This window comes from Pseudoxanthomonas sp. P4_B2, assembly GCF_056402315.1.
In genome coordinates, this window is record NZ_JBFUHQ010000002.1 from 873,089 (window position 1) to 930,759 (window position 57,671).

At 58.7% G+C, this 57,671-nt stretch carries 29 protein-coding genes (2 of these 29 running past the window's edge); 17 read left to right on the forward strand and 12 right to left on the reverse strand.

Annotated features, from left to right (window positions below; all coding sequences use genetic code 11):
• Together atpD and AC1DTQ_RS08515 are read left to right on the forward strand one after the other, a co-directional pair.
• Positions 1-677, forward strand: partial view of a F0F1 ATP synthase subunit beta gene (gene atpD, locus AC1DTQ_RS08510; protein ID WP_477849075.1) — the 3' end only. Its footprint begins 751 nt before the window's first position; the window shows 677 of its 1,428 coding nt (coding positions 752-1,428); its start codon lies off the left edge, out of view; its stop codon occupies positions 675-677.
• An 84-nt stretch (positions 678-761) separates the two neighbouring features.
• A complete protein-coding gene (locus AC1DTQ_RS08515; protein WP_477849076.1) occupies positions 762-1,187 on the forward strand; it encodes a F0F1 ATP synthase subunit epsilon in 426 nt (141 codons plus the stop codon).
• Positions 1,188-1,323: 136 nt separating this feature from the next.
• On the opposite strand, the gene AC1DTQ_RS08520 is transcribed toward AC1DTQ_RS08515, so the two are convergent.
• Both AC1DTQ_RS08520 and AC1DTQ_RS08525 read right to left on the reverse strand, forming a co-directional pair.
• Positions 1,324-1,707 carry a GtrA family protein gene (locus AC1DTQ_RS08520; RefSeq protein WP_477849077.1) on the reverse strand — a complete coding sequence of 128 codons (384 nt, stop codon included), beginning with the start codon at positions 1,705-1,707 and terminating at the stop codon, positions 1,324-1,326.
• The gene (locus AC1DTQ_RS08525; RefSeq protein WP_477849079.1) at positions 1,704-3,779 is read right to left on the reverse strand and encodes a hypothetical protein; all 2,076 of its coding nucleotides are present in this window, start codon (positions 3,777-3,779) and stop codon (positions 1,704-1,706) included. Before AC1DTQ_RS08525 ends, AC1DTQ_RS08520 begins: the two co-directional genes overlap by 4 nt.
• 63 nt (positions 3,780-3,842) lie before the next feature.
• Here AC1DTQ_RS08525 and glmU point away from each other — a divergent pair, with 63 nt between their 5' ends.
• The 3 genes from glmU to AC1DTQ_RS08540 all read left to right on the forward strand — a co-directional run bounded on the left by glmU (position 3,843) and on the right by AC1DTQ_RS08540 (position 6,248).
• Positions 3,843-5,207 carry a bifunctional UDP-N-acetylglucosamine diphosphorylase/glucosamine-1-phosphate N-acetyltransferase GlmU gene (gene glmU, locus AC1DTQ_RS08530; protein WP_477849080.1) on the forward strand — a complete coding sequence of 455 codons (1,365 nt, stop codon included), beginning with the start codon at positions 3,843-3,845 and terminating at the stop codon, positions 5,205-5,207.
• Positions 5,208-5,260: 53 nt separating this feature from the next.
• Positions 5,261-5,638, forward strand: a complete 378-nt coding sequence (locus AC1DTQ_RS08535) for a YbbD-related protein (protein WP_477849161.1) — start codon at positions 5,261-5,263, stop codon at positions 5,636-5,638.
• Positions 5,639-5,717: 79 nt separating this feature from the next.
• Positions 5,718-6,248, forward strand: coding sequence for a GNAT family N-acetyltransferase (locus AC1DTQ_RS08540; protein WP_477849081.1), 531 nt, complete (start codon positions 5,718-5,720; stop codon positions 6,246-6,248).
• A gap of 244 nt (positions 6,249-6,492) precedes the next feature.
• On the opposite strand, the gene AC1DTQ_RS08545 is transcribed toward AC1DTQ_RS08540, so the two are convergent.
• From AC1DTQ_RS08545 to AC1DTQ_RS08580, 8 genes are all read right to left on the reverse strand, one after another.
• A complete protein-coding gene (locus tag AC1DTQ_RS08545) occupies positions 6,493-7,836 on the reverse strand; it encodes a sensor histidine kinase (protein WP_477849083.1) in 1,344 nt (447 codons plus the stop codon).
• Positions 7,837-7,846: 10 nt separating this feature from the next.
• On the reverse strand, positions 7,847-9,184 hold the full coding sequence (locus AC1DTQ_RS08550) for a sigma-54-dependent transcriptional regulator (protein ID WP_477849084.1): 1,338 nt from the start codon (positions 9,182-9,184) through the stop codon (positions 7,847-7,849).
• 64 nt (positions 9,185-9,248) lie between these two features.
• A complete protein-coding gene (locus AC1DTQ_RS08555) occupies positions 9,249-9,758 on the reverse strand; it encodes a nuclear transport factor 2 family protein (protein ID WP_477849085.1) in 510 nt (169 codons plus the stop codon).
• 25 nt (positions 9,759-9,783) lie between these two features.
• Positions 9,784-10,152: a DUF3471 domain-containing protein gene (locus AC1DTQ_RS08560; protein WP_477849086.1), complete on the reverse strand. Its 369-nt coding sequence runs from the start codon at positions 10,150-10,152 to the stop codon at positions 9,784-9,786.
• Positions 10,153-10,254: 102 nt separating this feature from the next.
• Positions 10,255-11,487: an ABC transporter permease gene (locus tag AC1DTQ_RS08565; RefSeq protein ID WP_477849087.1), complete on the reverse strand. Its 1,233-nt coding sequence runs from the start codon at positions 11,485-11,487 to the stop codon at positions 10,255-10,257.
• A 46-nt stretch (positions 11,488-11,533) separates the two neighbouring features.
• Positions 11,534-12,844, reverse strand: a complete 1,311-nt coding sequence (locus tag AC1DTQ_RS08570) for an ABC transporter permease (protein ID WP_477849088.1) — start codon at positions 12,842-12,844, stop codon at positions 11,534-11,536.
• Positions 12,845-12,854: 10 nt separating this feature from the next.
• Complete coding sequence (locus AC1DTQ_RS08575; protein WP_477849089.1) at positions 12,855-13,583, reverse strand: ABC transporter ATP-binding protein; 729 nt, start codon at positions 13,581-13,583, stop codon at positions 12,855-12,857.
• A gap of 51 nt (positions 13,584-13,634) precedes the next feature.
• Complete coding sequence (locus tag AC1DTQ_RS08580) at positions 13,635-14,933, reverse strand: efflux RND transporter periplasmic adaptor subunit (RefSeq protein ID WP_477849090.1); 1,299 nt, start codon at positions 14,931-14,933, stop codon at positions 13,635-13,637.
• A gap of 197 nt (positions 14,934-15,130) precedes the next feature.
• On the opposite strand from AC1DTQ_RS08580, the gene glmS reads away from it, so the two are divergent.
• Complete coding sequence (gene glmS, locus AC1DTQ_RS08585; protein WP_477849091.1) at positions 15,131-16,957, forward strand: glutamine--fructose-6-phosphate transaminase (isomerizing); 1,827 nt, start codon at positions 15,131-15,133, stop codon at positions 16,955-16,957.
• A 167-nt stretch (positions 16,958-17,124) separates the two neighbouring features.
• On the opposite strand, the gene AC1DTQ_RS08590 is transcribed toward glmS, so the two are convergent.
• On the reverse strand, positions 17,125-18,180 hold the full coding sequence (locus AC1DTQ_RS08590; RefSeq protein WP_477849092.1) for an alpha/beta fold hydrolase: 1,056 nt from the start codon (positions 18,178-18,180) through the stop codon (positions 17,125-17,127).
• A gap of 144 nt (positions 18,181-18,324) precedes the next feature.
• Here AC1DTQ_RS08590 and mddA point away from each other — a divergent pair, with 144 nt between their 5' ends.
• On the forward strand, positions 18,325-19,155 hold the full coding sequence (gene mddA / locus AC1DTQ_RS08595) for a methanethiol S-methyltransferase (protein ID WP_477849094.1): 831 nt from the start codon (positions 18,325-18,327) through the stop codon (positions 19,153-19,155).
• A 21-nt stretch (positions 19,156-19,176) separates the two neighbouring features.
• Here the strand turns inward: mddA and AC1DTQ_RS08600 are convergent, their stop codons facing one another.
• On the reverse strand, positions 19,177-19,572 hold the full coding sequence (locus tag AC1DTQ_RS08600; RefSeq protein ID WP_477849095.1) for a helix-turn-helix domain-containing protein: 396 nt from the start codon (positions 19,570-19,572) through the stop codon (positions 19,177-19,179).
• 267 nt (positions 19,573-19,839) lie between these two features.
• Here AC1DTQ_RS08600 and AC1DTQ_RS08605 point away from each other — a divergent pair, with 267 nt between their 5' ends.
• The 10 genes from AC1DTQ_RS08605 to AC1DTQ_RS08650 all read left to right on the forward strand — a co-directional run.
• A complete protein-coding gene (locus AC1DTQ_RS08605) occupies positions 19,840-22,005 on the forward strand; it encodes a type I secretion system permease/ATPase (RefSeq protein WP_477849096.1) in 2,166 nt (721 codons plus the stop codon).
• Positions 22,006-22,186: 181 nt separating this feature from the next.
• On the forward strand, positions 22,187-23,608 hold the full coding sequence (locus AC1DTQ_RS08610; RefSeq protein WP_477849097.1) for an HlyD family type I secretion periplasmic adaptor subunit: 1,422 nt from the start codon (positions 22,187-22,189) through the stop codon (positions 23,606-23,608).
• A gap of 86 nt (positions 23,609-23,694) precedes the next feature.
• Positions 23,695-24,231, forward strand: coding sequence for a hypothetical protein (locus AC1DTQ_RS08615; RefSeq protein WP_477849098.1), 537 nt, complete (start codon positions 23,695-23,697; stop codon positions 24,229-24,231).
• Positions 24,232-24,291: 60 nt separating this feature from the next.
• Positions 24,292-32,763 (forward strand): calcium-binding protein, encoded by an 8,472-nt coding sequence (locus tag AC1DTQ_RS08620; protein WP_477849099.1) that lies wholly within the window; start codon positions 24,292-24,294, stop codon positions 32,761-32,763.
• 68 nt (positions 32,764-32,831) lie between these two features.
• The gene (locus AC1DTQ_RS08625) at positions 32,832-33,464 is read left to right on the forward strand and encodes a beta-barrel domain-containing protein (RefSeq protein WP_477849100.1); all 633 of its coding nucleotides are present in this window, start codon (positions 32,832-32,834) and stop codon (positions 33,462-33,464) included.
• A gap of 227 nt (positions 33,465-33,691) precedes the next feature.
• Positions 33,692-42,364 carry a calcium-binding protein gene (locus AC1DTQ_RS08630; RefSeq protein ID WP_477849101.1) on the forward strand — a complete coding sequence of 2,891 codons (8,673 nt, stop codon included), beginning with the start codon at positions 33,692-33,694 and terminating at the stop codon, positions 42,362-42,364.
• A gap of 68 nt (positions 42,365-42,432) precedes the next feature.
• Positions 42,433-42,660: a hypothetical protein gene (locus AC1DTQ_RS08635; protein ID WP_477849102.1), complete on the forward strand. Its 228-nt coding sequence runs from the start codon at positions 42,433-42,435 to the stop codon at positions 42,658-42,660.
• Positions 42,661-42,708: 48 nt separating this feature from the next.
• The gene (locus tag AC1DTQ_RS08640; RefSeq protein WP_477849103.1) at positions 42,709-50,019 is read left to right on the forward strand and encodes a calcium-binding protein; all 7,311 of its coding nucleotides are present in this window, start codon (positions 42,709-42,711) and stop codon (positions 50,017-50,019) included.
• Positions 50,020-50,318: 299 nt separating this feature from the next.
• Positions 50,319-56,642, forward strand: coding sequence for a calcium-binding protein (locus tag AC1DTQ_RS08645; RefSeq protein WP_477849105.1), 6,324 nt, complete (start codon positions 50,319-50,321; stop codon positions 56,640-56,642).
• Positions 56,643-56,874: 232 nt separating this feature from the next.
• A protein-coding gene (locus AC1DTQ_RS08650) for an aromatic ring-hydroxylating oxygenase subunit alpha (protein WP_477849106.1) crosses the window boundary here: on the forward strand, positions 56,875-57,671 show its 5' portion. Its footprint extends 319 nt past the window's final position; the window shows 797 of its 1,116 coding nt (coding positions 1-797); its start codon is at positions 56,875-56,877; its stop codon lies beyond the right edge, outside the window.

Below are 57,671 nucleotides of genomic sequence, written 5' to 3' on the forward strand. Positions count from 1 at the left end.
TCTTTGTCGACAACATCTATCGCTACACCCTGGCGGGTACCGAAGTGTCCGCGCTGCTCGGCCGCATGCCGTCGGCGGTGGGTTACCAGCCGACGCTGGCCGAGGAAATGGGCGTGTTGCAGGAACGCATCACCTCCACCAAGACCGGCTCCATCACCTCGATCCAGGCCGTGTACGTGCCCGCGGACGACTTGACCGACCCGTCGCCGGCGACCACCTTCGCCCACTTGGACGCCACCGTGGTGTTGTCGCGAAACATCGCTTCGCTGGGTATCTACCCGGCGGTCGATCCGCTGGACTCCACCAGCCGCCAGCTCGACCCGAACGTGATCGGCCACGAACACTACGACACCGCCCGTCGCGTGCAGTCCACCTTGCAGAAGTACAAGGAACTGAAGGACATCATCGCCATCCTCGGCATGGACGAGCTGTCGGAAGAAGACAAGCAGGCCGTGTCGCGTGCGCGCAAGATCGAGCGCTTCTTCAGCCAGCCTTTCCACGTGGCCGAAGTGTTCACCGGTTCGCCGGGCAAGTACGTGTCGCTGAAGGACACCATCCGCGGCTTCAAGGCGATTTGCGATGGCGAATACGACCATCTGCCGGAGCAGGCGTTCTACATGGTCGGCGGCATCGAAGAAGCGGTCGAGAAGGCCAAGAAGCTGGCCGAGAAGGCGTAACGACAATCGTAGGGTGGGCCTCGGCCCACCATTGCGGAACCATGCGGTGGGCCAAGGCCCACCCTACGCGGGAATGAAAGAATCATGGCATCTACCATCCGTTGCGACATCGTCAGCGCCGAGCAGGAAATCTTCCACGGCGAAGCGACGCTGGTCGTGGCCACCGGCGAGCAGGGCGAGTTGGGCATCGCCCCACGCCATGCGCCGCTGATCACGCGCTTGAAGCCGGGCAAGGTCGTAGTGACCCTGCCCAACGGCGAACACCTGGATTTCGCCATCAGCGGCGGCATCCTTGAGGTTCAGCCGCAGGTGGTCACCGTGCTGGCCGACACCGCGATCCGCGCGACGGACATCGACGAAGCCGCCGTGCGCGCCGCCATGGAAGAGGCCGAGCGCATGCTGGCCAACCGTGGCGAAGCGATGGACGTGGCCGAGGCCCAGCAGAAGCTGGTCGAGGCGACGGTGCAGCTTCAGGCGCTGGAGCGTTTGCGCAAGACCCTCAAGCACTGAGTTTCCTCTCGCGCTACGCAATATCGAAACGCCGGCCCCGCGCCGGCGTTTTCGTCTGCGCGCTTTGTAGAGCCGAGCTTGCTCGGCTACTCTGGATTTGCACGAAGAGCAGCCGAGCAAGCTCGGCTCTACAAGGCTAGTGGTTATAGACCCAATGCCGCGACAGCAGGAAGCCGAGCATACCGAGAACGAGCTCGACGGCAGGTTTCGCAATCCAGGCCCATTGCAAGCCGAACCAATCGTCGATGCTGCCCATCGACCACGTGCTCACCACGGTGGTGGCCAGCCACATCAGCAGGAAGCGTGCGAACTGCTTGCGCCCCATGCGGTGCTGATCGCCGGAGAAGGTGATGCGGCCATTCAACCAGAAGCCCAGCAAGGCGCCGCTGATGCGTCCCAACACATTCGCCGGCTCCACCGGCATGCCGCTATGGCTCAGGCCCACCATCACGCCCCAGTCCAGCAACCATTGCAGGATGCCGATCAGCAGGTAGTAACGGCTCTGGCGGAGAATGCTCATCGCGTATTTCCCTTGCCAGGTACGCTCCACCACTGCGCATCGCCTTCTTCGGCGCGTAACGTCGCGTTCGCGCGCAGCAAACCGGCGCGCTGGGCGGCGGTCAGCGTCTTGGCGCGCAGCAGTACTTCGGTGATGTCCTCTTTCTCCAGCAGCGAGTGCCAGGCCGCACCCGTGGGATCCTGGTTAGCGGCGGTTGCCGCCGCGGCGAGGGAGGGATCGTAGTTCGAAGCCGTGCGCGCCCGCGCGCCCATCTCCGCCGAGACGGCGATATCCGGATCGAGCGCGAGCACATTGCCGGCGGAGGGCGGCAAAGCGCGCAATTCGGCCAGCAGGATCCGTTCCGGCGCGTAATGCCGGAACGAGGCGTCGTCGCCGCCGTGCGCCACGATGGTCTCCTTCAATGCGCCTGTCCTCAGCATCCAGTGACCATTGGCCTGGAAAGCCAGGTTCAGCAGACACACGCCCCCCAGCAACCAGCCCGCGCGGCGCGGATGGATACGGAAGGCCATCACCGCCAGTAGCGGCAGCAACATCACGCAGGCGGGGAAAGCGTAGCGCAGATACTGCATCGGAATCAGCGGAAGGGCGATCGACACGACCATCATCACCGCCGCCAGCGCGGTCCGGCGTTGCGTCATCGCCAGTATCCAGCCGCCGAACAAGGCGATCAGCACGAAACCGCCACCGCCTGCGAAAGCTTCAAGATAACGGCCGGTGTCGAAGGTCAGATTCCAGGGCAATAGCGCATTGAAGCCCACATGCCAGCGGGTGTCGTCGAAATCGGAAAGCTGGAAATACGGCGAGCGGAAATAAGCGTTGAACAGCGGCAGGAAAGGATTGCCCGCGATAACCGCCGCGTACACATAACTGCTGGCGCCGACGGCCAGGGACAGTGCGAAGGCAAGCGAACTCCGAAGTAGCCGCAGTGAACGCCGGTGCTGCCATATCGCCCATGGCAGCAGCAGGATCGCAGCGGCGGCGGCCGCCAACTTCAATCCGAGCAGGCCGCCGGCCAAGACCGCTCCGCAATACAGGCCGCGCGACTGCGCCATAGGCGCGCGCGCAATCAATACCGCCAGCCACACCAGCAAGGCGGCGGTCGGCGTTTCGGTCTGCATGCTGCCCGCCAGCACTGCGGTCAGCGGCAGGCTGGCATAGAGCGCAACGGCGGCCCAGCTGGCGCGCGCTTCGCCTCCCAGCACCTTGCCCAACTGCCAGACGCCGGAAGCAGTCAGCAGTATCCACAAGGCATTGACCGGACCTCGGGCCTCATCGCCGGCGATCACCTGCGGGAAAGACTGCAGCACATCCCCCAGCCAGGGAGCCAGCGCCCACATGTGCGTTTCCGGATCCATCGCATAGCGGCCCTGTTCCATCAGCTCCCAGGGCAGGCGCAGGTGATAGCCCAGGTCATCCACCTGCAGAGTCGGCAACCAGCATCCGGTGCTGGCCAGGCCCAAGGCGAGGACCGCGAAGGCCGCGCCACGCGGCGCAGAAGCCACGGCATCCCCCCAGCCCTGCCGCAATGCCTGCAGCGCCGCAAGCAGCGATTCACGCCTAAGCACCACAAGTACGATGCTCACGCACAAATAGCTCCATCGGTAGTGCACAGGCAATGGCAGCAGCCATCCCAGCACACCTCCCAGCAGCGCCAAGCCGCAGGCCGCCTGCAACGCAAGCGATTCGCGGGCGGCCAGCATTCCGCCCAAAGCGATAGCGGTTGCTGCAAGCACCAGGGTCGCCGCTACCGGCACTACGCCGGCGAAGAGCGCCAATGCCAGGCACCACGGCAATGCTAGGGCGCTGGCCCACGACCAGCCCGCGAATCGCCGCAACGGCCAGGACAGGCCCCATGCCAGCAGGGAAAGCAGCAAGAGCTCGCCGAAGCGGCCCGAATGCCATTGTTCCCACAGCCGGTAGTGGAACAGGCCAAAGGCGCACAACGGCACTCCCGCCCAAAGCAGAGCGATCTGCCAGCGACTAGCGGGAATGCTGCTCAAAGGCGGGTCGTTCAAAGGCGGGTCGGCTAACGGCGGATCCAGCAGTCGAACGGAAGAGGGGGAAGAAATCATCGCGCGCATGCTAACAGCGCACCGATTTAGAATGGGTCACGACATCGAATCGTTGGAGCGCACATGGCCGGACCCCTGCACGTCATCATCCTCGCCGCCGGCGAAGGCAAGCGTATGCGTTCGACCAAGCCCAAGGTGCTGCAGCCCATCGCAGGACAGCCGATGCTGGCGCAAGTCATCGCCGCCGCGCGCGCGTTGAATCCGGCAGGCATCCATGTGGTCCATGGCCATGGCGGCGATCAAGTGCAGGTAGCCTTCGCCGACCAACCCGACCTGCAATGGGCGCAGCAGGCGCAGCAGCTCGGTACCGGCCACGCGGTCGAACAGGCGATGCCCAACGTACCCGACGCGGCCACCGTGCTGGTGCTGTACGGTGACGTGCCGCTGATCCGCAGCGAAACCTTGCAGCGGTTGTTGGAAGCGCCAGGAAGGCTCGCGGTGTTGGTCGCCGAACTTGCGGACCCCACAGGTTACGGCCGCATCGTGCGCGATGCCGAAGGCCGCGTCGCCGCCATCGTCGAGCAGAAGGACGCCGACGAGGAACAGCGCCGCATCCGCGTCATCAATACCGGCATCATCGCCGCCGAATCCACCGCGCTGAAGCGCTGGCTGGCGCACCTGTCCAACGACAATGCGCAGGGCGAGTACTACCTCACCGACGTATTCGCCGCCGCCGCCGCCGAATTCAGCGCCGCCGAAATGGTGGTGGTCGGCGAACCCATCGAGGCCGAGGGCGCGAACGACCCGTGGCAGCTCGCCCAGCTTGAGCGCGCCTTCCAGTTGCGCCAAGCGCGCGCGATCTGCGCGCAGGGCGCCCGCCTGCTGGATCCGGCGCGTTTCGATCAGCGTGGCACGGTGACCGTGGGCCGGGATGTGGAAATCGATGTGGACGTGATTCTGGAAGGCCATGTGGAGCTGGGCGACGGCGTCCGCATCGGCGCCTTCACGCGCTTGAAGGACGTCAAGTTGGGCACCGGCACGCTGGTGCGTTCGCATTGCGATCTGGACGGCGTGGTCAGCGAAGGCGCCGCGCAGATCGGCCCGTATTCGCGCCTGCGTCCGGGTACGGTGCTGGCCGATGGTGTGCACGTGGGCAATTTCGTGGAAACCAAGAAAGCAACGCTGGGCGTGGGCAGCAAGGCCAACCACCTCACCTATCTGGGCGATGCCGTCATCGGTTCCAAAGTCAACATCGGCGCCGGTACCATCACCTGCAACTACGATGGGGTGAACAAGTTCACGACGACCATCGAGGACGGCGCCTTCATCGGTTCCAACTCCGCCCTGGTGGCGCCGGTCACCATCGGCGCCAACGCCACCATCGGTGCTGGTTCGGTGATCGGCAAGGACGCGCCGGCCGACAAGCTCACTATCACCCGCGCGCGGCAGCAGACGCTCGAGGGTTGGCAGCGGCCGAAGAAGCGTTAGCGGCCATGCAAAGAGCATCACGAGCCATCTGTATGCTTCTTCTGGCTTCGGCCATGACGGGTTGCCTTGACACTACCCTTGACGCGTCATATCCGACAATGGGGGCTGCGGTCGCAGATGGTGCGGTCACCCGTGGATGGATCCCAGAATGGGTTCCTATCGACGCCACGGATCTCGATGAAGTCCATGACCTGGATTCCAACGAGCACGCGCTATCGTTTAGCGTCCCGGCCGACACCAAGCTTGCCCTGCCCGTTGAATGCGAGCCCGTTCAAGCACGCGATATATTGCCTACGCGCTTCGATCGCAGGTGGTGGCCGTCAGAAGTCGATTTGGAACGGTCGTATACATTTCACAGCTGTCCAACGGGGTTTGTCGGTCTGCATAAATCGGGGCGCCGCGCCTTGCATTGGCAGACCATTGGCCGCTGACAATGCATTTCAGCAGCATCTGGCCGGTTTGCAGTGGTTAATGGCCCGAATCGATGCCTCGCAGCGCCGCTGAATCCACATGACGACCGATCCGCTTCTCCGCGCCGGAACCGAGGCGGACATAGACGTGTTGTTGCAAGTCGAACGCCGTGCTGCCGAGCTATTGCTGGGCCATGGCGCATACGACCTCTTCGCTATGCACACCCTATCGCCGCAAAACCTGCAGGACGGCATAGCGCACGGAATTCTGCAGGTGGCGGAAGTCGGCGGACAGCCGGTGGGCTTCGCCTTGTGCGGCGAGATCGACGGGCACGCGCATCTGTTCGAAATGGATGTGGTGCCGGAACACGGCCGCCGCGGCATCGGTGGCGCGCTGCTTGAATCGACCTGCAACGAGGCTGCCGTGCGCGGTTTTTCCACGATGACGCTGACTACGCTGCGCGATGTGCCGTGGAATGCGCCGTTCTACTCAGCCCGCGGATTCGATGAATTGCCGCAGGATGAATGGGGCGAGCAGCTTGCCGGGCTCGTCGACCGTGAACGAATGCTTGGCTTTCCGATGCGCTTGCGGGTTGTAATGCGGCGCAGACTCGACGTGGGTGAATTCTGACGAAGCCTTGCTTAGCGTCAGGAGTGGCTTTCTCCTCTCCCCTTGTGGGAGAGGATGCCCGGAGGGCAGGAGAGGGGAGCGCGAGCGAAGCGCTGCGTGCTTTGGCTCTGCTTCACTCGATACGAGACGGGCGGTTCATTGCCGTCGGCTCCGGCTCACCCTCTCCCGGCCTTCGGCCACCCTCTCCCATCAAGGGAGAGGGGAGCTTTCGGACGTCTTCGCGGCGCTTTCCTGTAGGTGTCGTTTACCCAACATCCGGCAGCTGTATCGCCACACACAACCCACCACCCTCGCGGTTATGCATCGACAGCCGGCCGCCATGCGCTTCCACGATCTCGCGCGTCAACGCCAGCCCCAATCCCGTGCCGTTGCGCTTCGTGGAATAGAATGGCACCAGTGCGTTCTGCAGCACCGCCTCGTTCATGCCACCGCCGCGATCCAGCACCTCGATGCGTAGCCATTCCGGCAGGCGGGTCAGTTTCACGCTCACCGAAGAACCTTCCCCACCGGCTTCGTGCGCGTTCTTGAGCAGATTCAACAGCGCCTGCTCCATCTGCGCCTGATCGATGCGGCTGCTCATTCCCTCGGTGGAGCTCTCCAGTTCGAATCCGATCTGGCGTTGCAGGCTCGCCAGGAAATTCGTCCAGTCCACGGTGTTCAACAGCGGCTGCGGCAATTTGGCGAAACGCGCATAGCCGCGAATGAATCCTTCCAGGTGCCGCGCGCGCTCCTCGATAGTGCCGAAGATCTCCTCCAGCCGCTCGTGGCGTCCGCGGCGGATGAGTTCCGCGCCGGAATGAGCGAGCGACGCGACCGGCGCAAGCGAGTTGTTCAACTCGTGGCTGATCACACGGATGACCTTCTTCCAGGTCTGCACCTCCTGGCGACGCAATTCGTTGGTCAGCAGGCGCAACAGCAGCAGTTCGTGCTTGCGCCCGTTGAGACGGAAGTGGCGGCGCGACAGGTGGTAGACCTGTTCTTCTTCGTCCGCTTCCTCGTTGCCGATAGCGAACAGGCTGTCGCCGCCGCGCTGCATGGCCTCGCGCATTTCCACCGGCGCGGCCGTCATCAGATCGTCGAAACGCTGGCCTTCCAGCTTCCAGCCGCTATGCAGCAGCTTGCGCGCGGCCAGGTTGGCGAACACCACGCGACGCTCGCCATCGCCGCCGGCGGCCACCAGCAACATCGCCACCGGCGTGTTCTGCACCATCGTGTCCAGCAACAATTCGCGCTGCACCAAGCCTTGGCGCTGATCGCGCAGCACTTCGCCCAGTTCGACGTGCGAGCGCACCAGATCGCCCAGATCGTCGTGCCCCTGCCAGTGGATGCCGAAGTTGTATTCGCCGTCGCGATAGGTGTTGACGCTGCCCGACAGTGCGCGGAACAGCGAGTTGAGCGGCGCCAGCGCGCGTCGGATCACCCACACCGCCAGCGGCACGATCACCAGCGCGGACAGCACGCCGACCAGCTTCGCGTCGTCCAGCCATTCCAGCAGCAGCAACGGCAATGCGATGGAGGCCGCCAACAAGGGCAGCACCCAGAAGAACAGCCGACCGACGACGGAGCGGCGGATCGTCAGGCCCGTCATCGCCGCCCGCTCATGGAAGCTTGATTCCGAAACGGTCCATGCGCCGGTACAGCGCCTGGCGGCTGAGGCCGAGATCGGCGGCGGCCTGCGCGATCACGCCGCTTGCCCGCGCCAGCGCGGCCTCGATCCCAGCGCGATCCGGCTCCGCGACCGATGCCTGTTTCACCATCACGGCCTTGGGCAGGTTGAGATCCGCCGCTTCGATACGGTCGCCAGTGGCGAGCAGACCCGCGCGCTGGACGACGTTGCGCAGTTCGCGCACGTTGCCGGGCCAGGGATGGCGCAGCAAAGCGCTGCGGGCGCTGTCGCCGATCGGCTTGTCGGCGGGACGGAAGCTCTCGGCCAGCGGCAGGATGTCGCCCGGGCGTTCTGCCAGCGGCGGCAGCGCAAGCTCGATGGCATTGAGGCGGTAGTACAGGTCTTCGCGGAAACTGCCCTCGCGGATCAAGGCCGGCAAATCCGCATTGGTCGCGCTGATCACGCGCACGGTGACGTGGCGTTCGCGGTTGGAACCCAAGCGCTCGAAGCGACCGGTTTCAAGCACGCGCAGCAGTTTCATCTGGCCGGCCAGCGGCAGGTTGCCGATTTCGTCCAGAAACAAAGTACCGCCGTCGGCCGCTTCGAATTTACCTTCGCGCGCCTTGTTGGCGCCGGTGTAGGCGCCGGCATCGGCGCCGAACAGTTCGGCCTCGATCAGTTCCGAAGGCAGCGCGCCACAATTCAGCGTGACGAACGCGCCGTTCCTGACCGAGGAATTGGCCTGCACGATTTCGGCGATCTTCTCCTTGCCGCTACCGTTGGGTCCGGTGATCAGCACCGGCAGGTCGGAGCGCGCGACCTGGCAAGCGAGCGCGATCACACGTTCGCTGGCCGGGTCGTCGAACACCACGCCGCGCAGGTCGTACTTCTGCGCCAGCTGCTCCTGGCGCGCGCGTTCGCGATTGCGGCGCCGATCCAGCTCGCTGCGCGCCTCGGCCAGCTCAAGCAGGTTGTTGACTGTCGCCAACAGCTTGCGGTCGTCCCACGGCTTGGCCACATAGTCGGCGGCGCCGGCCTTGACCAGTTCCACCGCGCTGCTCAGATGAGTCCACGCGGTCAGCAGGATCACCGGCAGATCCGGATGCCGCGCGCGGATCTGCGCGAACAATGCCACGCCTTCATCGCCGGAGGTGGTGTCCTCGGTGAAGTTCATGTCCTGGATCACCAGGTCCACCGATTCGCTCTGCAGCAGCGCCAATCCTGCTTCCGGTGTCTGCGCATGCAGAGTGGAGATATCGTGCAGCGAGAACAGCACTTCCAGCGCCGTGGCGACTGCAGGGTTATCGTCGATGATCAGTAGGCTGGGCATGCGTGGTCAGTGTGGGTGTGGTTTCGATGTGGGTGTCGGTGTCGCTCCGGGCGCATCGTAACGTCTATCGGGTCTCGGCCGCCGCACGGTGGCCGTAGCTGAGCACCCGGGTGATCTGCCACTGGCCTTGCTCTTGGCGCCAGACGATCACGAAATCGGCCAGGCCTTCGCACTTGCCGCTGTCAAGTTGGCAGAAACGGTGCACGCCTTGCGAGATAGCGCCGAAATCCTTCACCGGATACACCTTCAAGGTGCCGGGGATGAGTTCGCGGGTGAAGTGGCCGCACACGTACTTTTTGGTGCCGGCGATCATCTGCTCGCGGGTCCAGGTGACGCCGCCGGTGTCGTGGTAGAACTCGATGTCGGGCGAGAAGTAACCGGCGTGTTCGTCCAGCCGTCCCGGTTCTGCGCAGTGGTTGAATGCATCGAACACCTGGGTGTCCAACGCGGAGATTTCCCTGAAAAGCGGTTCCAGCGCTTGACCGTCGGCAGGAGCCGCGTCGGCGGCGATCGCCGTCGGTACCTGCAAGGTCGCGATGAAGAGGAAGGACAGCAGCGGCAGAGAGATCTTCATCGTGGTTCCTGCAAGTGGTGGAGGATTATTTTCGTATTGCCTTGGTTTCGCGACCATCCATGAACAGCACCAGCTGATCGGCGTCCCCCGCGGCGTTGACGCCGAAGCTTACTTTGGCGTCGACCTCCTGCACGCGGAACACTGTCTCCGAGATGCCCTGCAGCGGCCAGGCCGCTTGCCCGGTGGCCTGCAGCATCAATCGCTCGCCTTCGCGCCATACCTTGATTTCGAAACCGGGCGAGATGACGTAGGTGCCGACATAGGTGTCCAACGTGCCTTCCGACACGAACACGCCGCTGTCGGCGGGCGGTTCCGTGGTCTGCGCCACGCTGGAAAAGCAGGCCGAAAAGGCCAGCGCGAGGGACAACGGAAGGAGTATCGTTTTTTTGTTCATGGCGGCACCGCTCCGGGGAGGAAGCGCGACTATAAGCAGCGAACCATGAACCTCGGTCGGCCTTCCCGCACGCTCGCCGGCAGGCGAACGTGCGGGCTGGTTTCATGCGCTGCGGGTGGCGACCGCCGGCGGCACCGACGCCGCTTTGCGCGCCGGACCGTAGACCGCGATTTGCCCCAGCAACCAAAGCAGTACCGCACCGACCGGTAGGTAATACAGCGGAAGGCGCGGCAACTCGTACTTGCCCATCAACAGTTGGTTAATGGCGTAGGCGAACAACATGCCCAGCACGATGCCGATGGTGGCCAGCAGAAAATTCTCAGTCTGGAAGTAACGCAGGATCTGGCTCTGGGTGGCGCCCAGCGCGCGGCGCACGCCGATCTGCTTGGTGCGCTGCTGCACCCAGAAGCTGGCCAGTCCGACGATGCCCAGCGCGGTCACCACCAACAGAGCCACGATCACCGCCACCAGCATCCAGACCATGACGCGGTCTTGTCGATAGTACTGGGCACGCAGTTCCTGCATGGTCTTGGTGTTGTCTTGCAAGATAATGCGGTTTGGGCTGTTCTTTTCCAGCGCCGCCACGGCGGCCTTCAGCACTTCGTCGCGGCGCGCCGGATCGGTGCGCAGCAGGTAGTTACCGCCCAGCCAGTACGGAACATGGAGCGGGAAGATCATCGAGTACTCGTGCGCCACTGCGCCTCCCTGCTCGCTGGGACGGACCAGATGATCGACTACCCCGACGATGCGGATGGCGTCTTCGCCCCAGCTATAGAAACTCTTGCCGACGGCGTTCTGCCCGGGGAATAGCTTGTCGGCCATGCTCTGGGTGATGATCACCGAGGGAATCGAGACCTTGCTGCCGGGCGCATCCAGCGCGGACCATTCGATGTATTCGTCGGCGGTGAAGTTGCGGCCGGCCACCAGCTTGGGGCCCAGTGCCGCAAGGAACTGCTCGTCGCCCATGTAGGTGGTGGCGCTGAGGGTCGGCTGCTGTTGATCCTTGACCATGTTGACCGAGGTGTTCCAGGACGAATTCACGAACGGCACTTGATTGGTCACCGAAGCCGCTTTGACTCCGGGCAGGCCGCGCAGCGCGGCAAGATCGCTGCGAGTGAGCGCTTCGGCATCGGCGTCTTCGCCGATGCCGGTCAGCTGCACGCGCACGACTTCGTTCTCGGCCACGCCACTGACGAGGTTCAATCGATCGACCCGCTCGCTGATCAGGAACAAGGCGTTGCAGATGATCGCGCAGCTCAGCGCGATCTGCAGGACGATCAGGGAGGCGGCGGTCTTGTGCCGAACCAGGGTAGAAAGGATGGGACGCAGTTCCATGACGATCTCCGAAGGCGTCAGCGACGCCTGCATTGAGTAGAAGGGGTTATTGCGATTTCAACTGCATCGCCGGAGTGACCTGCATCGCCTGCCACGCCGGGATTATTCCGGCCAGCAAGCTGGCTACGATGGCCAACGCGAACGTCGTCATCAGCATCCAAGGATCCAGGTGCGCCAGTTCGGCATAGCTGGCCGGCTGTTGGCGTACTGCCCACAGGCCCAGCAATGCTAATCCCAGTCCGGCGATGCCGCCGGCCAAGCCGACGGTGCCGGCCTCGATCAGGCATTGCACGAAGATCGCCCGACGCGAAGCGCCCAGTGCGCGGCGCACGCCGACCTCGCCTCCGCGACGCAGGAACTTGGCCAGCAGCAGGCCGATAGTGTTGAGCAGGCACACCAGCAGGAAGCCGAATGCCAGCCACACTTGCAGGCGCACATCGCCCGGCACCACTTTGTTGAAATCAAGCCATTCCATCACGTTGCGCAGGCGTACGTTGGTCGGACGTTCGAAGCGGCCCGCGGTGCGCTGTTGATCCGAATAATTGGTCAGGTACTGCTTGTAAGCCGATGCCTTGGCCGCGCTGTCCAATTGCACCCAGTATTGGATCCACACGCAGGGCGCATTCAGGCCGGTGGAGCCCTCGGGATCCGACCCCGTATCTCCCCAGCAATCCATGCTGCCGTTGCGGCCCATCTTCAGATCGCGCGAAGTGGAGAACGGCAGGAACACCTGTTCCAGCTCGCCGAACTGATCGCTGTTCATGTCGTAGAAGCGCGGCGTCGGGCGCCATTCGTCGATCACGCCCACCACGGTGAAATCGACCTTGTCCAGGCGTACCGTCTTGCCCACGCTGTTGGCGCCGCCGAACAGTTTGTCGTTCAGTGCCTTGGCCAGCACCGCCACGCGACCGTGGCGTTCGTCCTCGGCCGTGCTCCAACCGCCGCCGAACAGGAACGGCATGTCGAACATCGGGAAGATGTCGGCGGTGGAATAGCGCGCATCCACCTGGAACGGCATCAGCCCCTGCTTGTCCGGAGTGACCGCGACGCCGCCGCCCGTCATGTACGCCTGACGGTCGCCACGTTTCTCGCGCAGCAGTTTTTCCGCGTCGAAACGCGTCACCTGCTGAGCGGGTTCTTCGCCCGGGGTAAAGCCGTTCATGCTTTCCGGCGCCATCTGCACGTAGTACAGCTTGTCGCTGCGGGTGGGCACCGGATCGCCGGAGAGCACGTAGAACACGGTCAGCGTCGTCATGCTGGCGCCGATGCCCAGTGCGATCGCCAGCACCATCAGCGCGGTCAGCACTTTGTTGCGCTTGAAGCTGCGCAGGGCGAGTTTGAAGTAATAGCCGAACATGGCTTGCTCCTTACGCCGAAGTGTCGGCGGACGCGGTGGCGGACTGGGCGACGCGGATTAGGCTGGGTTCGACCGAAAGATCGGTGGCCATGCCGTCGACGATGTGCACGTTGCGTTGCGCGCGTGCGGCCAGCTCCGGGTCGTGGGTCACCATGATGATGGTGGTGCCTTTGGCGTTGATGTCCTCCAGCAATTCGAGCACGCCGCGCGCCATTTGCGAGTCCAGGTTGCCGGTCGGTTCGTCGGCGAGCAGCAGGCGCGGTTTGCCGGCCAGCGCGCGGGCGATGGCCACGCGTTGCTGCTGGCCGCCCGATAGTTCGGCCGGGAAATGCTTCATGCGCGAGCCCAGTCCCACCTGGCCCAGCGCTTCCTCGATGCGTTGCTTGCGCTCGCTGGCGGGCAAACCGCGGTAGCGCAGCGGAACATCGACGTTGTCGAACAGGTTGAGGTCGGGGATCAGGTTGAAGCCCTGGAAAATGAAACCGATCTTCTGATTGCGCAGGCGGCTACGCGCGTCGTCCGACAGGCCTTTCACGTTCTCTCCGTCCAGGGAGAACTCGCCGCCGGTGAAATTCTCCAGCAGTCCGGCGATGTTGAGGAAGGTGGTCTTGCCGGAACCGGAAGGTCCGGTGACGGCGACGAACTCGCCTTCCTTGACGTGCAGATCGAGCGAGCGCAGCGCGTGCGTCTCGACCATCGCGGTGCGGTAGACCTTGGTGACCTGGCGCATGTCGAGCATCGTGGTTTTCCTTTGTGTCGGGAGTGGTGGACGGGAAGGGGTGTGGACGAATCAGTGAATGGTCACGCGCTCGGCATCGCCGAACTGGTCGCTGCCGGAGACGACGATTTTTTCGCCGGGCTGCAGGCCGGAGACGATTTCCACCGCGCTCAGGCTGCTGGCGCCGGTTTGGATCGGGCGGCGCACGGCGCGGCTGCCATCGACGACATAAGCGAAGCGGCCGCCATCCTGATCCAGGAACGAACCGCGCTCGACCATCATTACGTTGCGGCGCGTATCCAGCACGATGCGTGCGGACAGGCGCTGATTCTGGCGCAGGCCCGGTGGCTGCTTGCCCTGGGAGAAGCGCAGGCGCGCGTTGACCTCGCCATTGACCACTTCCGGCGATACCGCCGAAACCTGCGCGGCATACTGGATGCTGTTGCTGGTGATCTGCGCCGGCATGCCGATGGCCAGGTCGCGGGCGAAGCTTTCCGGGACTTTGATCTCTACTTCGAACAGGCTCAGGTCGACCACGCTCAGGATCGGCCCGTTGGTGGCGACGATGGTTCCCTGCGGAATCTGTACCTGGCCGATCTGGCCATCGAAAGGTGCGCGCACCGTGAGCGCATCGACCTGGCGCTGCAGCTCGGTGACCACCGCGCGCTGGCGGTCGGCGAGCAGGCGCTTGTTGCGCGAGTCCAGGCCGGCGCCTTCGCCCTGCAGCCCGGAGTCCTTGCGGGCGGCGGCCAGGCCGATGTCGGCCTTCTTCAGCTCGTCCTGCGCCTTGGCGTATTCGTTCTGCGAAACGGCCCCGCCTTTGTAAGCGCGTTCGTAACGCTCCAGGTCGCGCTCGGCGGCGGTGCGCTCGATCTGTGCCTGATCCAGCAACTTGGAGGCGGTGGAACGGGTGATCTGCGCGTCTAGCAGCGCGCGGCTGGCTTCGGCTTCCATGCTGGCCAGGGTCGAGCCTTCCTGCGCCAGCTTGCTACGCAGTTCAGGACTGTCGATTTCGGCCAGCGCTTGTCCTTTCTTCACCACGTCGCCCGCCACTACCTTGAGGGCGACCGTGCCGCCCGCGATGGCGTACAGGGTCGGGCTGTTGGCGGCGATGACCCGGCCATCGGCCGAGATATCCCGCACCAGGTCGCCGCGGGTGACTTCGGCCACGCGTACCCGGGAGGCGTCGAACGAGCGGCCGCCGGACATCCAGCCGCTGATTACCCATACCGCCAGCGCGAGTACTGCTGCACCAGCGATGCCGCCGATCAGCCAGGGCTTGCGATTGCGCTGAGCCGAAGCGGTCGGCTTGATCACATTGTCCTGGGCCGAGGTGTCGCGGATGCGGAAGGGGTCGCTGTTGGTTTGCATGGTGCGTTGCTGTCCGTGGTCGACTGGGTCTTGGATGCGACAATCAACGCAATGGTTGTGCCAATCGTAAGCCACTGAATTGAAAGGAAAAATAGTCGGACACCAGTGTCCGCGCGGACACTTTCGGCGTCCGCACGGACGGTCGGGCACGGTTTCGGCGTTTACACTGGACACCCAGCAGTCAGGAGCGGTCATACATGTGCGGCATCGTTGGTGCGATCGCGAATCGCGATGTGGTTCCGGTACTCATCGAAGGACTGAAGCGGCTGGAATACCGCGGTTACGACTCGGCCGGCATCGCCGTGGTGGAGGAACGCGACGTGCGCCGCGTGCGCCGCACCGGACGCGTGGCCGAGATGGAAAGCGCTGCGATTGCCGAGGGTTTCCATGCTCACCTGGGCATCGGCCACACCCGCTGGGCCACGCACGGCGGCGTGACCGAGGCCAATGCGCATCCCCACATCAGCCAGGGCGTGGCCCTGGTGCACAACGGCATCATCGAGAACCACGAAGAGCAGCGCGAGCGTCTGCGCGAACTCGGCTACCAGTTCGAGTCGCAGACCGACACCGAGGTCATCGCGCATCTGATCCACCACTATCTGCAGGAAGGTAACGATCTGCTCGGCGCGCTGCAGCGGGCAGTCAAGGACCTGACCGGCGCCTACGCACTGGCGGTGGTTAGCCGCAAGGAACCCGAGCGCATGGTTTGCGCGCGCATGGGCTGCCCGTTGTTGATTGGTTTGGGCGAAGGCGAGAACTTCGTCGCTTCCGATGTTTCGGCGATCCTGCAGGCCACACGACGGGTGATTTTCCTGGAGGAAGGCGATACCGCCGAAGTCAGCCGCGGCGGCGTGCGCGTGTTCGATTCGGCCAACGCCGAAGTCGCGCGTGAAGTGCACGTGTCCGACGTGTCGCTGGCCTCATTGGAGTTGGGGCCCTACCGCCACTTCATGCAGAAAGAAATCCACGAACAGCCGCGCGCCATCGCCGACACCATCGAAGCGGTGATCGGCGGAGGCTTCTCGCCGGAGCTGTTCGGCAAGAACGCCGACGCCGTGTTGCGCGACGTAGAAGGCGTGCAGATCCTCGCTTGCGGCACCAGCTATTACGCCGGCCTGACCGCGCGCTACTGGATCGAGGCGATCTCCGGCCTGCCGTGTTCGGTGGAAATCGCCAGCGAATATCGCTACCGCGCCGCCTACGCCAATCCCAAACACGTGATCGTCACTATCTCCCAGTCCGGTGAAACGCTGGACACGATGGAAGCGCTGAAGTACGCGAAATCGCTAGGTCACAAACACACCTTGTCGATCTGCAACGTGCCGGAAAGCGCGATCCCGCGCGCCAGCGAACTGGTCTGCTACACGCGTGCCGGGGCCGAGATCGGCGTGGCCTCCACCAAGGCGTTCACCACCCAGCTGGCGGCGTTGTTCCAGCTCTGCGTGGTGCTGGGCAAGCTGCGCGGCAGCGTGAGCGCGGCGGATGAAGCCGACTACCTGGAGCAACTGCGCTTCCTGCCCGGCAGCGTGCAGCACGCACTAAACTTGGAGCCGCAAATCGCATTGTGGGCGGAGAAATTCGCAAGTAAGCAGAATGCGCTATTCCTGGGCCGCGGTCTGCACTATCCGATCGCACTGGAAGGCGCCTTGAAGCTCAAGGAAATTTCCTACATCCACGCCGAGGCCTATCCGGCCGGCGAGCTCAAGCATGGGCCGCTCGCGCTGGTCGATGCGGCGATGCCGGTGGTGGTGATCGCGCCCAACGACAAGCTGCTGGAGAAAGTGAAGTCCAACATGCAGGAAGTGCGCGCGCGCGGCGGCGAGCTGTTCGTGTTCACCGACCAGGACAGCAACTTCACCGAATCCGAAGGCGTGCACGTCATCCGCACGCCGCGCCATGCCGGCGTGCTCAGCCCCATCGTCCACACCATTCCCGTGCAGTTGCTGGCTTACCACACGGCCCTAGCCCGCGGCACCGACGTGGACAAGCCACGCAATCTGGCCAAGAGCGTCACCGTGGAATAAGAGCCCTTCCCCCGTTTACGAGGGAAGGTGCCGAAGGCGGATGGGGGGCGCTTTCGGCGCAGTTCTTCAGAGAAGGCGTTTTGCCCAAAGCGCGAACCTCTGACTGCGTAAAGACAAAGCGAAAGTCCCTGGATCCCCGCCTTCGCGGGGATGACGAGCCAATTGCGTCAGCGAGGAAGGTCCGTATCGCGCATCCGCGCCATCGCCTGCGTGCGAGAGCGCACGCCTAGCTTTTCGAAGATGCGGGTAAGCGAATTGCGCACGGTTTTGTCGCTGATGAACAACGCAGCGGCGATTTCGGCGTTGCTTCGGCCGGCGACGAGGCCGGCGACGATCTCGCGCTCGCGCGCGGTCAACGTGGCCAGTAGCGCATCGTCGTCGCGCTGGCTGCCCAAGAATTTCAGAGTCTCGCTGCAGAACCGCTCCCATGCGGGCTCGTGGTGGAGCAGTACATGGTTGCGCGACTCCAATTCGACGTAGCGCGAATCGGGAATACCAGCCGCAAGCAGTCGTCCTTCCTCCACCGGTACCACGCCATCGTGCCGTGCATGCATCACCAGGGTGGGCACGGTGATCTGGCCGAGCATCGAGGTGACGTTGATGCGCCCACGCGAGTCGAGCAGGGTGCCAGCCGCTTCGGCCGTGGTGGTGATGCGGGCGAGCTCGTTGAACCAGCGCACCTGCGCTTCGGTCGCATCGGGAATGAAGCGCGCCGTGAACAATTGCCGGAATACAGGATTCTCATCGGCCCATCCGCCGCGCGCGACGTCGGCGATGGCGTGGTATAGGCGCGCCGCTTCCTCATTTCCGCGCTCATAAGGACCGCGCGCGTAGGCGCCGTACAGCAGCAACTTGGAGACGCGATGCGGATGCTTGACCGTATAGGCTATGCACGCGGCCGCGCCCTGCGAGACGCCGAGCAGAGCGAAAGGCTCGTCGATGCCAGCGGCATCGACCACCGCTTCCAAGTCCGCCAGCCAATGTTCCAGCGAAAGGCCGCGCGGATCGCCGCCGGTCATGCCGCAGCCGCGCTCGTCGTAGCGCACGAAGCGGAAATGGTCGCCGAAGAAATGCACCCAGTGGCGCCAGATCGGGCTTTCCAGGTCGTATTCCAGATGGCTCAGCCAGTTGGCCGCTTTGACCAGCGGCACGCCGGTGCCCATCGACGCCCAGGCCAATCGCGCGCCGTCTCCGGTGGTCAGATAGCGGATCGATTGCTGCATTCAGGGTTTCCTGTTCTGGGCCCAGACCGGAGTGTGGCCGGGACATTCCTCCACGTTATTCACGCATTCCGGTGCCAGGTCGGGACATTACTCCCCTGTCGCGCCACTTGCGCGCGCGCGATGCTGCCGCATCCTTACCCTGGCATGCGCAGGCGACGCCTGCGCATGCCGCAGAACATCGAGGCCGCGATGAAACGTTCCCTGATCCTGCTCTACGGCGTGGTTTGCTACGCCGTCTTCTTCGCCACGTTCCTGTATGCCATTGGCTTCATCGGCAACCTATGGGTGCCCAAGGCGATGGACTCGGCGCGCACCACCAGCGTCGGCAATGCGGTAATGATCGACCTGGGCCTGCTCGCCCTGTTCGCATTGCAGCACAGCGTGATGGCACGGCCGGCGTTCAAGCGCGTGTGGACGCGGATCATCCCCGAGTCGGCCGAGCGCAGCACCTACACGCTGCTGTCCAGCGTTGCCCTGATCCTGCTGTTCTGGCTGTGGAGCCCGATTGGCGGCATGGTCTGGAACGTGCAGAACGAAGCGGCGCGGATCGCCCTGTACGCGGCCTATGCGTTCGGCTGGGTACTGCTGCTGTACACCACTTTTCTGCTCAACCACTTCGATCTGTTCGGTCTGCGCCAGGTGTGGCTGCAGTTCCGCGGTCGTCCCTACACGCAGCTACCGTTCAAGACACCCAGCGTCTATCGCTGGGTACGCCACCCCTTGTATGTGGCCTGGCTTTTCGCTTTCTGGGCCACTCCCACCATGACCGTGACCCATCTGCTGTTCGCGCTGATGACCACGGCCTACATCCTCATCGCCATCCAGCTGGAAGAACGCGATCTGGTCGCGGCGCTGCCCGAGTACGAGAAGTATCGGAAGCAGGTGCCGATGCTGGTGCCACGTCCGCGACGACATGCGGGTATCGACAGTGGTCCGGAGTCCGCACAAGAGTTGCGGGCACATGGACGCGGATAGGCGAGGAATCTTGCGCAACCTTTATTGCGCTCTGGTTCCTCGTCGTCGAGTACCCCGCGTTGAAACAAGCTCTTCCGCCAACTCCATGAAGACGATCTGCGAGCGATGCGACATAGCCCGGAAAGCCCTGAGCAGATCGCGTTCGTGCGGCGTATCGGTGAACTCCACATCTATGGCCAGGACATCCTGATAGGGATCATGTCCGGAGTGCATGCTGCCTTTCCCGGTAGCCAGCCAGTCCAATGAAACATTTGTCGCCTTGGCGACAGCGATCAGATTGGCTATCGCGGGTTGGGCTGGGTTGGCTGATTCCCAATTAGAAACTGCGCTTCGCTGTAAGCCCAGCAACTTGGCAAGCGCTTCTTGCGAGAGTTTTGCTTTCCGCCTGGCTAGGCGAATGCGTTGAGCAAGCTGCATACGGATCCATTTTTGACGAACTAATAGACAGTAATTATGTCTATGCCAGCATTATTGACACAAGTGTGTCTTTAATGGCTGTCGTTGCGGGCAATTTAGCCTATTTAATGGGTTGTGAGTTTTTGAAAGACAGTAGAACTGTCATTTCTCACACGATGATCATCTTTCCAACGACAGCTGGAAACACCACTATTTCGCCATCCGCCGCAAGCATCCCTATTCGTTCAGGAAGGGCTCTGGCCGCTGATACCACTGGGGATTTGTTAGATGGCGCAAGGAAGTGCGGCACTGCTCCTATCGGAGTCAGTGCGGGTAGGAACATCCGATGCAGATTTGAGCCTGCGCGGCCTTATTTTGCTTGCGCAATTTCATGGCATCTCTGCCGACCAGGCTCAACTGGCGCATCAATTTGGCAGGACGGGTGAAGTCTTCGACGAGACCACCCTGCTGCTCGCCGCCAAGCAACTCGGCCTGAAAGCGAAAATCATCCAGCAGCCGGCCGAACGTATCGGCATGGCTTCGCTTCCTGCCTTGGCGCTGGTGCCGGACGGCGGCCATTTCATAGTGGCCAAGGTCAACGACGAGAGCGTGCTGATCCACGACTTGGCCCAGCAGCGCGCACGCTCACTGAGCCGGGCGGAATTCGACGAGTTGTACGCCGGGCGATTGCTGCAAGTCACTTCGCGCGCGTCCGTGCTCGGGCAGTTGGCCAAGTTCGATTTTCGTTGGTTCGTCCCGGCCGTAGTCAAGTACCGCAAGCTGCTGATCGAAGTGCTGGTGGTCTCGTTCTTCATTCAGATGTTCGCCCTGGTGACGCCGTTGTTCTACCAGGTGGTCATGGACAAGGTGCTGGTACACCACAGCATCACCACCTTAGAGGTGATAGCCGTTGGTCTGGTGTCGATCGCCATCTTCGACGTCACCTTGTCGGGCTTGCGCGCCTATGTCTTTTCCCACACCACCAGCAAGATCGATGTCGAGCTAGGCGCGAGATTGTTCCGGCATATTCTGGCCCTGCCGCTCAGCTATTTCGAGTCGCGACGGGTCGGCGATACCATCGCCCGCGTTCGCGAATTGGAGAACATCCGCAACTTCCTCACCGGACAGGCCCTGACCTCGGTATTGGATCTCTTGTTCACCGTCGTGTTCCTGGCGGTGATGTTCTACTACAGCGGCTGGTTGACCTTGATCGTGGTCATTTCCCTGCCGGTGTATGCCTTGTGGTCGGCTTCGATCACGCCCGTGCTGCGCAAGCGCCTGGACGAGAAATTCGCACGCGGCGCCGATAACCAGTCGTTCCTGGTGGAAACCGTCAATGGCATCGGCACGGTCAAGGCCACGGCGGTGGACCCGCGTGTCACCCGTACCTGGGACAACCAGTTGGCCGGCTATGTCGGTGCTTCGTTTCGGGTCACGCGTCTGGCCAACATAGGCCAGCAGGGCATCCAGCTGGTGCAGAAGCTGGTCAGCATCAGCATCCTGTTCTTCGGAGCCAAACTGGTCATCGATGGCAAGCTCTCCGTTGGCCAGTTGATCGCCTTCAATATGCTGTCCGGGCAAGTAGCGGCGCCCATCGTGCGCTTGGCCCAGCTCTGGCAGGAGTTCCAGCAGGTCGGTATCTCAGTCGAGCGGCTGGGCGACATCCTCAACACCCGCACCGAGCTCCCTGGTAGTCGGATGACCCTGCCGCCGATCAAGGGTCGGGTTACCTTCGACAAAGTCACCTTCCGTTATCGGCCCGATACCGCGGAGGTGCTGAGCGGTATCGATCTTGAGGTTGCCGAAGGCGAAGTCATCGGCATAGTCGGGCGGTCCGGTTCCGGCAAGAGTACTTTGACCAAGCTGGTGCAGCGGCTGTATGTGCCCGAACGCGGCCGGGTGCTGGTCGATGGACACGACCTGGCCCTGGCCGATCCGGCCTGGCTACGTCGCCAGCTCGGCGTGGTGCTGCAGGAAAACTTCCTATTCAACCGCAGCGTGCGCGAGAACATCGCCCTGGCCGATCCAGGACTTCCGTTGGAACGCGTTATCCATGCCGCCAAACTGGCGGGTGCGCACGATTTCATTCTGGAGTTACCGGAAGGCTACGACACGGTGGTGGGCGAGAAAGGCGCTTCGCTTTCCGGAGGCCAGCGCCAGCGTCTGGCGATAGCGCGCGCGTTGATCACCAATCCGCGCATCCTGATTTTCGACGAAGCCACCAGCGCATTGGACTACGAATCGGAACATGCAGTGATGCAGAATATGCGGGCGATCTGCCAGGGGCGCACGGTGCTGATCATCGCCCATCGCCTGTCCACGGTGCGCATGGCCAACAAGATCATCGTGATCGAAAAAGGCCAGATCGTCGAAACCGGCACTCATGCCGAGCTGGTCGATCGACCCAACGGCCATTACGCGCGGTTGCACAAGCTGCAGGATGGCACCGCATGAGGCACGTCCTGTCGGCGCATGGCTCGTCATCCCAGCGAACGCTGGGATCCACCTTGATCTTGGCGGGATGGTCTGGCCGGGCGAGATCCAAGGAAAAAACGTCAAAAGGAATGACCAGCCATTCGGCTGTTGAAAAGCGCCCTCCAGCGTTCGCTGAGATGACGACAGGGCGGAGTTCCCTATGACCCACTACCTGCAAGCCCTGCGCGAATTCATTTCGCGCTACACCCAGGTATTCAAGGCAGCGTGGTCGGTCCGTGCGACCTTGGATCCGCCCAAGCGCAGCGAGGACGAACTCGCGTTTCTGCCCGCGCATCTGGAGCTGACCGACACGCCGGTGTCGCCTGCTTCGCGCTGGATCATGCGCACGATCATCGCGTTCTTCTGCGTTGCGCTGCTGTGGTCCATCTTCGGCAAGCTGGAAATAGTCGCGGTGGCGCCCGGAAAGACGGTGGTCGATTCGCGCACTAAGGTCATCCAGCCGGCCGAGACCGCGGTGGTCAAGCGCATCCTGGTGCGCGATGGGCAGACGGTGAAGAAAGGCGATCTGCTGATCGAGCTGGACGCCACCGGCACCGGCGCCGACTACGCCAAGGCAGGAGACGCATTGATCAACGCGCGTCTGGCGGAGCTGCGCTTGACCGCGATGGCAGCGGCGCTCAGCACTGGGCATTCGCCCAAGCTGGCTCCAGATCCGGGCCTTCCGCAAACGCGCTTCGCCTCCGAACAGGATCTGGCCAGCAGCCAGTTCAACTCTTATGAGGCGAACCGACAGAGTCTGCTGGCGGCGATTTCGCAGCGCGAGGCGGAGTTGCGAACAGTGCAGTCGATGATCGGTCCTTTGGAGGAATCAGCGAAGATCTCCAAGAGCCGCTCGGAGGACTATGCCAAGTTGCTGGAAGGCAATTATGTGGGACGCCATGACTATCTCTTGCGCGAGCAGGAGCGTATCGCCGCCGAGCGCGACCTTGCGTCGCAACGCAGCCGGCTGCAGGAAACCCGCTCGGCCTTGAGCGGTTCGCGGGAGCAACTCAGTGTGCTGACCGCCGAGACCAAGCAGCAAACATTGGACGGCCTGCGCCAGGCGCGCGAACAGATGCAGCAGTTCACGCCGGAAGTCGCCAAGACAGGGCAACGCGATCAGTTGATGCTGTTGCATGCGCCGGTCTCGGGCACGGTGCAGCAGTTGGCTATCCACACTGTGGGTGGCGTAGTGACGCCGGCGCAAGCCTTGCTGGCCGTGGTGCCGAGCGAAGAGGCGCTGGAGGTGGAAGCCACCGTGCTCAACAAGGACATCGGTTTCGTCAGGCCAGGGCAGCGGGTGACGGTGAAGGTGGAGAGTTTTCCGTATACGCGTTACGGCTATCTCGATGGAACCGTTGAGAGCGTCTCGCATGATGCGGCGCAGGACGAGAAGATGGGGTTGGTGTTTCCCGCGCGGGTCAAGCTAGCTGCCGCGACGTTAATGATCGATGGGGTGAAGGTGAAGTTGTCTCCGGGTATGGCGTTGAGTGTGGAGATTAAGACCGGGAAACGAAGGGTGATCGACTATCTAATTGGACCGTTGCGACAACACAAGAGCGAATCTTTAAGGGAACGATAGTGGAAAACAAACTCTCTGAGTTGAATACGGAAATTCACGAAGATTTTAGCAAGAACAAAAGTGCTCGGAGACGAGAGACGGTCTGAATGAACAGCTACGGAGTATCGGCACCGCCAGTATCGATACCAGAGAAGGCGTGTTTGCTTCTATATGTGTTGATCGTGGGAGCTTCAATAGTCGCTGCGCCGAATCAGGCGAAGTCGACGCTTGCGAGCATCCAGTTCCTGGTGAACTGGATTCCCGCCGCGCATCGTCTGCTCGAGATATCAAATATTCCGGGTAAGACTTCTGCTTGGCTTCTCTCGTCGATAGTTTCATCGCCCTTAATCATGTGCTTCGCCATATCCAGGTTTAGGAATAGAGAAAGCTATTCGTGGAAGTTCAATGAAATAAAAGCAGTGCTCTTTGGGCTGCTATTTATGGCTCTTCTCATCACCCCGTGGCTTCTTATCTCTGCGTACAGGAACGATATGAAGCGTGCTGGGGCAATAATTTCAGCGATGTCTTTCTCAACTCCTGTTCTGACAGTAGCCGGATCCGCGATCTCGCTTATGTACTCCGTTGTTTACGCATCGCTGCTCGTTGTTCTAATTAAGGCATGCGGATTTAAAAACAAATATTAAGTATTGCGACATTAATTCAAGTCGGAAGAATCTATTTCCACTAACGGTGAGGAAAAGGAAATGACAGAGAACACGGATCCTGTAGAAATTACCCAGGAGCAATCGAACTTCATTGCGTCCGTCATGGCCCAATCTCTAGAGGTATTTACTAGTGAGCTTGGAAAGGCGACCGAAGCTATCCGAGATGGGGCAGTCGCGAGCCAGGCGACGCTGGATCACCTACTGCTGGCCAAACAGGCTCAGATCGCCCTTTTTGAATCAACGATATCAAAAATAGTTGCAGCACAGAATGATCCTGTGCTGCTGACAACGCTCCGAGCATTAAGAGACCAAACAATTGATGACTGGAATTTACTAAGTTCTCAATCCGCAAACGCAGAAACCGCCATTGCAAACTACTTGGCAAGGAACTCGGAAGGTCTATATTTGGCACGAGGAGGTACGTTCTTCGGCGGAAAGGTAGGGATAGTCTTAGGCAACTCCATTGACGCCGCGCAGTTTATCGCTGCGGTTGTTGAAGGCGATCAAGGGCAAATGCTGAAAGTGGGGTCAGGGTGGTTGATCGGCCGTGGCGCGCAGCTTCTGGCGCAAAGACTTGCTGCTGGAGTAGTTGGTGCCGGCCTTGTGGCTCTGGGATTGCCTGAGTTAGCAGTGGGCGCTGTGCTCGCCGTAACCTTGTTTGCCTTGAGTCAGATAGGTGTGGAGGTAATAGACGATGAAACATGGGACGAGTGGGTTCACGAGTTCAAAGGGCTCTTTGGCTTCGATGTCAATGGATTGGACGCATCTCACCCCGGCTTGAATCTCGTATTCGGTGGTGGCAATGCAGATAGCCTATTCGGGACCTTTAAAGACGATGGAGTTTTTGGCGGTGGAGGTGCAGATACGATAATTCTTGGTGGCGGTGCGGATTTTTCGCATGGTGGAGATGGAGAAGATTCAGTCTATGGAGATGCTGGAAACGATGATTTAAGAGGTGGCGATGGCGATGACTACCTGGATGGTGGAATAGGAAGTGATTCCTTGGATGGAGGTAACGGGTTCGATACATACCGATTCTCATCGGTGGACTTCACCAATGAGAACTCCGAAGACACAGTTTTCGACTCAGACGGATTGGGAAGAATAACGTTCAATGGCGTTGACATATCTGGATCCGGCACAGGCTTCGATAATATTCAGCATGCATCGCTTGGCTCTTGGGAGACATCAGACGGCGAGTTTCGATTGTCGGTAGTGGGGAGCGGGGACGACCAGTCTCTCATCATCATGCATAACGACTCGCATTCATTCATCACCGTCCGTAACTGGAGTAACGGAGATCTTGGCATTGAGCTTCCGGGTCTCGACGAAGAACAGGCCGAGATCGCCGGCACACTGACTGGCGGCGATGACACATTCGGGGCCACGGGATCGAATTTAGGCATCGACATCATCAACGGCCTAGGAGGAAACGACGGCATCGAGGGAGGAGCCGGGGACGATCGGCTCAACGGTGGTGATGGCCGGGACCTAATTCTCGGTGGCACGGGGAACGATCACATTTGGGGAGGGGCTGGAGCCGACTACATTTTCGATGGATCCGAGCGCGCTGACATGCGGCCATGGACAACATCAGAGGCAGAGTACGAAGAGCAGCGAATTGCTCAGTATGGAGCTGCAGTGCTATTCCGCGGGAGCAGTTGGTATATCGGGCCAAACGGAGTTCTGGCGGCAGGATGGACGTACCTGGATCCGAACGTAAGTCCGAGTGGCGATGACTACATAGATGCAGGAGATGGCGATGATCTAGTCTTTGCAGGCGAAGGTATAGATCGCGTCATAGGCGGAGAGGGAAACGACGTTATTCAAGGCGGACATGATGATGACAACATCTCCGGAGGAATCGGAAATGATGTAATTAGAGGAGATGCATGGCCGGATTCATTGCCTGGTATTCACCTAACGGTTGCAGTATCCGACTCGGCAAATGCGAACGGAAACGACATCATCTATGGAAATGAAGGAAACGATAGCATTTATGGGCAAGGCGGAAATGATGTCATCGATGGCGGTATTGGCGACGACGTCATTTATGGTCGCGGAGATTCCAATCCGGTAGATGCAGACGACAAAGATATAGACCATATAAGTGGTGGAGATGGGGCGGATCGAATTCTCGGCGACGATGGCGACGACATCATTGATGGCGGTGCGGGTAATGATGTAATTGCGGGTGACAACGATCAACAAGGAACGCGGAACGGCATTGATGTTATTTCAGGAGGTGGCGGTGACGATGAGATATACGGCGGCGGTGATCGTGACGTAATTCTTGGTGGTGATGGAAACGACAATATTGTCGGGGACAGCATACATATAGACGGCAGCCTCCATGGCAATGACGAGATCGAAGGCGGCGAGGGCGACGACACAATCTTCGGTTTGGGCGCACAAGATTGGCTCTATGGAGATGCAGGAAACGATACGTTAGTCGGTGACGGAAGTCCGCAGGACGTAGCAACAGAGTTCCATGGCAATGATCGCCTCTTTGGAGGAGCGGGTATTGATCATCTTTACGGAAACGGTGGAGATGACTGGCTCTATGGTGGATCGGATAAGGATTACCTCACTGGCGATGCTGGGGCGGACAGACTGTGGGGTGAAGCAGGAGACGACGAACTGTGGGGCGGAGACGGGAATGACTATCTAAATGGTGGCGACGGAATAGATAGGCTTACAGGAAATGAAGGAATTGACGAGCTCGCGGGAGGTGCAGGAAACGACATCATCGACAGCGGAAGCGGAAACGATGTGGCAGATGGCGGCGCTGGGAACGATCAGCTCGATGGCGATGAAGGCGACGACAATCTTGACGGTGGCGATGGCAACGACAGCATCTACGGTGGGTTGGGTAACGACACCATTGTGGGGGGGCGAGGAGACGATGCTCTTGCCGGAGCGGAAGGCAACGATATCTATCGCTTTGAGCTCGGCTGGGGAATCGACGAAATACAGGCACTTGGTGGCGCCACTGCAGGATTGGACACCATTAGCTTCGGCGCAGGTATAGATCCGACCGCCCTCTTGGTTAGCTTAGGGGCCAACAACAGTCTGGTGCTGCAATCCCCGAACAGCACGGATTCACTGACGCTCCAAGGCTACTTCGACGCAGCTGGCATCGGACATACCATCACATTCCACGATGGAACTATTTGGACGTTGGCTGATCTGTCATCACGACTAGCCACTCCCGGAGAAACCTACATAGGGACGGCTGGCGCGGACATTTACTTGGGAACTTCGGACGCGAATACCATCTATGGCGTGATAGGAAACGATGTCCTTTCCGGCGGCGGGGGCAACGACATAATCTACGGCGGGGACGACGAATATAGCGGCACGGCCACGGATCACGACGTGCTGATGGGAGGTACGGGAGACGATGAACTGTACGGAGAGAAGGGTCAGGATCGACTCGAAGGAGGCGATGGAAATGATTATCTTGATGGCGGTTACGACAGCGATATTCTGCTGGGTGGTGATGGTGACGATGAGCTTAGCGCGGGGATAATCAGCTGGGTTTCCGGCAGTCGTTGGGACGATACTTCCAACGACTTCCTGGAAGGTGGAAAAGGAAACGATATCCTGAGGGGCGGCCTGGGGACGAACACTTATCAGTTCTCGACGGGTTTTGGCCGTGACTCCCTTTATTTGTCCGAAGTAGGATCAGTCCAGAGCACGACTGGCGTTGTCTCCGAATCGGCCGTAGTTAGATTCATGACGGGAATAACCGCCAGCACGGTTACCCTGACAATGAGCGGCAACGATCTTGTGATCAACACCGGATCGGATGAACTCGTAATCGTTGGATTCAATAGCCGTGCCACCTCAAGCCTGAGCTTTTCCTTCCAGGACGGCAGCATATTGTCCCCCGGTCAAACAGCACTTCTCACTTCGAGGATCGGTAGCGAGGGTGCCGAAACTCTCTCCGGTTCGGTGCTGAACGACACGATTTTCGGTAGAGGAGGAAACGATTCGCTTTATGGCTTGGCGGGCGATGACATCTTGAATGGCGAAGGTGGTGATGATCGCCTATATGGCGGATCAGGTAATGACACCTTTCACTACGAGCTCGGCGACGGCAATGACTATATCTATGGCAACGACGCGGATGCGGCGGGGTATGACCGTCTGATTCTGGGCGAGGGGATTACGCGGGAGGACGTGTCTCTGTATCGAAGTGGAACCGATGCGAACTCGGCTCTGATTCTGACAATCAACTCAAGCGGATCCTACATAACGGCGAATATGCAGAACGTATCTGCGACGAAATGGATCGACGAGATCGTATTCGCCGATGGCTCAATCATTACCGCCGCCCAGATCGAGGCATTGGCTACGCCTATACCGTTCCAACTTAATTTCAGCTTCACAACGGCGGGCGGAACCATAACCGGAAATCAGTACTCAAACATATTTTATGGGAATACCGGTAATGACACGATGGTTGGCGGTGGCGGCGATGATCTCTACTACATCGGAGGTGACAACTATTACGACAGTGACATCGTTCTGGAGAACGAAGCCGAAGGTAATGACACCATTTACTATCGGCTACCCTATGGGAGCTCAATGTCGATTCTGTACCAGCTACCGAACAATGTAGAGAATGTTGTTTTGCCATTCACAAACGGAAGATTTGGGTTCTACAGCTATAGTGGAAATACTGGATACGACTACGCAAGAAAACAGAAAGCAACATGGACGCCGCGCCAGTTCATAGGGAATGCGCTGGACAACAAGATTGATGCAAGCGCTTCGGGCAGCATGTCTGTCAATCGTTTGGATGGAGGTGTGGGTGCCGATGTATTGGCTGGCAGTGCAGGTGAAGATACGTTTGTCATCGACAACGTTAATGACGTTGTTTCAGACAACTTCACGAATCAAGAGTCCGTCGATACCGTAGAGACGAGCATTTCCTATTCACTTGAGCAACAACGATTCATCGAGAGAATTGTTCTTGTCGGAACTGCCAACATCAATGCGACCGGAAACGCCCTAGACAATTGGATAGACGGATCTACTTCCAGTGGCGCAAATACCCTGTCTGGGGGTCTAGGAAACGACATCTATCTGCTTGGCGCAGGGGATACCGTTGTGGAGGTGGAAGGCGCAGGCACTGATACCGTTGTTATCGAAGGTGACTACGGAAACAACAGTTACAGCGTTCCATCATTTGCGAATATCGAGAGATATATTCTTGGGTTGACTACAGGTCCATCCGATCTGGTGGGAGATTCCGGGGACAACAACCTGACGGGCAATGCCTACTCGAACCACATTTATGGCGGTTTAGGCAATGACATCATCTCTGGCGCCTATGCTCTGCCGCAAGATAGATCGTCAGATAATGACTACCTGTATGGTGGGGACGGTAATGACAGGATTACCGGAGATACCGGCAATGACCAAATCATTGGTGGCACAGGTGATGACGAATTGGTTGGCGGGCGGGATAATAATACCTATCGCTATTCTGCAGGGGATGGGTCGGATTCGATAATCGATTCCGGTGGGCTGGACGCTATTATTTTTGATGTCTCGGTAAGCACGGACGATCTGCGCTTCATTCGTCTAGGCGACGATCTGATCATTCAGGTTGGGCCATCAGCAGAGAATCAAATTCTGGTTTCTGCATACTGGGGCTCCGATGGCACCGTTCAGGCGCCAATAGAGACAGTGGTCTTTGATAACCCGGATGGAACCGTTCGTGCGGTGTGGGACAGCAGAGAAATCACCGGCCGTATCGCTGGGGTGACCTTGATTGGCGACGCGAGCGCTAATGCATTGGTCGGAGGCGCGGCGTCCGACACGCTGATCGGAAATGATGGTGATGACTATCTGGAAGGCGGTGCCAGCCGCGACTATCTTGATGGAGGTCACGGCAACGACACCTACTATTTCGACACCAGCTTTGGAACTGACCGCATCGTTTCACTGGGGAGCATTTCTTCTGGAAGCGATGTAATCCAGTTCTCCGCCGCAATCTTACCGGGTGCGTTGACTATCGAGCCGCAGGACAGCGGAGACTTGATCCTAAGAGGATCTCTCGATGAAGTTTTGACGTTGGAAGGTTTTTTGCTGCCTGATAGCCCGCTCCACGAAATAAGATTCAGTGATGGAACCATCTGGACGCGAGAGACGTTGCGGCAAAGCATGATGGCCACCACGGCGCTGGATGACGAGGTGCACGGTTGGGGAACGGATGACACGATTGATGGCCTTGCCGGAAACGATTCGATCAACGGCCACGGCGGTAACGATACCCTTTACGGTGGCGAAGGTAACGACACTCTCGACGGATCTACCGGTAACGACTTGCTTTACGGCGGGGATGGTAACGACAGTCTGATTGGTTCCGAAGGCATTGATCTCCTCTCCGGCGGGTGGGGTGACGATTTCTACGTGGTAGTCGACGCGGGCGACACAGTTTTTGAGGCTGCCAATGAAGGAGCCGATACGGTTCTCTCAGGGATTGATTATGCCTTGGGTGAGAATGTAGAGAGTCTAGATTTGAGTATCGGCTACGGCTCTATCGGGACAGGAAACGCGCTCAACAATCGGATAACAGGCAACGAATTGGCAAATGTTCTGGATGGGCAAGCTGGCGCGGACACGATGCTCGGTGGGTCGGGAGATGACCTTTATTTTGTAGACAATGTCGCGGACTCCATTGTAGAGGCGACGGGGGAAGGAATTGATTCGGTAGATGCAAGTGTTAGCTACACCCTCGGTTCCGGCGTTGAGAACCTCTACCTTTCAGGGGCGGCGTCGATAAATGGCACGGGAAACTCCGGAGTCAATATCTTGTCCGGGAACGATTCCAACAACACGCTCACCGCATTTGGCGGGAGCGATACCCTGAAAGGATTTGGCGGCAACGACACGCTGGACGGCGGTATCGGAGCCGATGGAATGGTTGGTGGTATTGGCGACGATATCTATGTGGTGGACAACGTTGGTGATGTTGTAACTGAACTTCAGGGGGAAGGTTCTGACTTGGTCAGAGCATCGATAACATTTTCCCTCGGGTCAGAAGTGGAGAATCTGACGTTGATGGGTAGCGGAGTAATCAATGGCACGGGTAATGCGATGGCCAATCTTCTTACAGGTAATGGCGGCAGCAACGTGCTTACCGGATTGGATGGCGACGACACGCTGGATGGAAAGGGCGGTACCGACACCTTGATTGGTGGCTTTGGCAATGATGTTTATATCGTTGATGTTGCTGGTGATATCGTTCAGGAGGCCATAAGTGCAGGTACAGACACCGTGCAATCTGGTGTGGCTTGGACGCTAGGAAGCGATGTAGAGAACCTAACGTTGACTGGGAGTGGCACCAATAGCGGCACCGGCAACTCAATCGCAAATGTTCTTATCGGCAACAGTGCCAATAATACGCTTACCGGATTAGCTGGAAACGACACTCTAGATGGAAAAGCAGGTGCCGATACCTTGAAGGGCGGTACTGGCGACGATAGTTATGTTGTGGACAGTACCAGCGACGTGGTAACTGAGCTGACTGGCGAAGGCATAGATGCTGTCAATTCGTCGGTCACGTTCACGCTATCAGCAGAGGTGGAAAACCTTGCTTTGTCAGGAACGTCCGCGATCAACGGAACGGGCAATGCGATCGGTAACGTGCTTGCAGGCAATAGCGGCAACAACAATCTAAGCGCTTTGGCGGGTAACGATACGCTGGAAGGGAAAGGTGGAACCGACACGCTAACCGGCGGCACAGGCAACGATGCCTATCTGATGGCGCGTACCTATGGAATCGACACGGTTGTAGAGAACGACGGCACCGCCGGGAATACCGACGTTGCGCGCTTCCTCACCGGCGTGACCTACGACCAACTGTGGTTCAAGCGCCCGACCAGCAGCAATAACCTGGAAATCTCCATCATCGGCACGACCGATAAGCTGGTGATTAAGGACTGGTATCTGGGTGGGCAATATCGGGTGGAAGAAATCCGGACCGACGACGGCAATCGAGTGCTGTATGCAGCCGATGTCCAAGCGTTGGTGAACGCAATGGCGGGAATGACGCCTCCCCCGTTGGGCCAGACAACACTAACAACCAGCCAATCGAACGCGCTCGCACCCACTTTCTCCGCGACCTGGCACGATCAACCCGCAGGCGGCCAAATGTTCACTAGCAGCCTGCCCGCCATGACATCGCCCGATGACATGGGAACAGCCGGGTCGACGACGCGACGCGGAGCCGGCTTGGCTGGGGTGTCGAGGCCAAGGGGGTTTCTGTCTGAAATGGAGATCGCGTCGTTCTCAGGGGGCGAGGATCTCTATGAGGCTATCGTCCGGGACGGCTTTAGCGCCACGACCACTTCGCTTGGATCGTCTGAAATTGACTCGGTAAGAACAATCTCGGATTGCCGCCGACTCATCGATCTGATGGCGACCTCAGAGGGCTTCGGCCGCGAACGCTTTAACCCTCATGTAAGCGAGAGTACTTACCAGCTAGTTCCTTAATGGAAGTTTGCGATCGCCGATCTCCGATCGGCGGTTGATGTCTCGTATCGCATCAGGGAGTTGAAGCGATGGCTGGTTCGCTGGCGAAAACTAACAGGACACTCAGGACCAACGTTGTTCGCAACGCTGGTCTGCAGGTGGGAAAGGCCAAGGGCCATGACTACCGGTCGTGCGAGCAGGAAAGTATCGCCGCCGAGTGTGACCTAGCGTCGCACCGCGGCCGGATCCAGGAAACCCGCTCAGCATTGAGCGGTTCGCGTGAGCAACTCAGTGTGCTTACCGCTAAGACGAAGCGGAAGGCGTTGGATGGACTGCGTCAGGCACGTGAACAGATGGAGCAGTTCGCACAGGGGGTCACCAAGACCGGGCAGCGCGAACAGGTGATGCTGTTGCATGCGCCGGTTTCTGGCACGGTGCAGCAACTAGCAATCCATACCGCGGTCGGTGCAGTGACACCGGTCCGGGCCTCGCTGGCCGTAGTGCCGAGCGAGGAAGAGCCTGAGGTGGAAGCGACGGTGCTCAACAAGGACATCGGTTTTGTCAGGCCGGGGCAACGGGTGACGGTGAAGGTGGAGAGCTTTCCGTATATCCGTTACGGCTATCTCGACGGAACTGTCGAGAGTGTTTCGCACGACGCGGCGCAGGACGAGAAGATGGGGCTGGTGTTTCGTGCGCGGGTCAAGCTGGCCGCGGGAAGGTGAAGCTGTCTCCCGGTATGGCGTTGAGCGTGGAGATCAAGACCGGAAAGAGAAGAGTGATTGATTATTTGTTAAGCCCCTTGAAGCAGCATGCGGCTGAGGCGGCCCGGGAAAGATAGTCGAGCGCCCAACGCGGGCGCCAGGGACGTTGCATTCGCGTGATCGTTATCGGCCGTTGTCAACAACGTTTTCGTTGAGCCATACATCCACATCCAAAGAAGGAAGATGCCATGTACACTGATCAGCAGATTCAGAATCTAGTTGCGGAGCTGTCCAGGAATCTGGTTGCGCTATTCGGAAACGCAATCGAATCGGCTGGCTTGAGCATCGATAACCTCGGCGATGAGACGCCCGATGAGGTAGTTGCCATCGCGCTGGTAACCGCACACACGACCGCGGCCAGACAAGCAATCGAACTGGTCACGCTGTTCAGCGCACTACCGGAGCTTGCCGGTAACGAAGCCTGGCAAACGGCTTCTTCCAGGATGGTTTCGTCGTTCAGCGCGTTCATCGACGGGGTCGAAACGCCTGGTACAAACGTGGAGAAACTGCAGAACGTTGTCGATTTCGTCAACGCGTTGGGTGCATTGCCTGTGCCCTATACGGGAACGGCGCTCGGGGACACGGAGTTGGGCAAGTTCTTCGGGCGGGCCGATACAGCCCTCACCCGGTTCGAAATGATCGATGCCTTTCGCGATGGCGATTACAGCCGACTGGCGACGACCATCGCCATGTGCGCAGTTGGCTATGCGGTAGACGCGATAATCGTTGCGGGTCTTGCGGCTATCGGAGCCGTTTCCTGGCCCTTCCTGATCATCGGTGCCTGCGTGGCATGGACGGTGAGCGCCTTCTTCGAGGACGAAATCGAAGAGTTCTTCCAATCCCAGTTCGCAAACGAGGAAGCCGCCTTCGTTATCGAGCAGTACACGCGGCTTTACGGCGGCGAATTCTCGAACTTCGACAGTATCAACGCCGTCGCCCAGGTTGGCACGGCAGGGGCGGATGTTTCGTTTGGGCTGCCAGGGCGGCTGAATCTCATAGGCGGTGGCGCAGGCGAAGATTTGCTTGTCGGGGACGAGCTGACCGATATCCTGGGCGGTGGCTCGGGCAGCGACAGGCTGGAGGGTCGTGGTGGAGACGACATTCTGATAGCCGGCGACGACGACGATATAATGATCGGCGGCATCGGCAACGACACGCTTGAAGGTGGCGATGGGAACGACACGTATCGTTTCGTTGCGGCCGACTTCGGCCCTGGATCGGATGACGTTATTATCGATTCCGATGGTCTCGGAAGCATCACCTTCGACGGCGTAGCAATCGGCGATTCTCTGCTCAACAACGTTTCGCGTGACGGCTTTGGTTGGGAAACCAACGACCGAGTCTTCCGCCTGCAAGTGATCGATAGCGGCGATAGCGCATCGCTGATGCTCATTCACCGCGAAACCGGTGGTCGCATCACCATCAGCAACTGGTCTAACGGTGATCTTGGCATCACATTGCCCGATCTCGGTCAGCCGGGAACGCCCGAGAATCCGTTCCCGCTAACTAATGGCGACGATTTGATTGGGTTTGATGGCGATGATGACTCCGGAACGCCTGTCAGTGGTGACGATGTAATTTCTGGTCTGGCAGGCAACGACGGCATCGATGGCGGCTACGGCGACGACTGGATTGATGGCGGACACGACGATGATCTGCTGTTGGGCGGCCCCGGCTCCAACCGCCTGATCGGCGGCCTGGGCAACGACATCATCCTCAACTACGCGAATGTCATGGGCTGGGCGCCGTGGAGCGACCCGACATACGGCGATCAATTTGACACGCGCAGCGATGCGGTGTCGCACGGCAACGGCTGGTTCGCTTACAACGATACAGGCGCAACCAACGTCAACAACGCACCGCAGCATCTCCTGGGTTTGCAGGTTTGGGCCTGGGGCCCTGCCGACGGCAATCCTGAGACAGACGAAATCTGGGTGGATTTGGATCCGAATGTCTTCAAGAACGGCGACGACGAGATCGATGCTGGAGAGGGTTCCGATACGGCTTACGGCGGAGAGGGCGACGATAGGATCGCAGGTGGAACGGGCAACGATTTACTGATAGGCGGTAGCGACGACGATTTCGTCAATGGTGAGGACGGCGACGATCTGATCCTCGGCGACGACCTGACCTACGGCACCGGCTTCTTCTCCTACCTGTCAACACGCATCTCCACAACGGCGAATGTGTCCGGAAACGATGTTTTGATCGGTGGACAAGGCAACGACCGTATTTCAGGGCAGGGTGGTATTGACGTCATCGACGGCGGTGAAGGCGACGATGTCCTTTCCGGCGACCGCGTCGATTTCGTGCTTGGCATGGCTATCGATCAGCCCGTAGTTTCCGGTAATGACAACATCAATGGCGGTGCCGGCAACGACTGGATCTCCGGAGATGGTGGTGATGACACCCTTTCGGGAGGCACGGGTACCGACAAAATTTTCGGCGATTCAACTACGCTCGATGCAAGCGAGCATGGCAAAGACGTTATCAAAGGCGACGCCGGCAACGATGAACTTTATGGCGGTGGGGGCGATGACGAGATAGACGGAGGTGCGGACGACGACATCATCTTTGGCGAGGATGGAAATGACCGTCTGCAGGGTGGTGCAGGCCTGGATGAACTGATCGGCGGACTGGGCAACGACTCGCTCAGCGGCGGAGATGGAAACGACAAACTCTGGGGTGAGGCGGGTACGGATCGGCTGGATGGCGGTACAGGCGCGGACGAACTGCAGGGCGGGGGCGGAACCGACACGCTCATCGGTGGGGAGGGTGACGACAAGCTTTGGGGCGAGGCCGGCAATGATAACGCCAGCGGCGGCAGCGGATCGGATCAGATCAGCGGTGGTGAAGGTAACGACGTCTTGGATGGTGGCGCGGGTAGCGACGTTCTTAACGGCAATGCGGGCCAAGACACGCTATGGGGTGGGGCAGGCAATGACAACCTATCGGGCAACGAGGACAACGACACTGTCGAGGGTGGTGATGGCAACGATTATGTCGGTGGGGATGCCGGTAACGACGCTCTGGCCGGTAATGCAGGCAATGACAACCTCTTCGGCGGCGACGGCGACGACCAGGTTAATGGCGGTGATGGATCTGATTACGCAGACGGTGGCGCAGGCGCGGACACTCTGGTCGGCGACGCGGGCAACGATACCCTGCTGGGCAACGATGGTGACGATAGGCTCGAGGGCGGTAAAGGCAACGACGTGATGGTTGGCGGCAGCGGCAACGACACCTACGTTTTCGCGCGCGGCTTCGGCATCGATAGGATCTCTAATCTTGCCGATGGCGGAGCGGATGTAATCAGTTTCGCATCCGATATCGAGACGACTGATCTGTCGTACGCGGCGCAGGGTCAGGATCTGGTGATCTACGTGGACGGTACCGAAGACGTGTTGATCGTCGGCGGGTTCTTCGGCCCCACCGCTACCGCGACGTTGGGCTTTTCCGATGGCAGCTCCATCACTCAGGAGCAATTGCGGCTGGCACTGGGTCTGGAACCGGCGATTTTCGGCACACCCGACAGTGATGTGCTGACCGGAACGTATGGCAACGACACTATTTACGGAGGGGGTGGTGACGATTCTATCTACGGATTGGGCGGCAACGACTATCTGAATGGCGGCGATGGCAACGACAGCCTATACGGTGCGTTGGGAGACGACGCGCTGGATGGTGGAGCCGGCAACGACAACTATTATTTCTCCCAAGGCTTCGGTTTCGACACCATCCAGGGGCTGGCTGCGGCCAGTTCGGGAAGCGATGTCATCCGGTTGGGCACCGGGCTCACCACCAACAATGTCACCGTGATGATCGACGGCGATAACATCAGCCTGACGTTTAGCAACGGATACGGCCCGAACGCCAGCATCGACTCTCTGATCCTGGAGGGATTCCTGGCGGCGAGCAATGGGACGCACGTCATTCAGTTCCCTAATGGACAGGTTTGGTCTGCGTCCTACATACGCGGAAGCATTGGTACCGGCTTAGATGACGTCCTGACTGGCAGCAGTAGCGACGATACCTTGCGCGGTCATGGGGGTAACGACACTCTCCATGGGCTGGGCGGCAACGATTCGTTGTATGGCGGCGTAGGTAATGACTCATTGCTGGGCGGCACAGGAGCAGACAGATTGTGGGGGGATGAAGGTGATGATTCGCTTGATGGCGGGGATGGTAATGACACCGTTATTGATGGTGGGGCGGGGAATGATTTTCTGGCCGGGGGGGCGGGCAACGACGGGCTCACCGGCGGAGGTGGGAATGACGTTATCGAAGGCGGCATCGGTGATGACGGCCTTGATGGTGGTGATGGAATCGACAGCCTGGATGGCGGCCAAGGAAACGATTCGCTTTCCGGCGGCAGTGGCGACGACCTTGTTGTAGGTGGCAGCGGCAACGACCTTATCAATGGGGACGATGGTAATGATCGTCTGCTTGGCGGTGATGACAATGACAGTATATATGGCGGGTTAGGCTCCGATGAGCTCATCGGAGGTAATGGTGACGATCAACTTTTAGGAAGCGAAGGTGACGACGTACTAGATGGGGGCGCCGGAAACGATACCTTGCACAGTGGCGAAGGGCGTAACACGTATGTTTTCGGTCGCGGCTATGGCGTGGACGAGGTGACTCGGTGGAACTCCGAAACCCTACGTTTGCTGGAAGGAATAACTGCTGCGGATCTTCGGTTCTCACTCAAAGATATTCCTGGATCCGGCTCAAGGCTGGTGATCGGTCTTCAAGGTAGCGAAGATCAAATAGAATTCCAGTTCGGGTGGGAGAATATATGGGAGGGGCTGAGTGAACTGTTCCCGATCGATCGCATCGAGTTTGCAGATGGCACCGTCTGGGGACCAGCCGAGATTTCTGCTGCGCTGAGCGACGTGCTTATTTACGGAGACGAGAATGGCAATGTCCTTACGGGGTCTAACCTCGACAACCTCATACGCGGAAATGGAGGAAATGATTCAATCCTTGGCCTGGGAGGAAACGACAACGTCGGAGGAGGAACGGGAAACGACTTTATAGACGCCGGTGACGGGAATGATCTCGCTTCAGGCGGTCATGGCGAAGATCACGTGCTTGGTGGAAGAGGCGACGATGTCGTTGAGGGTGGTCACGGTAACGACTTGATCGAAGGCGGGGAAGGTAATGACTACTTGTGGGGTGAAACCGCGCAACAGCTCGACTACTCAGGCAGCAGTAATCCATCCGACATGAATGACGTCATCATCGGTGGGCTAGGCGATGACACTATGGATGGTGGGCTAGGCGACGACACCTATGTGTTGGAAGTCGGCCACGGAAGCGATGTCATCACCGACTTCAATACGGCCTACAACTCGGGCAACTGGAGTCGCGACCCGGGTTACGACCGAATCCTGTTTGGGCCGGGCATCAGCCTGCAGGATATGACATTCGAGCTGGTGGACAGAGCCCCAGGAACGGGCGGGCAGGCAGGCGATCGCGACTTGGTAATCACCAACACGATTACCGGGGATCAGACCAGAATCGAGTATATGGTGCTCCACGAGTACTACCTCAACGAAGGTCCGCGGTTCTCTTCGATTATCGACCAGATTGTCTTCGAGGACGGCGCGACGCTGGATTACTACGAAATGCTGAGCCGTGCTGGCTACACCGGCCCAGGCATCACCATGAATGGCGGCGAGCTATCCGGGCTGATCACCGGTACACCATGGAAGGACCGCTTGCGGGGCAGCGAGGGAGACGACGTAGTCGATGGCGGTACGGATGCGTCCTACGAACTGTCCGGCTCTTACGACGAACTTTCCGGTGGCGACGGTTCCGACACTTACCTGTTCGGCCGCAATAGCGGACAGGACCGCATATACGACACTTACTACCTCTATGGCACGCCGACGGCTTCCAACGGCGTCGATACCGTCCGCTTCGCATCAGACATCAGGCCCGAGGATGTCGTGGTCAGCTACTACGGCATACGTATCCGTGGCAGCGCCGCCAATCTGTACGCCATGAACGGTATCGAGGAATTCCGTTTTGCGGATGGGACGGTCTGGACGATGGCGGACGTCAACTACATGGCCGCCAATCAATCGCCATCTGAATTCAACGATTCCATTTACGGCACCGAAGGCGCGGATACGATAAATGCTCTGGAGGGTAACGACTCCCTGTACGGATCGGATGGGAACGACCAACTGGCCGGCGGTGCCGGTGATGATCAGGTCGGAGGCGATGGAGGAAATGATCTGGTGGTTGGCGGAAGCGGCCAGGACTCGCTTTATGGCGATGCTGGCGACGACATACTTCGCGGCGACGAAGGCGGTGACTACCTGGCTGGTGGCGATGGAAACGATGATCTGGATGGGGGCATGGGCATCGATTCCATGGAAGGTGGCGCCGGCGACGATCTGTACCGTGTCGATAGCGCAGACGATGTCGCTCTCGAATCCGAGTGGCGTTACGATCCGGTCACAGAACAGTTCTCGGAAGTGGATCCCGGTGGCACGGATACCGTGCTTGCATCTGTCGGCTACGCGCTTGGGCAATACGTCGAAAATCTGACGCTCGTAGGCGGCGACGCGTTATCCGGCGAGGGCAATTCGCTCGATAACACGTTGACCGGAAATGCTGGCAGCAACCTGCTGACGGGGCATGCCGGAAACGACGCCTTGCTGGGCGGGTCGGGGAGTGACGTCCTCATGGGTGGCGCAGGAAACGACTCGCTGTCGGGCGGTGCGGACAACGACACACTCGACGGTGGCGACGGCGACGACAGTTTCCATTTCGAGCTGGGCACCGGCAGCGACGTCATCCACAGCCAGGACGCGGCGGGGCTCTACGTCGACAGAATCGTAGTCGGCCCGGGCATCGCCTCAACCGACATTCTGACCCAGCGTATCGATAACGACCTGGTTCTCACGGTCTCCGGCACCCAGGATTCGCTAACGGTGAAGGACTTCTTCTCGGGCGAGGCAAGCTCCACTGGCGCCATCGATTCGATCCACTTTGGTGACGGCACCGTGTGGAACACGGCCTATATCTTGAATCTGTTCCCACCCGAAGACAACGCGATCGTAGGCACCTCCGACAGCGAGTTCATCGCGGGAACGGCAGGGGACGACGTCTTGCGAGGCCTCGGCGGGAACGATGTCCTGTTGGGCGCGAGCGGAAACGACGTCATGGAAGGCGGAGCAGGCAACGATTTCTCCGTGGGCGATGAAGGAAATGATACGTTTAGATATGGGTTGGATTGGGGCGACGATTCGATAAATGCAGTGGACTACAACGCCGATGGCATCGGTTTCGATACGATTGAGTTCGGTGCCGGAATCAGCGCCTCGGATATCGTTGTTTCTACCGACGGAGCTAACCTGGTGCTGACGCGGCAGGGTTCCAGCGACAGGCTACAAGTAAACAACTGGGCCTACTCCTCGAACGCAGCCGATGGATCCAATCTCCAGATCGACGAGTTCCGGTTCGCGGATGGCACTGTCTGGACCACGGCCGATATGGATGCGCGACTCATGACTGGCGACGCAACCGACCAGGTGCTGCTGATGAGATCCGATGGCGGAACTATCGATGCCTTGGGCGGAAACGACACGGTCTATGGCAGCGACAGCAATGACGTGCTGACTGGCGGAGCTGGATTCGATTCCCTGTTCGGACGTGAAGGTGATGACACCTATAGGTACGAGTTGGGTTGGGGCCACGATGCGCTGGATACCAGGGACTTCAATGGCGACGGAGCGGGGTTCGATGCGATCGAGTTCGGTCAAGGGATAGCAGCGGCCGACATCGATGTCGTGTCCTATGATGGCTCTTCGGTGAGGCTGACGCATCGCGTGTCGGGCGACAGCGTCCATGTCGATCGCTGGCACTACTCGTCCGATGCCGAAGATCAGTTCAGTACGCAGGTAGATGAAATTCGTTTCGTCGATGGCACGGTCTGGACAGCCGCCGAGGTGACCGCGCGGCTTACTACTGGAAACGACACGAACCAAAGACTGTCGGGAACGCCTCGCGGCGACACTATCGATGCCTCAGGTGGAAATGACGTGGTGGAAGGATTCGCGGGCGATGACATGCTCAGCGGCGGTGCGGGCAATGATTCTGTTTCCGGCGGCGCAGGAAACGACGTCCTCATCGGCGGCACGGGAGATGATGCTCTGACTGGCGGCGAAGGTGACGATACCTATCGGTTCGAACTTGGATGGGGCAGCGACGTTCTGGAGAATATCGATTTTAACGGCAATGGATTTGGCACCGATGTGATCGAATTCGGCCAGGGCATCAATGCGTCTGACATCGAGGTTGCAGAATCTGAGGGCAACGTAACGCTCACGCATCGCATTACGGGAGACCGTATCTTGCTCCTCGGCTGGGGTTTCTCGTCGAACGAAGTGAATGCATATAACTACCAGTTGGACGAGATCCGGTTCTTCGACGGGACGGTCTGGACTAATGCGCTCGCATCCACATTATCCACGACGTGGCAAGACCAACCCACAGGCGGCCAGATGCTCACCAGTAGCCTTCCTGCCATGACATCGCCCAATGAGATGGAAACGGCCGGCACGACGATGGAGCGCAGACCCACCTCAGCTGGAGTATCGAGGCCAAGGGGGTTGTTGCCTGAAATAAGGGCTGCGTCGTTCGAAAGGGAAGACGACCTGTATGAGGCTATCGTCCGGGACGGATTTAGCGCCACGACCACTTCGTTTGGACAGTCTGAAATTGACTCGGCAAGGGCAATTTCGGATTGCCGCCGGCTCATTGACCTGATGGCCACATCAGAAGGCTTCGGCCGCGAACGCTTCAACCCTCATGTAAGCGAGAGTGCTTACCAGCTAGTTCCTTAATGGAAGTTTGCGATCGCCGATCTCCGATCGGCGGTTGATGTCTCGTATCGCATCAGGGAGTTGAAGCGATGGCTGCTTCACCGGCTAAAACTGAAAGAGTCCACAAGATCGGCGTTGTTCGCAACGCTGATCTGCGGGTGGAGAAGTACGTCAAGAGCCATGATTATCAATCATGCGAGCGAGAACGGATCGCGGCCGGGCGCGACCTTGCGTTGCAACGCGGCCTGCTGCAACGGCCTAAACCGAATCAAATTTACATTACTAAACGGAAGTCGACCGGCTATGGAGAAAACTAGCTGGGACGAACGGATTCCGACAACCATATTTATGCCTAGGAGATAGCTATGAATACGCCCCAAGACGATCTCATCAAGATGATCATCACTGAGATAACCTCAGCATTCGCGGGAAACCTGCAGCGCGCCCTCGATGCCAATGGCATAGATATCGACGGAGAGGACGTGCCTATCCCACTATTAGCGACCATAGCTGCAGAAGTGTTCCGGCAGAACAGCGAGGTAGCAGGAATTCTGGCGGATAGATTCGCTGGTGAAGACGACCAGAAACTTCTGCAAACGTGTCTCAACCTGCAGTCCAATCTAAATGCCCAAGCTAACTTACTCAAAGAGGTTTCAGAATCATGGCTCACCAAATGGCCAGATTTTGTTATGGGTTCAATTAGTGGCTTGGAAGACCAGACCGATTCGATTGCAATCGGATTAGGTGCTGAGGCGATTCTGAAGCCCGTGGCGCGCGGACTTGATCTTTTTCAGATGACCGCGGCCGCGCAGGAAGGGAATCTATCCGCCTCCCTGGGAGTAATTATAGGGTCTTATGTCACTCAATTAGCCGCTGGAGTAGGGGCCGGCATAGTTATCGCTGGTGGTGCCGTTTCTTGGCCTCTTGTGGCCGTAGTTGCAGGAGTAAGTTCAGTCGCCGGTATCTTGGCTGGGGCGGCCGCTGATACATTTATTGAAGACATGTACGCGCTCGCTCGGGAGCCAGAAGATGAGCGCGAATATGCATCACGCTTGATCACCGCAATGGTGGCAGGAGGCGGTGCGACCTACTTGCCGGAACTTGGTGATTATCTAGCCTTTGGTAAGGAAACTGACGATGTATTGGCATCTCAATATTTGGGGACTACTAGCAGCATATTGATAGGCGGAGGTGGGGACGACCTTCTATTGGGTGGGCTGTTTGACGATAGCTTGTCCGGCGGAGAAGGGAATGACAGCCTGCAAGGGGGGCGGAACTCCGACAATCTGATCGGCGGAGAAGGCGACGATATCTTGGAGGGCGGGGAAGGTAGTGATCTATTGCGAGGCGGCCAGGGTGTCGATATTTATAATTTCAGCTCAGCCGATTTTGCTTGGGGGGCGTCCGCCGATACTCTTATTGACGACGATGGCCGAGGCGAAATTAGATTCAATGGCGTGAATATAGTCGGATCCAGTGTTGATCATGTCTCACGGGACGGATTCTCATGGATCAGTAGTGACGAAGTATTCAGGTATTTGGTTCTAGGGTCCGAGGGGCAGCGAACGCTCGCGATCGTACATAGAGAATCCGGAGCTAGGATCCTGGTAGAGGGATGGAACAACGGTGATCTAGGAATATCGCTGCCAACCTATAATCAGCCGGGTTCGCCAGAGAACCCATTCCCGCTGACCAATGGCGACGATCTGATTGGACATGATGGCGATGACGATCCCGGAACCCCGGTCAGCGGCGACGATGTTATCTCAGGCCTGGCGGGAAACGATGGGATTGATGGCGGCTACGGCGACGACTGGATCGACGGTGGACTGGACGATGATTTGTTGTTGGGTGGCTCCGGCTCTAATCGACTGATTGGCGGTCTGGGCAACGACATCATCATCAACTATGCGAATGTCATGGATTGGGCGCCGTGGAACGATCCAACGTATGGCGATCAATTCGACGGACGTAGCGATGCGATTTCCCATGGCAATGGCTGGTTCGCCTACAACGCTATGGGCGCTACCGATGCCGACAATGCTCCGCAACACCTTCTCGGTTTGCAAATTGCGGCCTGGGGTATGGCCAACGGTAGTCCCGAGACTGAGACCGTCTGGGTCGACTTGGACCCCAATGTCTTCAAGAACGGCGACGACGACATCGACGCCGGCGATGGTTCCGATACGGCCTACGGTGGAGAAGGCGACGACAGGATTGCGGGCGGAACCGGTAATGATCTACTGATAGGCGGCACCGACAACGATTTCATCAACGGCGAGGACGGCGACGACTTGATCCTCGGCGACGACTTGACCTACGGCACCAGTTTCTTCTCTTACCTTTCGACGCGCGTTTCCAATACGGCGAATGCGTCCGGAAATGACGTGCTTGTAGGTGGATTGGGCAACGACCGCATCTCCGGGCAAGGGGGTACTGACGTCATCGACGGCGGTGAAGGCGACGACATCCTTTCTGGGGACCGCATTGATTTTGTGCTTGGCATTGCCATAGGCCAGCCGGTAGTGTCCGGTAATGATCATATTGATGGCGGTGCCGGCAACGACTGGATCTCCGGCGATGGTGGGGATGACACCCTCTCGGGAGGCACGGGTGCCGACACAATTTTAGGAGACTCCACCACGCTCGACGCAAGTGAGCACGGCAAGGACGTGATCAAAGGCGATGCCGGCAACGATGAGTTGTACGGTGGTGGCGGTAATGACGAGATCGACGGCGGCGCGGATGACGACATTGTCTCCGGCGAAGACGGCGATGATCGTCTGCAGGGGGGCGCAGGTCTGGATAGATTGATCGGCGGGCTGGGCAATGACTCGCTCAGTGGTGGCGACGGTAATGACAAGCTCTGGGGTGACGAGGGGAATGATCGACTGTCCGGAGACGCGGGAAATGACGAGCTTGTCGGCGGTGAAGGAAACGACTCCCTCGACGGCGGCGATGGCATTGACAAGCTCTGGGGAGAAGCAGGCGATGATTCCCTGAGCGGTGGGCTTGGGGATGATCAACTACAAGGCGGCGATGGCGTCGACTCGCTTTCAGGCGGCAATGGCGCCGATCAGCTGTGGGGTGATGCGGGAAACGACACACTCTCGGGCGGAAGTGGATTGGATCAACTGGCTGGTGGCTCCGGAAACGACTATTTGGACGGGGGCGCGGACGACGACATTCTGAACGGAAATGCCGGTAGCGACACGCTCGCTGGCGGAGATGGCAATGACAACATATCCGGCAATGAAGATGCCGATGAGCTCGATGGCGGCAGCGGAAACGATTATCTGGATGGCGGTACAGGCAATGATCTGATCACTGGCGCTGATGGTGACGACAGAATCTATGGCGACACTGGAAACGATACGATAGTCGGCGGGACCGGTAGCGATTTAATGACGGGCGGCGACGGACAAGATACTTTCTTCTTCGAGCGCGGCTTTGGAAATGACTATATCTATGTGTACGGTTCGGACGCCACGCCCGACGTAATCAGCTTTGGCAGCAGCATCGATGCCAGCGAGTTGGCATATTCCGTTCACGGCGATGATCTCATCATTCGCCTAGCAGGCACTGAAGACCAGATTGAGGTTGAGGGATATTTCGCTCCTGACGGAAACAACAACAACAGCGAACTTCTTTTTTCCGACGGCAGCGTGACGACGCGCGCTCAATTGTTTGCCACTCTTGGCATGAGCACACCAGTCGTTGGATCCGGCTCCATCGTGGGAACTGAGGCCAACGATAGTCTTTATGGGGGTAGCTTAAACGACGTTCTGCAAGGGTTGTCGGGCAACGACTACTTGAACGGTGGCTATGGAGACGATGTGCTCACTGGCGGCTCAGGCAATGACACCCTCGAAGGAGGGGCCGGCCGTGATACCTATCAGTTTGAATCCGGTTTTGGGATCGATAGGATTGTTCTGGGTGATGCGTACTACTACGGCCCTGACACCATCAAGTTCGGTGCCACTTTGTCTTGGCAGGGTGCCCAGCATACGGTGAATGGCAAAGACCTCTGGATAAGCTTCGTGCATGGTCCGGATTCATATGACGTAGTCATCCTGGAGAATTTCTTCCTGGAGGGCGCCAGTCACGTCATCGAGTTCGCCGATGGTACGCGCTGGACCGCCACGGATTATGGCTATGGACCACAGTGGCTAGGTACTTCAGGCGACGATGTCTACACCGGCAACCAGTACAACGACAAGATAAATGGCTTGGGTGGCAACGACATACTGCACGGCTCTGCCGGAGATGACTACATTCAAGGTGGAGATGGCAACGATACCTTATATGGCGAAGACGGCGATGATCGGCTGGCTGGCGATAACGGTAATGACGAGGCTCACGGCGGGCTGGGGAACGACGTCTATTACGGCGTTGAAGATATCCACGAACTGGAAGACGAGGGTATCGACACGGCCTATATCGGGGACGTGAACCAACCGATGACGTATACGTTGTCGGCGAACGTCGAGAACCTCATCTATACCTCATATAGCACTTCATCATATCCCTTCACGATCACTGGCAACGATGGTGACAATACCATCGAGATAATTAACGCCAGTGCTTGGGCCATCCACAGCGCCATCGTCGATGGCGGTGCAGGAGCGGACAAGTACATTTTCGGCGGCGATGCGTACGGGAGTCGGTACATCACGATCTACGTCGACAACATTGGGGATACATGGGAAGGCTACGATGTACATTCTGGAGGGGGGCGCACACCTGGCACCGACAGGTTCGCGATTTACAGCACCCTAAACATCGATTTCCAGTTCGACCAGTCCGTCCGAGAGTTCCGGAGCGTGGGCACCGAGGCGATCACCGTGATAGGCGATGGACGGGCGAACATTCTTGGCGGTAGTGCCAACAGTGCGGCCAACGTGCTGATAGGCGGAGGCGCGAACGATACGTACTACGCAGATGTTGGCGATGTGATCGTTGAGGGCGCCGGTGGCGGCATTGACACGGTTATGCTGGAGGCGGGTTCGATCACCGGAAACTACACCCTAGCCGACAATGTGGAGAGGCTAGTTTCTAGCATTTCTGGCGTCCTGTACGGAAACGACGAAGACAACAGGATCTCCTTCAGCTATGACAGTTATGGCGGCGGCACGCTGTACGGTGGCGGTGGCGCTGATTACCTCCAGGGCGGCTCGCAGGCGGTCTCGCTTTACGGCGGAACTGACAATGACAATCTCTCGGGCAGCAGCAAGGCGGACGTACTCAATGGTGGTACAGGCGACGACGAAATGAGTGGCGGCTATGGAGACGATGTGTATTACGTCGACTCCGTCGGGGACGTGGTCGTGGAATATGTCGATCCCGGAAGGACATATGACAACGACAAGGTGTTCAGTTCGATCGATTACGTCCTGGCGGAAAACGTGGAGCAGTTGGAACTGCTGGCAGGGGCCACGTCAGCGACGGGCAACGCCGGTTACAACACGCTTGTGGGCAACGATTCTGACAATATTCTGGAGGGTGGGCTGGGCCTGGACCAACTGCATGGTGGTTTGGGCGCGGACACGTACACGTACTCCATGGGGGATGGGTGGGACTATATTCACGAGAGCGAGAACGAACTTAACAAGGTCGACGTCCTCAGGCTAGCAGCCGGGATCACGACTGCCGATGTGCAGGTCCGGCGCACTGTATCCGATGGAACATACATCATGATCGGAGGCGAGCGGATCTATATCTCGGATGGCATCGACTACGCACATGAGCACGACCTCAACGAGATCTCGCGTCTGGAGCAGATTCACTTCGCCGATGGCACGGTCTGGAACGTGGACGAGGTGGTGCAGATCAACGCTCCTCCAGTGCTGGGTGCGGTGATTCCGCGGCAAGAGGTACTCAGGGGGCACCCGTACGTTTTCGTGCTACCTACGGGCACGTTCTTGAACGAGGCGAGCGAGCCGTTGACCCTAGATGTCAATTATCTTCCCGAGTGGCTGACATTCGATGTGCAGACTCAGACCTTCAGCGGCACGCCGCCCGTGGAGGCGTATGCATACGAGAACATACAGATCATGGCCACCGATACCTGGGGTCAGTCCGTCACGATCGACTTCGCTCTAGTGGTCCTTAACGAGATTACGGGTACTGGGGGCGCCGATACGCTCACCGGGACTTATGATCCGGACCGCATCATGGGCTTGGCCGGCAACGACATCATCGATGGTAGCGGCGGTAGCGACAGCATGCTCGGCGGCACGGGCGACGATATTTACACGGTGGACGATTACGACGATCGGGTCATTGAGTCGGCGGGAGAAGGTAACGACTTAGTGAATGCATCGGTGTCATATGTGCTGAGCGACCATGTTGAGCGACTGACCTTGACGGGGTCTTCTACGATCGACGGAACCGGCAATGCGCTCAACAACATGCTGGTGGGCAACAGCCGGCCTAATACGCTTCAGGGCCTGGAAGGCGACGATACGCTCGACGGAAAAGCCGGCGCGGACACTCTGATCGGCGGCATGGGGAACGATGCGTATGTCGTAGACAACGCCAATGATGTGGTGGTCGAACTTGTAGGCGAGGGTCTGGATGCCGTGACGTCCAGTGTGACGCACGTCCTCGCCCAGAATGTAGAGGATCTGGTGCTGAGCGGCTCAAACGGTATCTCCGGTTCAGGCAATGCATTAGACAACACCCTTACCGGCAATGGGGGTGCCAACACTTTACGGGGCTACGAAGGGAGTGATCTCCTCGATGGTGGCAGCGGTAGCGACACGATGCTTGGCGGTATCGGTGATGACACCTATGTCGTGGGCTCTACCGGCGACGTAGTGACTGAGCTGGCCAGTGAGGGTGAAGACACGGTTCGGTCTTCGATCGCTTACACCCTGGGTGCGAACGTCGAGCATCTCACGCTGATCGGTACGTCCGCAATCAACGGAACGGGCAATGCCATCGGTAACGTGCTTGTAGGCAATAGCGGCAACAACACGCTCACCACCTTGGGTGGCAACGACACACTGGAAGGAAAAGGCGGCACTGACACGCTAACCGGCGGCACAGGCAACGATGCATATCTGATGGCGCGCACCTATGGAACCGACACGGTTGTGGAGAACGACAGCACCGCCGGGAATACCGACGTTGCCCGCTTCCTCACCGGCATTACCTACGACCAACTATGGTTCAAGCGCCCGACCAGCAGCAATAACCTGGAGATCTCCATCATCGGCACGACCGATAAGCTGGTGATTAAGGACTGGTACCTGGGTGGGCAATACCGGGTGGAAGAGATCAGAACCGATGATGGTAATCGGGTGCTGTATGCGGCCGATGTCCAAGCGTTGGTGAACGCAATGGCAGGAATGACGCCTCCTCCGCTGGGTCAGACGACACTAACGACCAGCCAATCGAATGCGCTCGCACCCACCTTCTCCGCGACCTGGCACGATCAACCCGCGGGCGGACAGATGTTCAGCAGCAGCCTGCCTGCCATGGCCTCACCTGACATGGAAGCCGATGTCAGGACCAAGCCACTCATGATTTCCCGCGAGGGATATCTGGGCGACTACGCAAGGTCCGTGTCGGACTGCCACAACCTCATCATGGCAATGGGGATCGCTGGTCGGTTCGACAAGGAAGTATTCAATCCGCATGCAAACGAACACACATACTCGCTGATTCCCTAGAAGAATGCCTAGCGACCGGCGAGTAGCCGGTCGCTGGCAAGGCACTGCTATGCACTGCTCAGAAGTTAGCGTCGCTGAGAACCGCTGTGGTGAACAAAGGCATTGGTTTCGTCAGGCCTGGGTAAATGCAGCGCTGAAATCCGGTATGACTTTGATCGTGGATATTCCCCTGAAAGAGCATGCGTATGAGGCAGAGAAAGGTGTAGAGCACCAACTGCGGGAACCAAAGAGACCCATTTGATCGTTATCAGCGATATTTTTGTTGAGCCATTTATCCACATTCAAAAAAGGAAGAGGTCATGTATACGGACGAGCAAATTCAGAATTTAGTTGCGGAGCTTTCCAGAAATCTGGTCGCCCTATTCGGAAACGCAATCGAATCTGCTGGCTTGAGTATTGATAACCTTGGCGACGATACGCCTGACGAAGAAGTAGCTGGCGCACTGGTAACCGCACACACAACCGCTGCTAGGCAAGCAATTGAACTAGTGACGCTCTTCAGCGAACTGCCGGGATTATCTGAGAACGAAGCCTGGCAAGCGGCTTCGTCCAGGATGGTTTCATCCTTCAGCGCATTCATCGAGGGAATCGAAACTCCCGGTACAAACCTGGATAAGCTGCAATACGTCGTAGATTTCGTTAACGTGTTGAGTGCATTGCCTGTGCCCTACACAGGAGCGGCGCTCGGAGACACGCGATTGGGCAAGTTCTTCGGGCGGGCCGATAAGGTCCTCACGGGGTTAGAAATGATGGATGCCTTTCGCGACGGCGACCGCAGCAGGTTGGCGACAACCATTGCGATGGTTGCAGTTGGGTATGCCGTCGATGCGGTAATCGGCGCGGGTCTTGCGGTGATCGGGGCAGTTTCATGGCCCTTACTGATTATCGGCGCCGGCATAGCGTGGACGGTGAGCACCTTTTTTGAAGACGAAATAGAAGAGTTCTTTCAGTCCCAGTTTGCAAACGAAGAAACTGCCTTCGTTATTGAGCAATACACACGGCTGTACGGGGGGGAATTTGCGAATTTCCACAGTATCAACGCAGTTGCTCAGGTTGGCACAGCAGGGGCAGATGTTTCGTTTGGGCTCGCAGGGCGAGTAAACCTTATAGGTGGCGGCGCCGATGAAGACCTGCTTGTAGGGAACGATCTAACCGACATCCTGGGCGGTGGTTCCGGCAGCGATAGGCTGGAAGGTCGTGGAGGAGACGATATTCTGATAGCTGGCGACGATAACGACGTGCTAATTGGGGGCGTCGGGAACGACACACTTGAAGGAGGCGATGGGCACGACACGTATCGTTTCGTTTCAGCCGATTTTGCTGATGGCCCCACTAATGATGTGATTGCCGACGTCGATGGTTTGGGTGCCATCACATTCAACGGCAGCAATATCGCTGGAACCGTAGAGGGCTTTGGGGGAATAAGCCATGCGTCTCTCGGAGCATGGGAAACTGGCGACGGTATGTTCAGGATCTGGATTTCCAATGCCGGCCCCGACCAGACGCTGGTCTTCATGCATAGAAGTAGCGGCTCAACAATCGAGGTTCGGGGTTGGCAACAAGGTGAGCTCGGTATTTCATTGCCGGCACAACCGGACGAGCCAGAGCAGACCGGATGGGAAACAATCCTTGCTGGAGGAGTAGGTAACGACTACTTGCAGCTTTACTCGCCACAGGGGCAGCTAGGCAACCACTATATCGGAAGTGCGGGCGACGACATGATCTATGGCACCAACACGGTGCGAGACGATCTGATAGAGGGCGGGGCGGGCCATGATTTGATCTATGGGGCCGGTGGCAAGGATCAGATAGACGGAGGCTCCGGCAACGATCAAATTTCCGGATTCGCCGATGAGTCGGTAGTCTACGGCGGCGACGGTAACGACTTCATCGCTGCCGATATGTCGAGTTACGTCTTTTTGTTTTCGCCAACCCTGAGCGAGCTTTATCTGGCTTGGTCGCAGTTTCGTAGTCACTTGAACTGGGAACGACCAAACGAGTTCTTGTCCGACGAAGACCACAATCTTCGACTGTTTCTTGGGTATTCGCAGCTGGGCGCTTTCGACTTCACGACCGCTAATTTCCGCTTTGAAGGTACGTGGGGCGGAATTTTCACAATAGACGACCTGTCCACACCTTCACAAGATACTTCCTGGGGCGACATGTCAGGGAGCGGAAGTGATCAGAATACCTTCGAGATCATCAAGGGAGTGTCGCTCTATGGCGGTGCCGGAGACGACAGCATAAGCGGCAGTGCGGCCAGCGATTTTATCGATGGAGGGGACGATGACGATCTGATTGCTGGCAATGGTGGAAACGACGTGATTTCCGGCGGATATGGAGAGGACTCACTTGCGGGAGGCAATGGCGCTGACGGGATCGATGGCGGAGCTGGCGACGATCTCATCTTCGGCGAAGCCGATGGGGACTATATTTCAGGCGGAGATGGAAATGATGTGCTTCGGGGCGACGGGCACGCCGATGACGCCGCAGAGGAGGGCGGCAATGACGTAATGTTCGGTGGCATTGGCGATGACCAGATGCTCGGTCAGGGCGGCAAAGATACGATGTTCGGTCAGGAGGGAGTCGACCTGATGCTGGGGGGCGCAGGCAGCGACGAGTTGTATGGTGGTCAGGACAACGACGAGCTGCAGGGAGGCAGCGGCATTGACTATCTATATGGAGAAGAAGGAAACGATCTACTGTTCGGTGAGGCGGGCAATGACTACTTGCACGGCGGCGCCGGCAACGACTCTCTCTCTGGCGGCGAGGATGATGACAGGCTTCATGGCGCTGAGGGCGACGACCAGCTGTCGGGTGGCGTCGGCGACGATATGCTAACGGGAGGAGCGGGCGCGGACCATCTTGACGGCGGGGCGGGCAAAGATAGCCTGGATGGCGGAGATGGGAACGATCAGTTGGCAGGATTCGAGGACGATGACGTAATCAATGCCGGCAACGGAGATGACCTGGCGAATGGTGGAGTCGGAAATGACCAGATCAACGGTGGGCTAGGTAAGGATCAGCTCGATGGAGCGGATGGCGACGACGTAATCGATGGTGATGCTGGCGATGACCTTATCTATGGAGGAATCGGTAATGATCGGGCAAGCGGCGGCTTAGGGAACGACCAGATTTACGGCGCCGATGGCAACGACCGTTTAGAGGGTGGAGAAGGCGGTGACCATGTGAATGGCGCGGCCGGCGACGACACTCTTGTCGGGGGGGGCGGAAACGATTTCCTTGTGGGCGGTGCCGGCAACGATACTTACTTTTTCGAGCGGGGCTGGGGCAGCGATGTTATCCAGCAGATGGGCGCGGCGGATTCAGGCATTGATGTCATCAGCTTCGGGGTCGGTATTGAAGTCGCCGACCTGTCGTTCGCGGTGTCAGGCGAGAGCCTGGTCATCCGTCTGATAGGAACCGACGACATCATTACCGCTGCTGGCTATTTCAGTCCGAATGCCTCGGCTAGTCTGGCTTTTGCCGACGGTAGCGTAATCACGCATCAGGATCTTGTGCAGAGTCTTGGAGTAGCGATTGGAGCGGGCAGCGACGACGTTATCAATGGCACTTCAGGCGACGACCACCTCTACGGAGGCGATGGAAATGACACGATATATGGCCTGGCCGGTAATGACCGGCTCTATGGCGAAAACGGCAACGACACGCTGCTCGGCGGGGTTGGCAACGACATTCTGGAAGGTGGGGCGGGTAACGACACCTACCATTACGATGGCTTCGGATACGACACGATTCTAGGGCTTGCGGATGCGAACGCGGGTTCGGACGTCGTCCAAGTCGCCCTGACTTCGAGCAGAATCAGCAACTTTCAGATCTCCGGTAATGATCTAGTTATCGGGTTCACCAACGCCAACGGTGCGCCAGGTGGGTTGTTGATGGCAGGCTTCATGAACGCGGGTAACGGCAGGCACCGCGTGGAGTTCGCCGATGGCGCGATCCTTACGGTCGAAAATTCGGCTCTCAACATCGCTCGCACCGGTACCGCCGGAAATGATGAGTTGAGGGGAGACGATTCCGCCGACACGTTGACGGGGTATGCCGGAAACGATCTCTTGATGGGCTATGCGGGCAACGACACCCTAAATGGCGGCAGTGGCCTGGACTGGCTGTACGGTGGCGCTGGCGATGATGTCTATCGCTTCGAAACAGGAAGCGAAGTCGACACAATTTACGAGGACCGTGGCGAAGGATTCGACATCATCGAGATAGGTGCGGGAATATCGGCCGACGATGTGACCGTTTCCAATACCTTTGACGGCGTTCAACTGATAGTCAATGGAACGACCGATCGCATCCTATTGCCGGGTTTTGTCGATCATTACAACTATCAGGTGGGTTCCCATATCCCAAGTCAGGAAGGCGGTATCGAAGAGGTGAGATTCGCAGACGGAACTGTCTGGAATTATGCCGAGCTCGTCAGGCGGCTGTTGCTTGGAACGGAATCGGACCAATCCATCATCGGAACGGAAGTTAGTGACGTGATCGATGGTGCAGGCGGCGATGACTCTATCAATGGGAGTAATGGAAACGACATCCTCACAGGGGGATCTGGTCATGACTATCTACAGGGCGGTCACGGAAACGATGTCTATAGATTCGAGCTTGGTTCGGGAGTCGACGTCATATCGCACGAATATACTGGCGGCGATGACGATACTGACTACTTCGATTCGATCGAATTCGGGTCGGGCATATCGCCGGACGGTATTTCCTTCGTGCGTTCCGGCGACGATCTCGAAATCGTAGTAGCGGAAACTGGAGGAGCCGATAAGATCGTCCTTTCCATGTACTTCAATAGCGAAATTTTGTTTTCCCAGATAAATAGCTGGATCAACGAGATCAGATTTGCCGACGGTACGGTATGGGATCTTTCCGAAATCCACAGGCAGATGGCTGAAGGCACCAAATACGACGATACCTTCAAAGGCACGGCAGAGGATGATGTGGTTACCGGCCGCGCTGGAAACGATGAGCTGTACGGACAGGGTGGCAATGACAACCTGGATGGCGGCGATGGCAACGACCGCCTGAATGGTGATGCGGGCAACGACATGCTTAGCGGCGGTGCGGGTGACGATGAGCTTGACGGCGGTGACGGCTACCACGATGAGGACAGCGGCAACCTTGTCTTAGTACCCGATACCGATACATTGGAGGGTGGGGCAGGCAATGACACATTGAAAGGCGGCATATTCCAGGATACGTACGTGTTCAATCGAGGCGATGGTCAAGACATCGTCCTGGAATACGGCAACGAGTATGGGAGTGATAGCTATAGTGAAGGTCTTGCTGAAACGGATATCTTCCGCTTCGGCGAAGCTATCTCGGTGTCCGATCTGGAAGTGACGCAGGAATACGACGACCTGGTGATACGCCTTGCAGGAAGCACGGACCAGATCACTTTTTCCAACTGGTTCGCTGGCGCTGAGTACCGGGTCGAGCAATTTCAATTTGCAGACGGCACCGTTCTGAGTGCGAGCGATATTCTGACGGCGCCGTCAACTGGAGGCGACGATGACCTAGTGGGCACCGATCAGGACGACTACATCGATGGCCTTGCCGGCAACGACGTGATATCCGGTCTTGCCGGCAACGACGACCTCGTCGGAGGTGAAGGAAATGATGTTCTGATGGGCGGTAGCGGTAAAGACTTCCTGGAAGGTCAGAATGGCGATGATGCTTATCGCTTCCAGCTTGGTGACGGTGTAGATCATATCTACAACTATGACGAAGCTTTCGATGGGTCCGATTTCGACGTGGTGGAGTTTGGCGCCGGTATCGCGCCCGGCGACATCGTACTGAGTGGGGAAGATTATGGCCTTAGATTGCAAGTCGCCGGAACGGATGACGCTCTGGTGATCGATTCGTACTTCTCCGAGTACATGAATGGGGAAAGCGCCTACCGTGTCGACGAGATCAGATTCGCAGACGGAACGGTTTGGAACCAGACAGCAATTGCTGGCATGATTTCCGGCATGGTTGTAGATAAAATAATCGAAGGAACAGCTGACGATGACGCGTTATGGGGAGGCGCCGGAAACGATGCCTTATATGGCGGATACGGCAGCGACACTTATCGGTTTGAAGCTGGATTCGGCCAAGACATCATCAATGATGGTAGCGAGAACAGCGAAGAAGTTGACGTCGTTGAGTTTGGTGCCGGCCTATTGGCCTCTGATTTTGTCGTTAGCCAGAGCGGCCAGGACCTCATACTTGCCGGTGCTAATGAGAGTTTGACGATACAGGCGTATTTCTACGAGGGCGACGATTTCTATTATCGTATTGATCAATTTAGATTCGCGGACGGCACAGTCTGGGACCACGCCCAGATTGCGCAGATGCTCTTGCCCGGTACCGAAGCCGGCCAGACCCTATCCGGCAGTACGCAAGATGACAGGGAGGCTCACGACATCCGAGAATCAGGAGCTGATATCCAGACTAAGCCGCTCATGATTTCCCGCGAGGTGTATCAGAGCGACCACGCAAGGTCTGTGTCGGATTGCCACAACCTCATCACGATGATGGGGATTGCCGGTCGGTTCGATAGAGAAGCATTCAATCCGCACGCAAACGAACGCGCGTACTCACTGATTCCATAGAAGAATGCCTAGTGGCCGATTCTTGATCGGCCACTAGCGCTGTTACCGGTAGGAATGCCGCACGCGGTCGCAATAGTCTGTGACCGTCGGATGTTAGGCGAAACCTTGGATCTTCCTGTTGCTGAGGCCTGGCCGTCATCAAGAGGGGGGCATTCGATGCACACCCTCTTTTCAGATAAAGTGATCCGGCCATGCCGGGTTCCACCCGGCGCGCCAACGCCAGGGAATCCGGATGAATCCATCGGTCACCGAGCTGCTGCAGCACTACGATCCGTCCAAGCCGCTGGACGAGGCAAGCACTATTCCTTCCTCCTGGTATATCGATGAACGTATTTCGTCGCTGGAGAAACGCACCACCTTCTCCCGCACCTGGCAACTAGCCGGTCGCGTGGACCAATTGCGCGAACCCGGCCAATACGTCACTTGCGAGATCGCCGGCGAACCCATCTTGGTGGTGCGCGGGGACGATGGCGTGCTGCGCGGCTTCTTCAATGTGTGCCGACACCACGCCGCGGCGGTGATGACCGAAGCTTCGGGTTGCGCGAAGAACCTGCGCTGCCCTTATCACGGCTGGACCTACACGCTGGAAGGCGCGCTCAAGGGCACGCCCAGCTTCAACAGCGAGTGCCACTTCGACCGCAGCACGCACAGACTGGCGCCGGTGGCGACGGCGGTTTGGGAGAACTGGGTATTCGTGCGCCTGGACGCAGAAGGACCCGGGCTGGAGGAATTCTTGGGACCGCAACTGATCGAAGAGTTCGCAGCGTTACGGTTGCAAGACCTGCATTGGTTCGAGCGCCGGCATTACTATTTCGACTGCAACTGGAAAGTCTTCGTCGACAACTACCTCGACGGCGGCTATCACGTGCCGCACCTGCACAAGGGCCTCAACAGCGTCCTGGATTTCAAGAACTACACCATCGAGAACGGAAAGCACCACTGCCTGCAGTCCAGCCCGATGGTGAAGGACGGCGAACACGCCGATTTCTCTTCGGTGCGCGGCGGCGACCGCGCGTTGTACTACTGGCT

Bases quoted from the DNA above. Each gene is read 5' to 3' on its own strand.
- mddA (WP_477849094.1), top strand. From the start codon at position 18,325: ATGCGCAGGCGACGCCTGCGCATGCCGCAGAACATCGAGGCCGCGATG.
- AC1DTQ_RS08640 (WP_477849103.1), top strand. From the start codon at position 42,709: ATGAATACGCCCCAAGACGATCTCATCAAGATGATCATCACTGAGATA.
- AC1DTQ_RS08535 (WP_477849161.1), top strand. From the start codon at position 5,261: ATGACGGGTTGCCTTGACACTACCCTTGACGCGTCATATCCGACAATG.
- AC1DTQ_RS08580 (WP_477849090.1), bottom strand. From the start codon at position 14,933: ATGCAAACCAACAGCGACCCCTTCCGCATCCGCGACACCTCGGCCCAG.
- glmU (WP_477849080.1), top strand. From the start codon at position 3,843: ATGGCCGGACCCCTGCACGTCATCATCCTCGCCGCCGGCGAAGGCAAG.
- AC1DTQ_RS08520 (WP_477849077.1), bottom strand. From the start codon at position 1,707: ATGAGCATTCTCCGCCAGAGCCGTTACTACCTGCTGATCGGCATCCTG.
- AC1DTQ_RS08540 (WP_477849081.1), top strand. From the start codon at position 5,718: ATGACGACCGATCCGCTTCTCCGCGCCGGAACCGAGGCGGACATAGAC.
- glmS (WP_477849091.1), top strand. From the start codon at position 15,131: ATGTGCGGCATCGTTGGTGCGATCGCGAATCGCGATGTGGTTCCGGTA.
- AC1DTQ_RS08600 (WP_477849095.1), bottom strand. From the start codon at position 19,572: ATGCAGCTTGCTCAACGCATTCGCCTAGCCAGGCGGAAAGCAAAACTC.
- AC1DTQ_RS08555 (WP_477849085.1), bottom strand. From the start codon at position 9,758: ATGAAGATCTCTCTGCCGCTGCTGTCCTTCCTCTTCATCGCGACCTTG.
- AC1DTQ_RS08565 (WP_477849087.1), bottom strand. From the start codon at position 11,487: ATGGAACTGCGTCCCATCCTTTCTACCCTGGTTCGGCACAAGACCGCC.
- AC1DTQ_RS08590 (WP_477849092.1), bottom strand. From the start codon at position 18,180: ATGCAGCAATCGATCCGCTATCTGACCACCGGAGACGGCGCGCGATTG.
- AC1DTQ_RS08605 (WP_477849096.1), top strand. From the start codon at position 19,840: ATGGCGCAAGGAAGTGCGGCACTGCTCCTATCGGAGTCAGTGCGGGTA.
- AC1DTQ_RS08515 (WP_477849076.1), top strand. From the start codon at position 762: ATGGCATCTACCATCCGTTGCGACATCGTCAGCGCCGAGCAGGAAATC.
- AC1DTQ_RS08620 (WP_477849099.1), top strand. From the start codon at position 24,292: ATGACAGAGAACACGGATCCTGTAGAAATTACCCAGGAGCAATCGAAC.
- AC1DTQ_RS08645 (WP_477849105.1), top strand. From the start codon at position 50,319: ATGTATACGGACGAGCAAATTCAGAATTTAGTTGCGGAGCTTTCCAGA.
- AC1DTQ_RS08610 (WP_477849097.1), top strand. From the start codon at position 22,187: ATGACCCACTACCTGCAAGCCCTGCGCGAATTCATTTCGCGCTACACC.
- AC1DTQ_RS08615 (WP_477849098.1), top strand. From the start codon at position 23,695: ATGAACAGCTACGGAGTATCGGCACCGCCAGTATCGATACCAGAGAAG.
- AC1DTQ_RS08545 (WP_477849083.1), bottom strand. From the start codon at position 7,836: ATGACGGGCCTGACGATCCGCCGCTCCGTCGTCGGTCGGCTGTTCTTC.
- AC1DTQ_RS08575 (WP_477849089.1), bottom strand. From the start codon at position 13,583: ATGCTCGACATGCGCCAGGTCACCAAGGTCTACCGCACCGCGATGGTC.
- AC1DTQ_RS08625 (WP_477849100.1), top strand. From the start codon at position 32,832: ATGGCTGGTTCGCTGGCGAAAACTAACAGGACACTCAGGACCAACGTT.
- AC1DTQ_RS08550 (WP_477849084.1), bottom strand. From the start codon at position 9,184: ATGCCCAGCCTACTGATCATCGACGATAACCCTGCAGTCGCCACGGCG.
- AC1DTQ_RS08630 (WP_477849101.1), top strand. From the start codon at position 33,692: ATGTACACTGATCAGCAGATTCAGAATCTAGTTGCGGAGCTGTCCAGG.
- AC1DTQ_RS08570 (WP_477849088.1), bottom strand. From the start codon at position 12,844: ATGTTCGGCTATTACTTCAAACTCGCCCTGCGCAGCTTCAAGCGCAAC.
- AC1DTQ_RS08560 (WP_477849086.1), bottom strand. From the start codon at position 10,152: ATGAACAAAAAAACGATACTCCTTCCGTTGTCCCTCGCGCTGGCCTTT.
- AC1DTQ_RS08525 (WP_477849079.1), bottom strand. From the start codon at position 3,779: ATGATTTCTTCCCCCTCTTCCGTTCGACTGCTGGATCCGCCGTTAGCC.
- AC1DTQ_RS08635 (WP_477849102.1), top strand. From the start codon at position 42,433: ATGGCTGCTTCACCGGCTAAAACTGAAAGAGTCCACAAGATCGGCGTT.